The following is a 57,671-nucleotide window of genomic DNA, read 5'->3' as shown; positions in this document are numbered from 1 at the left end:
CGCTGACCCGACGAGTAGATCGGCTGGTGGCCACCGGTGACCGCCTATTCTGCGCTGCTGCCGGTGACGGTGTTCTTCTACTGGTCGTAGATCGGTGGCATCGCGGTGCCTGACGACTGGTTGCAGTTGGCGTCAGCCGGCCCCGATGCGGACTTGTACGGCGCCTGGGCCTTTACGACCTCCTGGGGAAGGCCCTGCTGACGAGGGCGTAGCACAGGACACTCCGTCAGTCGCCAGGCGATTCACTGCAGTTCACCACTTCAGGACCCCCAAGTAGTCGGTGTTGGTGGACATATGAGTGACCGTCAGGTATTAGGCAGGGTTCCGACAATTAACTTGGTGTTTCCTTGGTGGATAAATTCGATGTTCCGTCGGAACTGCAGATGTCGAGGCCTGGTTCCAATGGGCAGAATCTGCCACCCGGGTAGGGGAGCGGCATGGATGAAAGAGGGTAAAAAGGGATGATGCTCGGCGGTCGGCGCTCTGTGGTCCGCGGTTAAGTTACCAGCGGGTGTTGGTTCTTGCGTTCGAGTGATCGCTTGACAGGGTCATCTGGCTGTTGGTGTACTTTCGCTGCCGTCGGGAAGGAAATTACTTACTGGTAATTCGCGGCAGATGAACGGGGGTTCACGAACTTCTTTGCTGATCCGGCTGTGTGCCATCGGTCACAGCTTTGCGCGCTCATGAACTTATGCGGTGCAGAATGCAATGCCAAGTACGTGGGGTGTGAATTCATGGAAATCGCCATAGAGGCCGAAGGAATTCGAAAGAGATACGGAGACCACGAGGCGCTGCGAGGAGTGGATCTGTCCGTACCCACTGGAACGCTCCTCGGCATCCTCGGTCCCAACGGAGCCGGCAAGACGACCATGGTGCGGGTGCTGGCCACGCTGCTGAAAGCCGATGAGGGCCGCGCCCGCGTCGCCGGATACGACGTCCGCACCCAGCCGCGCGAAGTGCGCCGCCGCATCGGCCTCAGCGGCCAGTACGCGGCACTCGACGAACGACTCACAGGTCGGGAGAACCTCCAGCTCATCGGGGTGCTCTTCCGCCTGGGCCGCCGTATCGCGAAGAACCGTGCCGATGCCCTGATCGACCGGCTCGACCTGGGCCACGTCGCCGAGCGGCAGGTCAAGAGCTACTCCGGCGGTACCCGACGGCGGCTCGACCTGGCTGCCAGCCTCATCGCCGACCCCAAGGTGCTCTTCCTCGACGAGCCGACCACCGGCCTCGATCCGACCAGCAGACTCAACCTGTGGGACATGATCCGCGAGCAGCTCGCCAGCGGTGTCACGGTCCTGATGACCACCCAGTACCTCGAGGAAGCCGACCAACTCGCCAACCGGATCGCCGTGATCGACGGCGGCCGGGTGATAGCCGACGGCACTTCCGACGAGCTCAAGGCCAAGGTCGGCGGCGAACGGCTCGAGGTGACCGTCCAGGACGACGCCGCGCTTCCCGCCACCGTCACGGCCCTGCGGGACGTCACCGCCGCCGAGCCGGCCGTCGAACAGAACGGACGCGTGGTCTCCGTAGCGCTGCGGGACCAGCTGAAAACGGTCGCCGAGGTCGCGTCCGCCCTGGACGCCGCTCAGGTGCGCCCCGCCGGATTCGCCGTACGGCGGCCCTCGCTCGACGATGTGTTCCTCGCCCTCACCGGCGGTACCACCAGCAAGGAAGGATAGGACGAGGGCGCCATGGAACTCGTCAGCGATGTGTCCGCACTGTTCGGCCGGCACATGAAACATCTGGCCCGTATCCCGGAGAAGCTGCTCAGCGTGACGCTGATGCCCGTCGCGTACGTGGCCGTCTTCGGCGTCCTGTTCGGCAGCGCGATCTCCGTGCCGGGCAGCGACTACCGCTCGTATCTGATGGCCGGCATCTTCACCCAGATGATGCTCACCAACGTGGGCAACACCGCGCTCGGCGTCGCCGCAGACATCGGCAACGGTGTGGTCGACCGCTTCCGCTCCCTGCCCATGTCCCGGTCGGCCGTACTGATCGGACGCACCCTGTCCGATCTGACGCTCGCGGTCATCGCCTGCGTCGCGATGGCCGTCGTCGGCTACCTCATCGGCTGGCGGGTGCACAACGGCCTGCCGAAGGCCATCGCCGGATTCGGGATCCTGCTGCTGCTCGGCTACGCCATGTCCTGGCTCGGCGCGCTCATCGGCCTGCTGGCGCGCAGCGCCGAGGCGGTCAACTCCATCGCGTTCGTGCTGGTCATGCCGCTTACCTTCCTCTCGAACGCGTTCATTCCGCTGAACGGCCTGCCGGGCTGGCTGCGCTCGCTGTGCGAGTGGAACCCCGTGAGCGCCGTGGTGGCCGCCTGCCGTGAGCTGTTCGGCAACACCTCGACCGGCACCGGCAAGAGCGCGCTGCCCGTCCAGTACCCCATCCCGCTCTCCCTCGTGCTCATCGCAGTGTTGCTCGCAGTGGTCGTCCCCGCAGCCGTCGGCGCCTACCGCAAGGCCGCCGCCCGCTGAGCCGCCCCGGGCTTTCGCGGGCCCGCCAGCCGAGTCCCCCTGATGTCCCGCGCCGGAATTACGCCACCGCTGTTTCCCGGCGCACACGTGGGTAATTCCAGGTGCTCCCCGCCTGGGAAATAGCTTGCGGATCAGCATCTCCGAGCGCGAGCCGGTTTCTGCTCCGTCAACCCGCCGGGACTCCAGTTGCCTCCGATCTCCGATTTCCTCGCGCCGGATACTCTTGCGCCGCGCTCGATTCGCCATTGATGCACAATCGAACGACCAGGACGGATGAACCATGACCGGTTATCAGATTGCCAGCCTGCCGCTCACGGCCGCGCAGTCCGGTATCTGGATTTCCCAGCGGCTTCGGCCGACGAATCCGCTCTTCAATATCGCCGAATACATCGACATCCACGGCGAGATCGACCCCGCGCTTTTCGAGAGCGCGCTGCGCCGCACCGTGACCGAGGCGGAGACACTGCGGATCCGGGTCGTGGAGGAGGACGGCAGGGCGGTACAGGTCGTCGAAGAGTGCGCCGACTGGACCTTGTCCTTCGTCGACGTCAGCCACGACGGCGATCCCCGAGCGAGCGCCGAGAGCTGGATGCGCGCCGACATGCGCCGGCCGGTCGACCCCACGACCGGCCCGCTGTTCGCCTTCGCGCTGTTCAAGGCGGCGCAGGACCGGTACTTCTGGTACCAGCGTTACCACCACATCGTCATCGACGGCCTCGGCCTGTCCCTCGTCGGCCGCCGTGTCGCCGAGGTCTACACCGCGCTGGCGGCCGGATTTCCCTGCCCCGCATCGCAGTTCGGCTCCCTGGCCGAACTCCTCGACGACGAGGCGGCGTACCGGGCATCCGACCGGTTCGCCCGCGACAGGGCGCACTGGATGGCACGCTTCGCCGATCAGCCCCCCGCCGCCAGCCTGGCGGAGCGCACGCCGGCCCTCCCCGAACGGCTGCAGCGCCGGACCGCCTTCCTCGACGAGGCGGCGCTGGCCGAGCTGCGCGCCACCGCGCGCGAGGCGGAGGTCGGCTGGCCTGCCGTCCTGGTCGCGGCACTCGCCGTCTACCTGCACCGGATGACCGGCAACCGGCAGGTGGTCCTCGGCCTGCCGGTGATGGCCCGAGCAGTCGGGCGTGCCCGCACCATTCCCGGGATGATGTCAGGCGTCCTGCCCCTCCGGCTGGACCTGAACCCCGGCACCACCGTGGCCGAAGCCGTCCGCCAGGCGTCCGCGGAACTGCGCCGCGCGCTGAAGCACCAGCGCTACCGCACCGAGGACCTGCGCCGGGACCTCGAACTCTCTGGGGACGAACACCGCCTCGTCGGCCCGCACATCAACATCGTCGTGGTCGACTACGACCTGAGCTTCGCCGGCCACCGCGGCACGGTGCACAACCTCGGCGGCGGTCCCGTCGACGATCTGTCGCTCGTCGTGGACGGTCGCGGTATCGGAACCGCCGAGCGCGGACAGCCCGAAAACGGCCAGGGCACGGCCGACGGCCTGCGTATCGACCTGGACGCCAATCCGGAGCTCTACGGCCCAGACGAACTCGCAGGCCACCAGAGGCGCTTCCTCGACCTCGTTGGCCACTTCACCCCCGACGGGCTCGACAAGCCCATCGGCGCACTCGGTCTGCTGACCCCTCAGGAACGCGAACGCATCCTCGTCGAGTGGAACGCCACCGCACAGTCGGCACCGACCGCCTCGCTGCCCGAGCTGTTCGAAAGTCAGGCGGCACGCACTCCGCAGGCCCCGGCGGTCGTCTTCGAGGGCAAGACGCTGACATACGCGGAAGTCAACGCGCACGCCAATCGGCTCGCCCATCTGCTGATCGCACACGGCGCCGGTCCCGAAAGCGTCGTGGCACTGTCGGTACCTCGCTCCGACAACATGATCGTGGCGCTCCTCGCCATCCTGAAGGCCGGCGCCGCCTACCTTCCGGTGGACCCCGGTTACCCGGCCGAGCGGATCGCCTACATGCTCGACGACGCCGGGCCGCAGATGGTGCTCACGGTCACCGGGACGACCGCGACCCGGACCGCGGCCGACGGCAGCGGCCGGACCGCACTGCTCCTCGACACCCCCGAGACAGCCGAACTGCTCGCCGGGCACCCCGACCACAACCCCACCGACGCCGGCCGCGCCGCCCCGCTGCGGCCGCAGCATCCCGCGTATGTGATCTACACCTCGGGCTCCACCGGCCGGCCCAAGGGCGTCGTGGTCTCCCACTCCAGTGCCGTCGACCTCGCGACCTGGGCGGCCACCGACATCGGACCCCGACAGCTCAGCCGCGTCCTCGCATCGACCTCGCTCAACTTCGACGTCTCGGTCTTCGAGATGTTCGGACCACTGTGCTGCGGCGGCAGCATCGAGGTGGTGCGAGACCTGCTCGCCCTCACCGAACGGACCGCGGACGGATGGTCGGGCAGCCTCGTCAGCGCCGTGCCGTCGGCGATCGCTCAGGTCCTCGCGAACGGCGAGGTGAACGCCTGCGCCGAAACCGTTGTCCTGGCTGGCGAGGCCCTGTCCGCCCACGCCGTCACCGCCATCCGCTCCGCCATCCCGGGCTGCCGCATCGCCAACATCTACGGCCCGACCGAGGCCACCGTCTACGCCACCGCCTGGTACAGCGACCGTGAAGTAGACCCCGGCACAAAGGCACCGCCGATCGGCCGTCCCATCTCCAACACCCGGGCGTATGTGCTCGACTCCGGGCTGCAGCCGGTGCCCGTGGGCGTCGCGGGAGAGCTCTACCTCGCCGGCGACGGTCTGGCCCGCGGCTATCTGAGGCGTCCTGGGCTGACGGCGGAGCGGTTTGTGGCGGATCCGTTCGGTGGTGCGGGTGCGCGGATGTATCGCACGGGTGATGTGGTGCGGTGGCGTGCGGACGGGGTGATCGAGTACGTCGGTCGTGCGGATGAGCAGGTGAAGGTCCGGGGTTTCCGGATCGAACTGGGGGAGATCGAGGCGGTTCTGGGGCGTCATCCGCAGGTGCGGCATGCGGCGGTGATCGCCCGGGAGGACCGGGCGGGTGTGAAGCAGCTGGTGGCGTATGTCGTGGCCGACGGTGCGGCGGATATCGCAGAGCTGCGCAAGCACCTGGGTGCGCAGTTGCCGGAGTACATGGTGCCGGCGGCGTTCGTGGTGCTGGAGCGGTTGCCGTTGACGCCGAACGGCAAGCTGGACCGGCGTGCTCTGCCGGCGCCCGATTTCGCATCGGCGGCCACCGGACGAGCCCCCACCACCTGGCGGGAAGAGGCCCTGTGCGCGGTGTTCGCCGATGTGCTGGGGGTCGAGCGGGTCGGCGTGGACGACAGCTTCTTCGACCTGGGCGGGGACAGCATCGTCTCCATCCAGCTCGTCAGCCGGGCCCGTACCGCCGGTCTGATCCTCACCCCACGCGATGTCTTCGAACGCCCCACCGTTGCGGCACTCGCCGCGGTGGCCACGGACGTGGACGACGCATCGGCGCCAGTCCCGGACGACGGCGTCGGTGTGGTGGGGCTGACGCCGATCGTGCACTGGTTGCGGGAGCGTGGCGGGCCGGTCGACGGTTTCCACCAGTCGATGCTGGTGCGCACTCCGGCCGGGCTGACGCTGGAGCGTCTGACGGCGGGGCTGCAGGCGGTGCTCGACCACCATGACGCGTTGCGTCTGACACTGCGACGCGGTGACGGCGCGTGGGAGCTGGAGACGGGGCCGCGCGGCTCGGTCGACGCCGCGGGCGTGGTCCGGCGGGTTGCTGATCCGGATGAGCTGGCCGGTGATCTGCTGCGTGGGTGGCCGTTGCGGCCGGATGCGGGGGAGATGGTCCGGGCGGTGTGGTGGGATGCCGGGCCGGGTGTGCCTGGCCGGTTGCTGCTGGTGCTGCATCACCTGGTGGTGGACGGGGTGTCGTGGCGGATTCTGCTGCCGGATCTGGCCGCGGCGGTCGAGGGCCGGGAGTTGGAGCCGGTCGGTATGTCGCTGCGGGGCTGGGCCGAACACCTCTCCGCGCTCGCCCAGGACCCAGCCCGTCTTCAGGAACTTCCGTTGTGGACGAAGGTGTTGGAGAGGCCTGATCCGCAGGTCGGGACGCGGGCGCTGGATCCGGTGCGGGACACGGTGGCCACGGTCCGGCATCTGCGGCTGACGCTGTCGCCGGAGCGCACCGAGCCGTTGCTGACGCGGGTGCCCGCCGTCTTCCACGGTGGTGTGAACGACGTTCTGCTGACCGCTCTGGCGCTGGCGGTGGCGGACTGGCGGCGCCGTAAGGGCCACTGCGATGCGGCTGGTGTGCTGGTCGATCTGGAGGGTCATGGCCGTCAGGACATCGTCGAGGGTGCCGACCTGTCCCGCACGGTGGGCTGGTTCACCAGCCTGTATCCGGTGCGTTTGGAGCCCGGTCCCCTGGACTGGGCTGATGTGTGGGCCGGCGGGGCCGAGGCCGGGCAGGCTCTGAAGCGGGTCAAGGAGCAGTTGCGTGCCCTGCCCGACAGCGGGATCGGCTACGGCCTGCTGCGCCACCTCAACCCCGACACCGCGCCCCGGCTGGCGGCGCTGCCGTCCCCGCAGATCGGGTTCAACTACCTCGGCCGCCTCACCTCTGGCACCGACACCGACTGGGCACCGCAGAGCGCCTCCGGCGGCGGGGACGAGGACATGCCGCTCGTCCACGCCATCGACGTCGACGCGCTGACCCTGGACTCCCACGACGGCGCGCACCTGCACGCGACCTGGAGCTGGCCGGACGGGCTGCTCACCGAGGACGACGTGCGGGACCTCGCCGAGACCTGGTTCCGCGCCCTGGACGCCCTCGCCGCCCACGCCGAACGCCAAGGAGCCGGCGGACACACCCCCTCCGACTTCGCCCTGGTCTCCCTCACCCAGGACGAGATCGACGCCCTGGAGGGGTCCTGCCCTCAGCTCGCCGACGTTCTGCCGCTCGCGCCGATGCAGGAAGGCCTACTGTTCCACGCCCTGTTCGACCAGGACGCCGCGGACGTCTACACCGTGCAGCTCTTCCTCGGTATGGACGGCGCGCTCGACATACGGGCGCTGCGCACCGCGGCCCAGGCCCTACTGCGCAGGCACCCGAACCTCCGCTCCGGCTTCCGGCACGAGCAGGTCACCACCCCCGTTCAGGTCGTCCACCACGAGGTGGAGCTGCCCTGGGAGACCCATGACCTGCGCAGACTCGACCCCGACGAGCAGAGCGCGGAACTCGCCCGCATCGCGGCGGACGAACGCGGACGCCGATTCGACCTGGCGACACCGCCCCTGCTGCGCTTCCTCCTCGTACGGCTCGCGGACAATCACTGCCGACTGATCCTGACGTGCCATCACATCCTGCTCGACGGCTGGTCGATGCCCCTGCTCGCACAGGAGCTGTTCACGCTCTACGCACACGGTGGCGACGACACCGGACTGCCCCAGGCCACCCCCTACCGCGACTACCTGTCGTGGCTCGTAGCCCAGGACCGGCAGGTGGCCGAACAAGCGTGGCGGCAGGCGCTCGCGGGCATCGAGGAGCCCACCCTGCTCGCTCCGACAAGCGCCGGCACTGCCGCCCTCCCTCCAGAACGCGTCACCCTGGAGCTGTCATCGGAGCTGACCACCGCGCTCACCGAGCGGGGACGTCGGCTCGGACTGACCATGAACACGCTGGTCCAGGGCGCCTGGGCGGTGCTGCTCAGCCGGCTCACCGGAGACCAGGACGTCGTCTTCGGCGCCACCGTCTCCGGACGGCCGGGTGAGATAGCCGGCGTCGAGTCCATGGTCGGCCTGTTCATCAACACACTGCCGGTGCGCGTGGCACTGCGGCCGGAGGAGAGCTGGGCACAGCTGCTGAGCCGCCTCCAGGAACAGCAGTCGGCGCTGATGGAACACCAATACATCGGGTTGCACGACACCCAGCGCCTGGCCGGTGTCGGGGAGCTGTTCGACACACTCACCGTCTTCGAGAACTACCCCCTGGATCCGGCACTGCTGGACGTCGCGGGCACCGGGGTCCGGGTCACCGAGGCCGACGCGCAAGACGCCACGCACTACCCGCTCACCCTCGTCGCGGTACCAGGCCCCCGGCTCGGTCTGCGCCTCGGCTACCGGCCCGAGCTCTTCACCTCCGACATCGTCCAGTCCATCGGCACACGCCTGCACCGTCTGCTGGAATCCATCGCCACGGAGCCCGAGCAACCGGTCGCGGACGTCGACGTCCTGGACGCCGCCGAACGCGAGCGGACCCTGATCACCTGGAACGCCACCGATCAGGACGTCCCGGCCGTCACCCTCACCGAACTCATCGAGGCCCAGGCGGCCCGCACCCCGCAGGTCCCCGCGGTGGTCTTCGAGGGCGAGACACTGACGTACGCGGAGCTCAATGCACGCGCCAACCGCCTGGCTCGGCTGCTGGCCGAACGCGGAGCGGGCCCGGAGGGCTTCGTCGCCCTCGCCGTTCCCCGGTCCCTCGACCTCATCATCGCCCTGCTGGCCGTACTGAAGTCGGGTGCCGCATACATACCCGTCGACCCCGACTACCCCGCCGAGCGCATCCGGTACATCCTGTCCAACACCGGTCCCGCGATGCTGCTCACCACCACGGACGTCGTGCCCGCGCTGCCGGCCGACGACTCCACACCGCGCCTGCTGCTGGACACCGAGGACACCCGGGCGGCGCTGAGGCGTCACGCCGCCCACGACCTCACCGACGCCGACCGGCCGGCCCCGCTGACCGTCCTCAACACCGCCTACGTCATCTACACCTCGGGTTCCACGGGCAAGCCGAAGGGCGTGCTGGTCCCGCACCAGGGAATCGTCAACCGGCTGCTGTGGATGCAGGCACGGTACGGGCTCGACGCCTCCGACCGGGTGCTGCAGAAGACCCCGTCCGGCTTCGACGTGTCGGTGTGGGAGTTCTTCTGGCCGCTCATCGTGGGTGCCCGGCTCGTGGTCGCACGGCCCGAAGGCCACAAGGACCCGGCCTACCTCGCCCGGCTCATCCGCGACGAGGGCGTCACCACGATGCACTTCGTCCCGTCCATGCTCCAGGTCTTCCTCACCGAGCCCACCGCCGCACTGTGCACCGGCCTGCGCCGCGTCATCTGCAGCGGCGAGGCCCTGCCCGGGGAACTGCGTGCACAGTTCTACGAGACGCTCGACGTACCGCTGCACAACCTGTACGGGCCCACCGAGGCGGCCGTGGACGTCACCTCGTGGGAATGCTCGGCCCAGGACCCCGACGGGCCGGTGCCGATCGGCGCTCCCGTGTGGAACACCCAGGTGTATGTGCTGGACGCACGGCTGCGGCCGGTGCCCGTCGGAGTGGCCGGTGAGCTCTACCTGGCCGGTGTCCAGCTCGCTCGTGGGTATGTGCGTCGGTCGGGGTTGACGGCGGAGCGGTTTGTGGCGGATCCGTTCGGTGATGCGGGCAGCCGGATGTATCGCACGGGTGATGTGGTGCGGTGGCGTGCGGACGGGGTGATCGAGTACGTCGGTCGTGCGGATGAGCAGGTGAAGGTCCGGGGTTTCCGGATTGAACTGGGGGAGATCGAGGCGGTTCTGGGGCGTCATCCGCAGGTGCGGCATGCGGCGGTGATCGCTCGGGAGGACCGGGCGGGTGTGAAGCAGCTGGTGGCGTATCTCGTGGCGGATGGTGTGCCGGATGCCGGTCAGTTGCGTGAGTTCGTGGGCGCGGAGTTGCCGGAGTACATGGTGCCGGTGGCGTTCGTGGTGCTGGAGCGGTTGCCGTTGACGCCGAACGGCAAGCTGGACCGGCGTGCTCTGCCGGCGCCTGATTTCGGGGCGGCGGTCACGGGGCGGGCTCCTTCCACGGCTCGGGAGGAGGCGCTGTGTGCGGTGTTCGCGGATGTGCTCGGGGTGGAGCGGGTCGGTGTGGACGACAGCTTCTTCGACCTGGGCGGGGACAGCATCGTCTCGATCCAGCTCGTCAGCCGCGCCCGTAGCGCAGGGCTGGTCTTCACCCCACGCGACGTCTTCCAGCACCGCACGGTGGCCGCACTCGCCGCGATGGCCGGTGAAGCCCGGGCGACAGCTGTGGAACCACCCGACCACGGCATCGGTGTGGTGCCGTTGACGCCGATCGTGCACTGGTTGCGGGAGCGTGGCGGTCCCATCGACGGTTTCCATCAGTCGATGGTGGTGCGGACGCCGGCGGGACTGACGCTGGAGCGTCTGACAGCGGGCCTGCAGAGGGTGCTTGATCATCACGATGCCTTGCGCTCCACCCTCCGGCGTGACGGCGGTGCGTGGGAGTTGGAGACATTGCCCCGGGGCGCGGTGGATGGGGCGGACGTGATCAGGCGGGTGACGGATCCGGATCGTCTGGTCGTTGACCCTGATTGGTCGTTGCGGCCGGATGCGGGGGAGATGGTCCGGGCGGTGTGGTGGGATGCCGGGCCGGGTGTGCCTGGCCGGTTGCTGCTGGTCCTGCATCACCTGGTGGTGGACGGGGTGTCGTGGCGGATTCTGCTGCCGGATCTGGCCGCGGCGGTCGAGGGCCGGGAGTTGGAGCCGGTCGGTACGTCGCTGCGGGGCTGGGCCGAACACCTCACCGCGCTTGCTCAGGACCCGGCCTGGGCGGCGGAACTCCCTCTGTGGACTGAAGTGCTGGAGGGCCCTGATCCGTTGATCGGGGCGCGGGCGCTGGATCCGGCACGGGACACGGTGGCCACGGTGCGGCATCTGCGGTTGACGTTGTCGCCGGAGCGGACCGAGCCGTTGCTGACGCGCGTGCCAGCCGTCTTCCACGGTGGTGTCAACGACGTCCTGCTGACGGGCCTGGCCCTGGCGGTGGCGGACTGGCGGCGCCGCAAGCGCCAGGCGGATGCGGTGGCCGGTGTGCTGGTCGACCTGGAGGGTCATGGTCGCGAGGACGTCGTTGAGGGCGCCGACCTGTCCCGCACGGTGGGCTGGTTCACCAGCCTGTATCCGGTGCGGCTGGAGCCCGGTGTCGTGGACTGGACCGATGTCTGGGCCGGGGGAGTGGAGGCGGGGCAGGCGCTGAAGCGGGTCAAGGAGCAGTTGCGTGCCCTGTCGGACAACGGGATCGGTTACGGTCTGCTGCGTCATCTGAATCCCGGGACCTCGGCCCGGCTGGCGACGCTGCCGTCCCCGCAGATCGGGTTCAACTACCTCGGCCGCCTCACCTCCGGCACCGACATCGACTGGGCAGCGGCGCCGGAAGCCGATGGGCTGGGCGGCGGAGCCGATGACGCGATGCCGCTGCCGCACGCGCTCGAGATCAACGCGCTGACCGAGGACGGGCCGGACGGCTCACGGCTCGGCGCCGTATGGAGCTGGCCGGACGGGCTGCTCACCGAAGACGACGTGCGGGACCTCGCCGAGACCTGGTTCCGCGCTCTGGACGCCCTCGCCGCCCACGCCGAACGGCCGGGAGCCGGCGGACACACCCCCTCCGATCTCACCCTGGTCTCCCTCACCCAGGACGAGATCGACGCATTCGAAGACGTGCTTGACCTTGGAACCGAGTGGGAGATGCAGAAGTGAGCCAGCAGTCAAGGGTCGAAGACATACTTCCTCTGTCGCCCCTGCAGGAAGGGCTTCTCTTCCACGCGGTGTACGACGTCGAGGCAACCGATGTGTACACCATGCAGTTCACCTTCGACCTCGTCGGCCCGGTGGACGTGAACGCGCTGCGGACCGCCGCGGCTGCCTTGTTGCTCCGCCATGCGAACCTGCGCGCCGGATTCCGCAGGCGCAAGACCGGTGAGGCCGTCCAGATCATCCATCGCGAGGTGGAACTGCCCTGGGACCAGCGGGATGTGAGCCACCTCGACGAGGAGGCGCAGGCGGCCGAGATCGCCCGGATCCTCGCGGAGGAGAAGTCCCGCAGGTTCGACCTCGCGACGCCGCCGCTGGTGCGCTTCGTGGCCGTACGGCAGGCGGCCGAGCGGTACCGGCTCATCCTGACCAACCACCACATCCTGCTCGACGGCTGGTCGATGCCTCTGCTCGCCCGAGAGCTGTTCACGCTCTACGCACGCGGCGGCGACGACTCCGGGCTGCCGCGCGTCACCCCCTACCGCGACTATCTGGCCTGGCTCGCCGGACGCAACCGGGACGCGGCCCAGGAGGCGTGGAAGCTGGCACTGGACGGCGTGGACGGGCCCACGCTGATCGCACCCGACGCGGGGCAGGAGCGCGACGCGGTGCAGCCGCAGCGGGTGATGACGGAGCTGTCCACCGAACTGACCGCCGCACTGGGGGCGTTCGTACGCGGGCGGGGGCTCACGACGAACACGCTGGTCCAGGGAGCGTGGGCGATACTGCTCAGTCGGCTCACCGGCCGCAGCGACGTCGTCTTCGGCAGCACGGTCTCCGGCCGTCCGCCGGAGATCCCCGGTGTGGAATCGATGGTGGGTCTGTTCATCAACACGCTGCCGGTCCGGATCGTACTGCGGCCGCAGGAAACCCTGGCGCAGCTGCTTGCCCGGGTCCAGGACCAGCAGTCGGCGCTGATGGAACATCAGCATCTGGGGCTGCACGAGGTGCAGCGGCTGGCCAGCACCGGTGAGCTGTTCGACACCCTGACCGTCTTCGAGAACTACCCCCTGGATCCCGCCGGCGTGGATCTGCCCGGCACCGGGCTGCGCATCGAGGGCGTCGACGTCGACGACGCGACGCACTACCCGCTCACCCTGGCGGTGATCCCGGGCGATCGGCTCACCCTGCGGCTGGACCACCGCCCCGACCTGGTGGACCACGACACCGTTCAGGAGCTGGCCTCCCGCCTGGTGCGCCTGCTGGAGGCGGTCCTCGCCGACCCGGACCAGCCGGTGGCGGCGGTCGACATCCTGGAGCCGTCCGAGCGCGCGCGCCTGCTCGTCGAGTGGAACGCCACGTCCCGCGACGTCCCCCGGGCCGGGCTCGGTGAACTGTTCGAGGCCCAGGCCGAGGCCACCCCCGCCAACGACGCCGTGGTCTTCGACGGCGGCGCACTGACCTACGTGGAGGTCAATGCCCGCGCCAACCGGCTCGCACGGCTGCTGATCCAGCGGGGTGTCGGCCCGGAGAGCATCGTCGCCCTCGCTCTGCCCCGGTCCGTGGGCATGGTGGTGGCACAGCTCGCGGTACTCAAGGCGGGGGCCGCGTACCTTCCGGTCGACCCCGACTACCCGGCCGAGCGTATCCGGTTCATGCTTCAGGACGCCCGTCCCCGGCTCGTCGTCACGGGCGGCGGCACCGCCCTCACGGCCGAAGGGGGGCGGCTCGACCTCGACGACCCCGAACTGCCCGCCATCCTGGCCGCGTTCGACACCGCCAACCCTGTCGATGCGGACCGTACGGCACCGCTGCGGCTGGACCACCCGGCGTATGTGATCTACACCTCCGGTTCGACCGGCACCCCCAAGGGTGTCGTGGTGCCCCATACCGGGCTGGCCGCCTTCGCCGCCGCGGCCGTGGAGAACTTCGCCGTCGACGCCCGGGCACGCGTCCTGCAGTTCGCCTCGCCCAGCTTCGACGCCGCCGTCCTGGAACTGTGCATGGCTCTGACCTGCGGGGCCGCGCTCGTCGTTCCGCCGCCCGGGCCGCTGGCGGGGGAGACCCTTGCCGAGGTGCTGGCCGGGCAGCGGATCAGCCACGCTCTCATCCCGCCGGCCGCCCTGGCCTCCGTACCGGCCCAGACGCCGCTGCCCGACTTCCGCTCCCTGATCGTCGGCGGTGACGCCTGCTCCGCGGAGCTGGTGGCACGCTGGTCGTCCGGCCGCCGGATGGTCAACGCCTACGGCCCGACCGAGTCGACCATCGCCGCGACCATGAGCGGCCCGTTGAGCGGGCAGGACACGCCGCCGATCGGCAGACCGGTCGTCAACACCCGGGTGTATGTGCTCGACGCCGGGCTGCGGCCCGTCCCCGTCGGTGTGGCGGGAGAGCTCTATCTCGCGGGCGACGGACTGGCCCGCGGCTATCTGCGCCGCCCCGGGCTGACGGCGGAGCGGTTCGTTGCCGACCCCTTCGGCGCCCCGGGCACTCGGATGTACCGCACGGGCGATGTCGTGCGCTGGCGGGCCGACGGCACCCTGGATTACCTCGGGCGCGCCGACGAACAGGTGAAGATCCGGGGCTTCCGTATTGAGCCGGGCGAGATCGAGACCGTACTCGCCCGCCATCCGCGCATCCGGCAGGTCGCCGTGATCGCCCGCGAGGAGCGGCCTGGCGTCCGCCGGCTGGTGGCCTACGTGGTGGGCGAGGCCGAACCGGCCGAACTGCGCGAGCACGCGGCCGGTGTCCTGCCCGGCCACATGGTCCCTTCGGCGTTCGTTCGCCTCGACGCGCTGCCGCTGACCCCCCACGGCAAGTTGGACCGCAAGGCGCTGCCCGCCCCGGAGTACGGCCCGGTGGCCGCCGGGCGGGTCCCCGCCACGCCGCAGGAAGAGGACCTGTGCGCGGTGTTCGCCGATGTGCTGGGGGTGGAACGGGTCGGCGTCGACGACGACTTCTTCGATCTGGGCGGCGACAGCATCGTCTCCCTCCAGCTTGTCGGCCGCGCCCGTGCCGCCGGACTGGTCTTCACCCCGCGCGATGTGTTCCGGCTGCGGACCGTGGCCGCGCTCGCCGCCATGGCCACCCCGCAGGAGCAGACGACGGCGACCGGCGAACCGGACGACTCCGGTATCGGCGCGGTGCCGCTCACCCCGATCGTGCACTGGCTGCGCGAGCGCGGCGGGCCCGTCGACAGCTTCCACCAGTCGATGCTGGTCCGCACTCCGGCCGGGCTCGACCAGGCGCGGCTGACCGCGGCGCTGCAGGCCGTGCTCGACCATCACGACGCCCTGCGGCTGCGGCTGACCCGGACCGGCGGCATCGTCTGGAGCCTGGAGGTGGCAGGGCGCGGGGCGGTCGACGCCGCCGGCTGCCTGACTCGCGTGGACGCGGCCGGACTGGGAGGCGAATCGCTGCGCACGGTGGTCGCCGGACACCAGGGCGTCGCACAGGCCCGGCTCTCGCCCGAGAAGGGCGCCATGGTGCAGGCCGTGTGGTTCGACGCCGGGCCGAAGGAGCGCGGCAGGCTGCTGCTCGTCCTGCACCACCTGGTCGTCGACGGTGTGTCCTGGCGCATCCTGCTGCCCGACCTCGCCGCCGCCTGCGAGACCGTCAGGGCGGGCGGCACCCCGCGCCTGGCGCCGGTGGGCACCTCGCTGCGGCGCTGGGCCGAGCAGCTCACCACGCTCGCCCAGCACCCGGCCCGGCTGGACGAACTGCCGCTGTGGACGGGCGTGCTCGACGCCCCGGACCCGCTGCTGGGCAGCCGTGCCCTGGACCCCGCACGGGACACCGTGGCCACCGTCCGCCATGTCAGCCTCACCCTGCCGCCCGAACGCACCGAGCCGCTGCTGACGCGCGTGCCCGCCGCCTTCCACGGCGGAGTCAACGACGTCCTGCTGACCGGCTTGGCGCTTGCCGTCGCGGACTGGCGCCGACGCAGGAACGAGGACGCGGCGGCCCCGCTCCTGGTCGACCTCGAAGGCCACGGCCGCGAGGACATCGCCGACGGCGTCGACCTCTCCCGCACCGTCGGCTGGTTCACCGACCTGCATCCGGTGCGGCTTGACGCGGGCGTGACGGACTGGGCCGAGCTGTGGGCCGGCGGCCCGCAGGCCGGAGCGGCCCTCAAGCGCGTCAAGGAACAGCTGCGCGCCCTGCCCGACAACGGCATGGGCTACGGGCTGCTGCGCCACCTCAACCCGCAGACCGGCCCCACGCTCGCCCGACTGCGCACCCCGCAGATCGGCTTCAACTACCTGGGACGCTTCCCCGCCGCCTCCGCCGCGGACCAGGCCGCCGACTGGACCCCGGCCCCGGAGGCGGACGGCCTCGGCGGCGGTGTCGACCCGGCCATGCCCATCCCACACGCCCTGGAGATCAACGCGCTCACCCAGGACCACCCCGACGGGCCGCGACTGACCACGACCCTCTCCTGGCCCGGCGACCTGCTGGACGAGGACGACGCCCGCGACCTGGCCGACACCTGGAGCCGTGCACTGGACGTCCTCGCGGCGCACGGGGAGGGGGCGGAGGCCGGCGGGCACACCCCGTCCGACCTGCCCCTGGTCTCCCTCAGCCAGCAGGAGATCGACACCGTCGAGCGGGCCCGTCCCGGGGTCGCCGATCTGCTGCCGCTGTCCTCCCTGCAGGAGGGGCTCCTCTTCCACGCCCTCTACGACGAGCAGGCGCGTGACGTCTACACCGTGCAGTTGCTGCTCGACGTAACGGGGCCGCTGGACAGGCAGGCGCTGCGGCGCGCGGCCCAGGCCCTGCTGGACCGCCACGCCAATCTGCGCGCCGGTTTCTGGCACGAAGGACTGCGCACGGCGGTGCAGTTCGTGCCCCGCCCGGACCTGGTCGAGCTGCCCTGGTACGAGCACGACCTGTCCGAAGTCCCGGCCGGACGGCAGGACGCCGACATCGAGCGGCTGCTCGCCGAGGACCGGTCCCGCCGCTTCGACCTGACCGCGCCGCCGCTGCTGCGCATCACCGTGATCCGGCTCGGCGCCGACCGCTGGCGGCTGGTGCTCACCAACCACCACATCCTGCTGGACGGCTGGTCCACGCCGCTGCTGGCCCAGGAGCTGTTCACGCTCTACGCGTCGGGCGGAAACGACGCCGCACTGCCCCGTGTCACCCCCTACCGCGACTACCTGGCCTGGCTGTCGGAACAGGACCGCAGCGTCGCCGAGAAGGTGTGGAAGCAGGCCCTGGAAGGCGCAGAGCCCACCCTGCTCGCGCCCGTGGACGCCGGCCGTGAGGCGGCGATACCGGAGAAGGTCACGGTCAAGCTGTCCGCGGATCTGACCGCCGCCCTCACCGAGCGGGGACGGGGCCTCGGGCTGACCACGAACACGCTCGTGCAGGGCGCCTGGGCGGTGCTGCTGGGCCGGCTCACCGGACGCAGCGACGTCGTCTTCGGCGCCACCGTCTCCGGACGCCCGCCCCAGATCGCCGGCATCGAGACGATGGTGGGCCTGTTCATCAACACCCTGCCGGTCCGGATCGCGCTGCGGCCCGACGAACCGCTGTCCGCGCTGCTCGCCCGGATACAGGAGCAGCAGTCGCTGCTGTCCGACCACCAGTACCTCGGCCTTACCGACATCCAGGCCATCGCCGGCACCGGCGAACTCTTCGACACGCTTACCGTGTTCGAGAACTACCCCCTCGACCCGGCCGCCCTGGAGCTGCCCGGCACCGGCCTCACCGTCCTCGGAATCGACGGCCGGGACGCCACCCACTACCCGCTGACCCTGGTCGCCCTGCCCGGACTGCCCGGCCAGGGACTCGAACTGCGCCTGAACCACCGTGCGGACGTGCTCGATCCGGTGGCCGTGCGGGAGATGGCGGACCGGCTGCTGCGGCTGCTGGAACTGATCGCCACGGACTCGGACCGGCTCGTCGGGCGGATCGATGTGCTGGGCGGCGACGAGCGCGTCCGGCTGGTGGCGCAGGGCACCGGGGATGCCCGGCCCCGGCCCGCCGCCAACGGATCCGTCCAGCGCCGGTTCGCCGAGCAGGCGGCCCGCACGCCCGACGCCGTCGCGCTGAGCACCGACGACGGCCGGGAACTGACGTACCGGGAACTCGACGCCCGCGCCAACCGGCTGGCGCACCGGCTGATCGCCCTCGGGGTCGGCCGCGAGAGCCCGGTGGCCGTGATGCAGCAGCGATCCGTCGAGTTGGTGGTATCCATCCTCGCCGTGCTGAAGGCCGGCGGCGCCTACGTCCCCCTGGACGCCCGCTATCCGCAGGCCCGGCTGCAGCTCATCGTCGAACAGACCGCCGCCGCCGTACTGCTCACCGACCGAGCCCTGAGCGAGGAGGCCCGCGCCTTCCCGCACCAGGCCCGGCTGCTGGTCGTCGACGACGCCACCCTCGACGGCGAGCCGGACACCGACCCCGGCATCGACGGATACCCCGAGCAGCTGGCCTACGTCATGTACACCTCGGGGTCGACCGGCACCCCCAAGGGCGTCGCCGTCACCCACCACGACGTGCTCAGCCTCGCCTTCGACGGCGCCTGGGACAGCGGCAACCACACCCGGGTGCTGCTGCACTCGCCGCAGGCCTTCGACGCCTCCACCTACGAACTGTGGGTGCCGCTGCTGCGCGGCGGCCACATCGTGGTGGCGCCGCCTGCCGAACTCGACGTCCGCGACCTCGCGCACGTCATCGTGGAGCGCCGGGTCACCGGGCTGTGGCTGACCGCCGGCCTCTTCCGGCTCCTGGCCGAGGAGCGGCCCGAGTGCTTCGCCGGCGTGAGCGAGGTGTGGTCCGGCGGCGACATCGTCCCCGCGGCCATGGTGCGCAAGGTCCTGGACACCTGTCCCGGCCTGGTCGTCGGCGACGGCTACGGCCCGACCGAGACCACCACGTTCGCCGCCTACCACCGGATGCGCGCCGCGGACACCGTCCCCGACACTGTGCCGATCGGCGGGCCGCTGGACCACATGCGGCTCTACGTCCTCGACGACAACCTGACGCTCACCCCGCCCGGAGTGGCCGGCGAACTGTACATCGCGGGCGCCGGTCTCGCCCGCGGCTACCTGAGCCGGCCCGGGCTGACCGCGGAGCGCTTCGTCGCCGACCCCTTCGGGCCCGCCGGGGCGCGGATGTACCGCAGCGGCGACCTGGCGCGCTGGACGCCCGAAGGCGTGCTGGAATTCGTGGGACGCGCCGACGAACAGGTCAAGGTGCGCGGGTTCCGCATAGAACTCGGCGAGATCGAGGCCGTCCTGGCCCGCTTCCCGGAGCTGGCGCAGGTCGCCGTCGTCGTCCGAGAGGACCAGCCCGGCGACAAGCGCCTGGTCGCCTACGTGGTGCCGGCCGGCGCGAGCGCCGCACCGGACCTGTCGGACCTGCGCGACCACGCCTCGGCCGCGCTGCCCGCCTACATGGTCCCCGCCGCCTTCGTCGTCCTGGACACCCTGCCGGTTACCACCAACGGCAAGCTCGACCGCAGGGCCCTGCCCGCGCCCGACTACGGCGCCGCCTCCACCCGCCGGGCACCGCGCACCCCCGAGGAGCGCACCCTCTGCACGATCTTCGCCGAGGTCCTGGGCCTGGCCGAGGTCGGCATCGACGACAGCTTCTTCGACCTCGGCGGCCACTCCCTGCTGGCCACCCGCCTGGTCAGCCGGGTGCGCTCGGCGTTCGGCGTGGAGCTGGCGGTGCGCAGCCTGTTCGAGCAGCCCACCCCCGCCCGGCTCATGGAGGCCATCGCCCAGGCCTCCCGGGCCCGCGCCGCACTGCGGCCCGCCGAGCGCCCCGAGCTCATCCCCATGTCGTACGGCCAGCAGCGGCTGTGGTTCCTCAACCGGCTGGAAGGCGCCGCGTCCCCGTACAAGATTCCGATCGCGCTGCGGCTGCGCGGAGACCTCGACCGTGAGGCCCTGCAGGCCGCGCTGGGTGACATCGTGGAGCGGCACGAGGCCCTGCGGACCGTCTTCCGGGAGACCGGCGGCACCCCCTACCAGGTGGTGCTCGACGCCGAAACCGCCACCCCGGTGCTCACCACGCGGACCGTCACCGAGGAGGAGTTGCCCGAGGCGCTGCTCGGCGCGGTGGCGCCTGGCTTCGACCTCGCCGTCGACCCGTCCCTGCGGGCCACTCTGTACGAACTCGGCCCCGACACCCACGTCCTGCTGCTGGTCCTGCACCACATCGCCGGCGACGGCTGGTCGATGAGCCCCCTGGCCCGCGACTTCTCCCTGGCCTACAACGCCCGGATGAAGGGCGAGGCGCACGGGCAGGACCCGCTGCCCGTCCAGTACGCCGACTACAGCATCTGGCAGCGCGAGGTCATGGGCCGCGAGGACGACCCGGACAGCACCGTCTCCCGGCAGCTGGACTTCTGGAAGCGCGCCCTCGCCGGGATCCCCGACGAACTCGAGCTGCCTGCCGACCGGTCGCGGCCCGCCGTCGCCACCTACCAGGGCGGCACCCTGATGTTCCGGCTCGAGGAAGAGCTGCACGACGGCCTGCTCGGACTGGTACGCGACAACGAGGTCAGCCTGTTCATGGTGGTGCAGGCGGGGCTCGCCGCGCTGCTGACCCGGCTCGGCGCGGGCACCGACATCCCGCTGGGCAGCCCCATCGCCGGCCGCACCGACGAAGCCCTCGACGAACTGGTCGGCTTCTTCGTCAACACCCTGGTACTGCGCACCGACACCTCCAACAACCCCACCTTCCGCGAACTGCTCGCCCGCGTCCGCGACACCGACCTGGCCGCCTACGCCCACCAGGACATCCCCTTCGAACGGCTGGTGGAGGTCCTCAACCCCACCCGCTCGATGGCGCGCAACCCGCTGTTCCAGGTCATGCTGGTGCTCCAGAACAACGTGCAGGCCGATCTGCGGCTGCCCGGGCTGGACGTCACCGTGGAGACGGCCGGCGCCCACGCCGCCCAGTTCGACCTCTCCTTCGACCTCACCGAGCGCTACACCGAGGAGGGCGCGCCCCAGGGCCTGGACGGGCGGTTCGACTACAGCACCGACCTGTTCGACCCCGGCACGGCCGAGCGGCTGCTGGGCTGCTTCGTCCAGTTCCTCCGGGCCGCCGTCGCCGAGCCCGACCTCCCAGTATCCGACCTGGACATCATCGACCCCGCGGAGCGACGGCAACTGCTCCTGGACTGGAACCGCACCGACCGGGACACCGAGACAACCGGAGTCGTGGAACGCGTCCGGGAGATCGCCGCCCGGACCCCGCACGCCACCGCCCTCACCGACGACGACCAAAGCGTCGACTACGCCACCCTGGCGGGCCGTGCGAGCGCGCTCTCCCGCAGGCTGCTGGCGAGCGGCGCGGACGCCGGCTCCATCGTCGCGATCCTCTCCGACCGCACCGTCCGGGTGCCCGTCGCGGTCCTCGCCGTCCTCGGCATCGGCGCCGCCTACGTGCCGCTCGACCCGCGTGCCCCGCACCGGCGCAGCGCCGGAATGCTGGCCGACAGCGGTGCCCGCCTGCTGCTCGCGGCGCCCGAGCACCTCGATGCGGCCCGGGAACTGGCGGCGGCCGCCGCGAACCCCGTCGAGGTGCTGGCACTGGACGACGCGACCGACGACGTCGACCAGCTGATGCCCCTCGTCGGGGGCCCCGGCCACCTCGCCTACGTGATCTTCACCTCCGGCTCCACCGGCCGCCCCAAGGGCGCGATGGTGCACCACCGCGGCATGGTCAACCACCTCCTGGCCAAGATCGAGGACCTGGAGCTGACAGACGCCGACAGCGTCGTGGCCAACGCCCCGCTGACGTTCGACATCTCCGTGTGGCAGATGCTGGCCGGACTGGTCGCCGGCGGCCGGGTACGCCTGGTCGGCGAGGACACCGCCCTGGACCCGCAGGCCCTGTTCGGCCGGGTCGCCGACGAGCGCATCACCGTCCTGGAGGTCGTCCCCTCCCTGCTGCGCACCGCACTGGACGCCTGGGGGTCGGGCGCCGAACCCGTCGAACTGCCCGCGCTGCGGTGGCTGATGGTGACCGGCGAGGCCCTTCCGCCGGACCTGTGCGGCCGCTGGCTCGCCCGCTACCCGCACATTCCGCTGGTCAACGCCTACGGTCCGACCGAGTGCTCCGACGATGTCACCCACGCCGTCATCGACGCCGCCACCCCGCTCGGCGACGTGCGGGTGCCGATCGGCGCCGCGATCCGCAACACCCGCCTGTACGTCCTGGACAACCGGCTCCAGCCGGTCCCGGTCGGTGTCCCTGGTGAGCTGTACGTCGGTGGCACCGGCGTCGGATACGGCTATGTCGGCGACCCACGGCGCACCGCGGTCACCTTCGTGTCCGACCCGTTCGCCGACGAGCCCGGTCGCCGGCTCTACCGCACCGGCGACCGGGTGCGCCGACTGCCCGACGGACAGCTGGAGTTCCTCGGCCGGCTCGACCACCAGGTCAAGATCCGCGGGCAGCGCATCGAACTCGGTGAGGTGGAGGCCGCGCTGCGCGCCGTCCCAGCCGTGACCGACGCGGTGGTCACCGTCGGCACCGACCCCGCCGGACAGAGTCGGCTCGTCGGCCACATCGTCGGCGCGGTCGACCCCCGCCAGGTGCGCACCGAACTCGCCGGGGCGCTACCGGAGGCGATGGTGCCCGCGGCCCTCATGGTCCTGGACGCACTGCCGCTGACCCCCAACGGCAAGGTGGATCGCAAGGCCCTGCCGGCCCCGGACTTCGGGGCCTTGGCCACCGGCTCGCGACGGGCCCCGCGCACACCGCAGGAAGAGCTGCTGTGCGAGGTGTTCGCCGAAGTGCTGGGCCTGCCCCGAGTGGGTCCCGACGACGACTTCTTCGACCTCGGCGGCCACTCCCTGCTCGCCACCCGCCTGGTGAACCGGATCCGGGCAGTCTTCGGGGTCGAACTCCAGGTCAGGTCCTTGTTCGAAACACCCACCGTGGCCGGGCTCGCCGCCTCGCTCAGCGTGGGCACCGGCGGCCGGGCCCCGCTGATCCCGGTCGAGCGGACGGGACGGATCCCCCTGTCGTACGCCCAGCGCCGGCTGTGGTTCCTCAACCGCTTCGACGGAGACAGCGGCGCCTACAACGTGCCGCTGGCCCTGCGTCTGGCCGGCGACCTCGACCGCGAGGCGCTGCGCGCGGCCCTCGGCGACGTGGTGGCCCGGCACGAGACCCTGCGCACCGTCTTTCCCGAGGCCACCGGTTCCGACGCGGAGAGCGGCGCACACCAGGCGATCATGGACGCCGAGACCGCGCGGCTCGCGCTGCCGGTCACCGACACCGACGAGACGTCTCTGCCCGGACTGCTGGCCGCGGAGGCCGCCGCCGGATTCGACCTCACTCGCGAGCCCCCCTTGCGTGCAAGGCTGTTCTCGCTTGCCGCAGACGAGCATGTGCTGCTGCTGGTGATGCACCACATCGCCAGCGACGGTGCCTCGGCGGCCCCGCTGGCCCGCGACCTGGCCTCCGCCTACGAGGCTCGGCGGGCCGGCGAGGCGCCGCGGTGGACACCGCTGCGGGTGACCTACGCCGACTACAGCGTCTGGCAGCGCCAGGTCCTCGGCGACGAGAGCGACCCGGACAGCCCGATCTCCCGGCAGCTCGACTTCTGGCGCAGCCATCTGGCCGGACTGCCGGAGGAGTTGGAGCTGCCCACCGACCGCCCCCGCCCCGCGGTCGCCACCGGGGCGGGCGGCACCATCCCCGTCGTCATCGGCCCGGAGCTGCACCAGCGCCTGACCGAACTCGCCCGCGACAACCGGGTCAGCCTGTTCATGGTGGTGCAGGCGGGGCTCGCGGCGCTGCTGACCCGGCTCGGCGCGGGCACCGACATCCCGCTGGGCAGCCCCATCGCCGGCCGCACCGACGAAGCCCTCGACGATCTCGTCGGCTTCTTCGTCAACACCCTGGTACTGCGCACCGACACCTCCAACAACCCCACCTTCCGCGAACTGCTCGCCCGCGTCCGCGACACCGACCTGGCCGCCTACGCCCACCAGGACATGCCGTTCGAGCGGCTGGTGGAGGTCCTCAACCCCACCCGCTCCCTGTCCCGGCACCCGCTCTTCCAGATCGCCCTGGCCTTCCAGAACCCCACCGAGGTCGGCCAGGAGGTCACCGGACTGACCGTGACCGGCGAACCGCTCGGCAACGGCGGCGCCAAGTTCGACCTCTCGGTCAGCCTCAGCGACCGGCGGGACGACAGCGGCGGCTGCCAGGGCATCGAAGGCCAGGTCGTCTACAGCGCCGACCTGTTCGACGCGGACACCGTCACCGCCCTCGTCGCCCGGCTGGTGAGGCTGCTGGAGGGGGCCGTCGCCGCCCCGGACCAGCCGATCGGCCGCATCGGGCTGCTCGATGCCGCCGAGCGCGAGCGCATGGTGGTCACCTGGAACGACACCGCCACCGACGTTCCCCGGGTGACACAGCCGGAGCTGTTCCAGGCGCAGGTGGTCCGCACCCCCGACGCGCCCGCCGTGGTCTTCCGCGGCGAGGAGCTGACGTACGCGCAGCTCAACGCCCGCGCCAACCGGCTGGCACGCTTCCTCATCGACCGCGGAGTGGGCCCGGAGCGGTTCGTCGCCGTCGCCCTGCCCAGGTCGGCGCGGCTGGTGGTGGCGCTGCTCGCCGTCCTCAAGGCCGGCGGCGCCTACGTGCCGGTCGACCCGGCGTACCCGGCCGAGCGGATCGCGTTCATGCTCTCCGACACCGACCCGGCGCTGCTGCTCACCGACACGGCCACCGCAGCCGCACTGCCGCAGGGCACCGAGTCCGTCGAGCGCGTCCTGCTCGACGACGTGGCCACCGACGAACGGATCGCCGCCTTCGACGCCACCGACCCCGACGACGGCGACCGGACGGCACCGCTGCGACCGGCCAACCCGGCCTACGTCATCTACACCTCCGGCTCGACCGGGCGGCCCAAGGGCGTCGTGATCCAGCACACCTCGCTCACCGACTACCTCGTCTTCGCCGCAGGCGACTACGACGGGGTGCGCGGCACGGCGCTGCTGCACTCGTCGATCTCCTTCGACCTGTCGGTGACCGCGACTCATGTGCCGCTGACCGTGGGCGGCACTGTCCACGTCGTCGGCGACCTGCAGGACCCGGATCCGCAGACGGCCGAGGCGCTGCGCCGCCGCCCCTGCACCTTCCTCAAGGCCACGCCCAGCCACCTGCCGGTCCTGCACACCCTGCCCGAGGAGTACGCGCCCACCACCGAACTGCTGCTCGGCGGGGAGCTGCTGCTGGGCGAGCGGGTCGACGCCTGGCGCAAGGACCACCCCGGTACCACCGTCCTGAACATGTACGGACCCACCGAGACGACCGTCAACTGCAGCCAGTACCGCATCGAGGCCGGCACACCGATCCCGCCGGGCCCGCTGCCCATCGGCGGCCCGATGCCCAACACCCGCTTCCACGTGCTCGACGACCACCTCGAACTGGTCCCGCCGGGAGCGGCCGGAGAGCTGTACGTCGCCGGTGACTGCCTGGCCCGCGGCTATCTGGGCCGCCCCGACATGACGGCCGCCCGCTTCGTACCCGACCCCTTCGGCGCCCCCGGCTCCCGGATGTACCGCACCGGCGACGTGGTGCGCTGGAACCCCGACGGCACCCTGTCCTTCCTGCGGCGCGTGGACGACCAGGTCAAGCTGCGCGGCTTCCGGATCGAACTCGGCGAGGTCGAGGCCGTCCTCGACCGCCACCCGGCCGTCGCCCGCTCCGCCGTGATCGTCCGCGAGGACCGCCCCGGCGACCAGCGGCTGGTCGCCTACGTGGTGCCCGCACCCGGCGCCGACCTCCCGGCCGGCCCCGCACTGCGCCGCCACGCCGCCGCGGACCTTCCCGAGTACATGGTCCCGAACGCGTTCGTGGAACTGCATGCGCTGCCGCTGACGCCCAACCGCAAACTGGACCGCCGGGCCCTGCCCGCCCCCGAGTCCTCGGCGGTGAGCGGTGGCCGGGTACCCCGCACCCGCCAGGAGCGGCTGCTCACCGAGCTGTTCGCCGAAGTCCTCGGGCTGGACCGGGTGAGCATCGACGACGGCTTCTTCGACCTCGGCGGCCACTCCCTGCTGGCCACCCGGCTCATCGGCCGGGTGCGCGCCACCTTCGGCGCGGACATCGCCATCCGCACCCTCTTCGAGGCCCCCACCGTGGCGGAGCTCGCCGAACGGCTCGGTACCGAGGACGGCGACGGCCCGGGCGCTTTCGACCTGCTGCTGCCGCTGCGCCGCCGGGGCAGCCGGCCGCCGCTGTTCTGTGTCCACCCGGCCAGCGGCTTCAGCTGGTCCTATGCCGGGCTGATGCGCCATCTCGGCCCCGACTTCCCGATCTACGGCCTGCAGTCGCGGGGCATCGCCGAACCCTGCGAACTGCCCACCGGCGTCGCGGAGATCGCCGCCGACTACCTGAAGCAGGTGCGCAGCGTCCAGCCCACCGGCCCCTACCTGCTGCTCGGCTGGTCCTTCGGCGGCCTGGTCGCCCACGCCATGGCCGAACAGCTCCAGCGCGCCGGAGAGAAGGTCGCCCTGCTGGCCATGCTCGACTCCTTCCCGCGGCTGACCGCGAGCCACGGTGGCACCGGGCGGCCGGGGGAGGAGCCCACGCAGGACGCGGTACTGTCCCTGCAGGAGTTCCTCGCCGGGATGCTGGACCTCGCCGGCTACGACCGCGACAGCCGGGACGGGGAACCGCTCCAGTACGCCCGGGTCACCGAGATCCTCCGCGGCCAGGGCGGCGTGCTCGGCAGCCTCGAGGAGCGGCACGTGGCCGCCCTGTACGAGGTCTTCGAGAACAACTCCCGCCTCGCACGCGGCCACGTACCCGGCACCTACCTCGGTGACGTGCTCTTCTTCGAGGCCACGCTCGGCAAGCCCGCGGACGCGCCGGGCCCGGACATCTGGGCGCCCTTCCTCGAGGGATCCATCGACAGCCACGCCGTGCGCTCCACGCACGACGACATGACCCAGACGGAGCCGCTCGCCGAGATCGGCAGGATTCTCGCCGCCCGGCTCCGCGACCTCACCTGAGACACCACCGCACAGAGAGACAGGACGAGATGAGCAACCCGTTCGACGACGCCGACGCCACCTTCCTGGTGCTGGTCAACGACGAGGGCCAGCACTCCCTGTGGCCGGTCTTCGCCGAGGTACCGGCCGGCTGGACCACCGTCCACGGCCCCGACGGCCGCCAGGCGTGCCTGGACCACATCAACGAGAACTGGACCGACATGCGCCCCAAGAGCCTTGTCGACGCCATGGACCAGGCCGCCTCCTGACGGCCGGCCCGCAGACCCCGCCCCCCACACCGCACCACCCACCGAAGAACACACCGCACCAGCGGAACACATCTGAAGGAGTCCACCGTGTCCAACGCCCGTGACCAGCACCTGGACGAGCTGCGCGAGATCGTCGCCGAGGTGCTCGAGGTCGAGCCGGAGGAGATCACCGAGACCGGTTCGTTCGTGGACGAGTACGAGGCGGACTCGCTGCGCGCGATCGAGATCCTCGCCAGGATCGAGAAGAAGTACAAGATCGACATCCCGCAGTCGGAGCTGCCCGAGATGGGCAACCTCAAGGCCGTCTACGACGTGGTGGCCAAGCAGGCCGGCTGGCAGGACTGACCCGCCTCCGCCAGGCGACGACGTCACGAGGAGAGAGACGGACGACGGACATGCATGCTGCAGAAGCTCGGGAAACCGATCGGGACACCGGCAAACAGCACAAGGCCTGGGCCGGCCACGCCGCCGCGGTGCTGGCCATCGTCTTCGGCCTGTTCAGTTTCTACTGGGCGGCCGGAGGCACCTTCGCCATCGACACCCTCGGCGGCGCCATCCAGCGGATGGCCCAGCGCCGGGACCCCGGATTCATCGCCGTCGTCTGGATCACCGGCGCACTCAAGATCGCGGGCGGTCTCTTCTCGCTGTCCCTCGTCCGGCCGTGGGGCCGCGTCGTCCCCCGCCCCCTGATGCTGACGGCGGGCTGGGGCGGCGCGGCACTGCTGACCCTCTACGGGGCTCTGCAGGTCGGCAGCCTGCTCCTGGTGGCGCTCGGCGTGCTCACCCCCTCCGACCCCGTCGAATGGAAGCCACTGCTGTGGCGTCTGTTCGTGTGGGACATGTCGTTCCTGGTGTGGGGAATCCTGCTCTTCCTCGCCACCCGGACCTACGTGATCAACCATCCGCGGCGCCCAGAAAGGCGCGTAGGACATTGATGTACGACACCGCGCAGGACCTGGTCTTCGACCGCGTCTTCCTGCGGCTCGACGGACTCGTCCCCGATATCCGGCTGCTGCTCAAGATGGAGGGATTCAATCCGGCCGGCTCGATCAAACTGAAGACCGCCATCGGCCTCATCGAGGACGCCGAGCGGTGGAACCTCCTCCGCCCGGGCGGCCACATCATCGAGTCATCCTCGGGAAACCTGGGCGTGGCGCTCAGCTCCGTGTGCGCCGCCAGGGGATACCACTTCACCTGCGTCACCGACCCGAACACCTCCCCCCAGAACGCCGCCATGATCCGGGCATTCGGCGCGCAGGTGGTGGTCGTCGACACCAAGGACGCCAACGGCGGATACCTGCAGTCGAGGATCGACTACATCCACCACCGGCTCCAGCAGGACACCTCCCTGTTCTGGCCCAACCAGTACGCCAACGAGGCCAACCCACGCATCCACCGGGAACGCACCGCCGTGGCCATCCTCGAGGAGGTCCCCGAGGTCGACCACCTGTTCATCGGCGCCGGCACCACCGGCACCCTGATGGGCTGCGCGGCCTACTTCCGCGACCGCTCCCCGCGCACCCGGATCGTCGCCGTGGACACCGCCGGTTCCGTCACCTTCGGCTTCCCGCCCGGAAAACGGCACCTGCCAGGCCTCGGCACCAGCCGCAGGCCCGAGCTGTGCGACCCCGAACTCGTCGACGACATCGTCATCGTCCCCGAGGCTGACGCGGTCCGCACGTGCCGCGCCATCGCCCGGAGCCAGGGCATCGCCGTGGGCGGCTCCACCGGCTCCGTCCTCGCGGCCGTGGCACGCAAGGGACCCGCACTGCCGCCCGGATCCACCGTGGTGGCCATCTCACCGGACACCGGGGACCGCTACCTCAACACCGTCTACAACGACGCCTGGGTCGCCGAACACTTCGGACACCAGGCGCTGACCCCGCCGGAGGCCGGAGACCACCCGGACGCCGACGGCTCACTGCTTCTGAAAGGCTGACATGTTCGACTTCCACGTCGTCAGCGGCGAAACCGCCCGCCGCGTCATCGACCGCTCTCGGTCGAAAATCGTCGACGAGGTACGCGACACCTACCTCACCCACGACCTGGGTGACTCGGTCAACCCCAACAGCCACTTCCTGCGCTTCCCCGACAAGCCCGACAGCCGCATCATCGCCCTGCCCGCCTATCTGGGCGGCCGGCACTCGGTCGCCGGCATCAAGTGGATCGCAAGCTTCCCGGCCAACATCGAGCACTCGGTGCCGCGCGCCTCGGCCGTCCTGCTACTCAACGACTACGAGACCGGCTACCCCTTCGCCTGCCTGGAGGCCGCGCAAATCAGCGCCGCCCGCACCGCGGCCTCCGCCGTGCTCGCCGCCGAGACGTTCACCGGCGGCCGCAGTGCCCGGCGGCTGCTGGTCATCGGCGCTGGCATTATCGCCCGCAACATCCTGGAGTTCTTCGCCGACCGCGACTGGCAGATCGACGAGGTACTGGTGCACGACCAGGACCCGCGGTACGCCGAATCCCTCACCGCATACGTGTCCGACACCCTCGGACGCCCGGCACGCACCGCGCCCGCCCGCGACGAGGCGATCGCGGAAGCCGATCTGGTGGTGCTCGCCACCACCGCCGCGGAGCCCTACCTCACCCGGCCCAGCACCTTCACCTCCGGCCAGGTCGTCCTCAACATCTCGCTGCGGGACATCGGCCCGGACATCATCGCGGGCTCCTACAACTTCCTCGACGACATCGACCACTGCCTCACCGCCAACACCTCACCCCACCTGGCCGAGCAGAAGTTCGGCCACCGCGACTTCGTCAACGGCACCCTCGCGGACGTGATCCGCGGCCGGCGGCGCGTGCTGCGCGACCAGCCCGTCATCTTCTCCCCCTTCGGACTCGGCGTCCTCGACCTCGCCGTGGGCGCGTTCGTGTACAGCGAAGCCCGAGAGGAGAAGGAAACCACCGCCATCGAGGACTTCTTCGGCGAGACCACCCGCTGGTGAGCTTCCCACTGTCCCCGCACCACCACTGCCCGACATCCACACCCGAAGCACGAGGTAACTTCCCATGCCCACACAACGCCGTGCTCTTGTCACCGGGGGATCGCGCGGTATCGGCGCGAGCGTCGCCCTCCGCCTCGCCCAGGACGGAATGGACATCGCCTTCTGCTACCGCAGCGAGAAGGAACGGGCCCAGGAAACGGCCGAGCGGATTCGCGAGACGGGCGTGCGCTGCTTCCACGCCCCCTGTGACGTCGCGGACTTCGAGGCCGTCCAGTCCTTCATCAAGGAGGCCGAGACTGAACTCGGCCCCCTGGACACCCTCGTCAACTCGGCCGGCATCGTCCGTGACAACCCGCTCGTGCTCATGCCGGTGGAGGACTGGGAGGCCGTCATCGACGCCAGCCTGACCGGCGCATTCAACTTCTGCCGGTCGATGGCGTTCGGCTTCATGAAGCGCAAGCAGGGCGTCATCGTCAACATCTCCTCGGTGGCCGGCGTCTACGGCAACCGGGCCCAGACCAACTACTCCGCCGCCAAGGCCGGGATCAACGGCATGAGCAAGGCCCTCGCCAAGGAACTCGCTCCCTACGGCCTGCGGGTCAACGTCGTCGCCCCCGGCTTCATCGAGACCGACATGACAGCGGGCCTCAGCGACAAGATGCGCGCCCAGGCGCTTGATCTCGTCCCGCTGCGCCGCTTCGGCGTCCCCGAGGACGTGGCCGAACTGGTGTCGTTCCTGGTCTCCGACCGGGCCGGTTACATCACCGGGCAGGTGCTCCAGGTCGACGGGGGCATCGTCCTGTGAGCCGTTCCTTCGCCGCCCCGCTGGCCGCGGTCGACACCGTGGACGTCGCGGACACCCCGGTCGGCGGGCGGGTCGAGGCGGTCAAGCGGATCGTCGCCGGCGACCCGTATCTGGCCGGACACTACCCGGACTTCACCATCTACCCTGGCGTGTTCACCCTCGAATCCGTGCAGCAGGCCATCCGCCACTGGGCCGCGCGACAACACGGTCCGGGCACGGTGGCCGAATTGACCGCCATCACCTCGATCAGCTTCGCGGCCCCGCTGCTGCCTGGGGACACCCTGCGCATCGGCTGCGACCTGTCCGAACATGAAGACACCCCGGGGGCGGTCCGGGCCAAGGTCCGCTGCCACCGCGGGGACGGTGCGCTGTCCGCCCGGATGACCCTCGAACTGCGCATCGAGCGGACGGACGACGATGACGACGCTTGAACACGCCGACATCCGGCGCATCCTCCCGCACCGTCACCCCGTCCTGCTCGTGGACCGCGTCCTGGAGATTGAACCTGGGGTGCGCCTCGTCGCCACCAAGACCGTGACCGGCAGCGAACTCTGTTACGCGGGACTGGACGAGGACCTTCCCGCGTCCGCGTACGCATATCCGGCCTCCCTGCTCGTGGAGTCGTTCGGGCAGAGCGGTGCCGTGCTGTGGCTGTACTCCGCCGCCGCGAAGGGCGAACAGCGTGGGGGAACCCTCATCTTCGGCTCCGCCCGCGACGTGACGATCAACGGCGGCGCATACCCGGGCGACGTGCTGCGCCACGTCGTCGAGATCGACCGCATCATCGGCGACAACGCCTTCATGCGCGGGGAGATCTGGGTGGGCGACCGCCGGATCGTCACCCTCGGCTCAGTCCTCGCCGTCGTACGCGACGGCCTCGACCAGGGCACCTGACCCACCCCACCCCCAAAGCCGCACACCACCGGCCCCATCCCCAGCCAGACTCAGGAGAACACCCATGTCCGAAGCCCGTGACCAGCACCTGGAAGAGCTGCGCGAGATCGTCGCCGAAGTCCTCGAGGCCGAGCCGGAGGAGATCACCGAGACCGGTTCGTTCGTGGAGGAGCACGAGGCGGACTCGCTGCGGGCCATCGAGATCCTCGCCAGGATCGAGAAGAAGTACAAGATCGACATCCCGCAGTCCGCACTGCCCGAGATGGGCAACCTCAAGGCCGTCTACGACGTCGTGGCCGAGCAGGCCGGCTGGCAGGACTGATCACCATGAACCGACGTGTCGTCATCACCGGACTCGGACCCATCTCCAGCATCGGCATCGGCGTCAAGGACTTCGGTCTGGCGCTGCGCGCCGGCACCAGCGGCATATCCCCGATCTCCAGCTTCGACTCCTCCGGCTTCCCGCACTTCATGGCCGGTGAGGTCGCAGACTTCGATCCCCGCGCGCTGCTGCACACCATCTCGCCCTTCGAGTGGGGCCGATCCAGCCTGTTCGCGGCCGCGGCCGCGCGACTGGCCGTCGAGGACGCTGGTCTGGACGAGGAGACGCTGGCCGACGCCGCCGCCGGCTCCAGCATCGGCACCACCAGCGGCGAGTCCCAGGTCATCGAGGCACTGACCGCCGAATGGGTGGACGGCGGGCTGTCCGGCGTCACCCCCGCTCACGCCGCCCAGGTCCCCGCTGCCCGGCTGGCCACTGCCGTCAACCAGGAACTCGGCCTCACCGGAGAAGCCGTGACCCTGTCCACGGCCTGCTCGGCCAGCAACTACGCGCTGGGCTACGCCTACGATCAGATCGTCACCGGCGACGCCGACTACATGATCGCCGGAGGCGCGGACTCGGTATGCCGCTGGGCCCACGCCGGCTTCTACCGGCTCGGCGCCCTCACCGAGAAGGTCTGCTCGCCCTTCGACAAGGACCGCTCGGGCATCCTCACCGGCGAGGGCGGCGCCGCCCTCTTCCTGGAGACCCTGGAGTCGGCCACCGCACGCGGCGCGCACATCTACGCCGAGGTGCTCGGCTACGGCCTCAACTGCGACGCCAACCACATGGTCGCCCCCGACCCCGTCAGCATCGCCGAGTGCATGCGGCGGGCCCACCGCAACGCCGGCATCAGCCCCGCCGACGTCGACTACATCTGCGCCCACGGCACCGGCACCCCGGCGAACGACGCCATGGAGGCCCAGGCCGTCGTCGAGGTCTTCGGCGACCGGCCCCCGCCGATCAGCTCCATCAAGTCCATGCTCGGTCACACCATGGGCGCCGCCAGCGGATTCGGCGCGATCGCCTCCGCGCTCGCCATCGACGAGGGCTTCCTGCCCCCGACCACCAACTACAACACGCCCGACCCCGAACTGCCGGCCATCGACCCCGTGCCCAACGAGAGCCGTGCGGCACACCCCAAGGTCGTGCAGAACAACGGCTTCGCCTTCGGCGGCAACAACGCCATCACCATCCTCGGACAGGTCATATGAACACCACAGCTGCCCTCGCCCCGGACCCCACTGGCCCCAGCTCCCGTACCACCCGCGACACCACCCTCGCCATCACCGGCTGGGGCGTCGTCTCCTCCCTGGCCATCGGCGCCGACGAATTCACCGCGGCCATCCGCGAAGGCCGCAGCGGACTGCGCGACGTCACCGGTATGTTCGACGAGGACCTGCCCGAGGACCAGGCCTTCGCCCTGCCCGACTTCAAGGTCCGCGATCATCTCGGCCGCAAGGGCACCAGCTTTTTCGACCGCAGCACCGCGCTCGGGCTGCTGGGCTGCACCCTCGCCCTCGACGACACCGACCTGACCGTCACGGACGACAACCGCGACCGGGTCGGCATCGTCCTGGGCACCACCGCCGGCAGCATCAAGGCCACCAGCGACTACAGCCGCGAGACCTTGGAGAACGACCGGCCGTATCTGGTCAACCCGGTGCTGTTCCCCAACACCGTGATGAACTGCGCGGCCGGCCAGTCCGCGATCTGGCACAAGCTCAAGGGCGTCAACGCCACCGTCGCCGGCGGCCAGCTCGCCGGACTGAGCGCCCTGCGCTACGCCCGCAACCAGATCCGGCGCGGCTACGCCGACGCCCTGCTCGTCGGCTCTGTCGAGGAGTTCAGCCCGCACACCGCCTGGTTCACCCACCGCCAGCACTCCGCCGAGGAGGGCCGGGCCAAGGTCGGCGAGGGCTCCGCCGTCTTCGTCGTCGAGGACGCCTCGACGGTACGAGAACAGGGACGCCGGCCCGACGCCGAGGTCCTGGCCATTGAGGTTGGCACCTACGGCGCCCCGGGCCGGGAACCCGACGCCGGGGCCGGGCTCGCCGGCTGCATCCGCCGCGCGCTGGAGCGCGCCGGAGTGGAGCCGGCCGACGTGCGGGCGCTCGCCACCGGAGAGTGCGGCATCGCCCGCCTGGACGACATCGAGCGCCGCGGCACCGACGCCGCGCTCGGCACCGCGGTGTGGCGGGTGCAGGCCAAGGAGTGGGTCGGCGAATGCCACAGCGCCTCCGGCTCGCTGCAGATCGCCGCCCTGCTGGCCGGCCACCGCAGCCATCCGGAGCTGGACGGGGCGGTGTCCGTGGTGACCTCGGTCTCCCCCGACGGCAATGTCGGCGCGGCCGTGCTGAGGGGGTGGCACCGTGCACGTCGCGATCACCGGGGCTGACCTGTTCACCTGCCACGGCGGCACTGACGCCACCTTCGCCGCCCTGGCCAAGGGCGTCGACGGCAGCCAGGCGCTGCGGTTCTACGACAGCGACCGCATCAACGTCACCCGCGGCTACCACGTGGACGATGACGTGGACGGCGGCGACGAACTGCCGTTGCGGGCCGGGCGCTGGCTCGCCCGCTGCGTCCTGGGCGCCGTCCGCCAGGCCGGGGTGGACCCGGCCCGCGAGCGGGTGTCCGTCATCGTCGGCACCGGGTTGCGCGAGCTGCGGGCCGTCGAGCGCTGGGCCCTGGACGGCGTCCCGGTGCGCCGCAGGGACCTGCACTTCACCACCGCCGTACGCGAGGTGCTGCCCGAGGCCACCGAGGTCATCACGGTGTCCAACGCGTGCTCCGCGTCCGGACACGCCCTCGCACTCGCCCAGGACCTGCTCGCGGCGGGCGAGGCCGACGCGGTGGTGGCGGCGGGCTGCGACGCGATGAGCGAGTCCATGCTCACCATGATCGGCCGGGTGGCCGACGCCCCCACGCCGGCGCTTCAGCCTTTCCAGGAGGGCCGCGCCGGAGTCCTGCTGGGCGAGGGCGCCGTGGCGGTCGTGCTGCGCCGCGCCACCGACGCGGGACCCGCTCCGCTCGCCACCGTCCTGGGCACCGGGCTGTCCTGCGACGCCCACCACGAGACCGCCCCGGACGTCGGCGGCATCGTCGCGGCCATGCGTGACGCGCACCGCCGCTCCGGTGTCACCCCGCAGGACATCGGCCTCGTCCTCGCCCACGGCACCGGCACCGCGCTCAACGACCCGACCGAAGCGGCCGCCCTGGACACGGTGTTCGCCGGTGCCGCGCCGGGTCCACTGGTGACGGGAATCAAGGGGGCGATCGGGCACACCTCCGGCAGCGCGGCACTGATGAGCCTGCTCGTGGCCGCCGAGGCGCTGCGGTCCGGCTCGGTGCCCGCGACGGTGGGGCTGACCGAGCCGATCGAGGCGGCCGCCGGGCTGCGGCTGGTGATCGGTGAACCCGCCTCCTGCGATGCGCGGGTGGCCCAGGTCGATGCCTTCGGATTCGGCGGAGTCAACGCCGTCAGCGTGATCAAGGTGGAGCGATGACCATGAACCCGGACGGCGTGACGGTCACCGCGCACGCCCTCCATGTCCCCTCACTGGCCGACGCACCGGCCGGCGGTGCCGCCGCCGCGACGGCACGGGACCTGTTCGACCGCGTGGCCCCGGAACCCGCCTGCGCCTCGGACCAGGCGCACACCGTACTCGGCCGCAAGGGGCTGCTGTTCAAGGAGGACTCGACCCGGTTGGCGCTGTGCGCCGTCCATCGCGCCTTCGGACTGCCCCCAGGCAAGCTCACCGAGCCGCTGCCCGCAGCGGAGCACACGGCGGTCGTCGTCAGCTCCAACCTCGGCAACGTCCAAACCGTCCGCGACATCGCGGTCGGGATGCGCGCGGGCTCCGCACACGATGTCAGCCCGCTCAACGGCCCCAACGCCTCCAGCAACGTGATCGCCAGCACCCTCGCCATCCGCTACGGCTTCACCGGACCGAACCTGATGGTCTGCTCGGGGGCCACCTCCGGCCTCGACGCAGTCCGGCTGGGCGCCCTGCTGCTGCGGGGCGAGCGCGCCCGGCGGGTCGTCGTGGTCGGTGTCGAACCCGGCGACGACACGGCCCGCGCCCTGGCCGCGCTCCACCCGGACGCGACTGCCGCCCCGCTCCGGCCGGCCGCCGCCTGCGTCGTACTGGAAACCGGCGGGGACGGACCGCGCCTCGGCGACGTACGCCGCCACCCGCGGCCGGACGAGGCCGCGGAGGATCCCACGGCGCCCACCGCGCTCCGGCTGACCGCCCCCGGCGCCGCCGCTCGAGGTGGCATCGACCTCACCGCGTATCTGGGCGAGGCCTACGGGGCGCTCGGCGTGGTCCAACTCGCAGCGGCCGCCGCCTGGCTGTCCGCCGGGCAGCGCCGCGAGCCGGGCGGGGCACTCATTACCTGCGGTGACGGCGAGGACGGCTACGCCTCGGTACGTCTCGACCCGGCGAACAACCCCGTCCTCGCGGGAGCCCGCTGACATGGCGAAACCGAACGGGGCACGCCCGGCGACCTGTCCCGACGGGTGGACGCCGGTCGCCGACACCCGCACAGCGGGCGAACGGCTGACGGTGCTGGGGCCCACCTCCCCAGCACCGCACCCGGGCGCCCCCGTGGCGGCCCTGGTCCACGGGCTGGAAGGCCACTGGACCGGATGGCAGTCACTGGCGGGACACCTGGACGACCGCTGCCGGACCTACGTGCTGGACCTGCCCTGGCGCGCCGGCAACCACTACCGGTGGCGGCACCACGGCACCCCCGCCCACTGGCTGCGCGAGGCGCTCGCCCTGGTCCCCGAGCCCGTCGACGTCCTGATCGGCCATTCCTTCGGCGCCAACGCCGTCCTGGAACACCTGGCCACCTCCGGCGGCGCACCCCAGCCACGCGCCGCGGTGCTCCTCGCCCCGTTCTTCCGCCCCGCCACCCTCACGGTGGACTGGCCCCTGTACGACGCGGCGTTCGCAGGCTTCCGCCAGATCATCACCGACGGCATACGGGTCGGGATGGGGGAGCGGGCCCGGCGTCTGGACCCCGATGTGCTGACCGCCATGGCCGACACCACGGTCGAGCGGATCGGCCCCGTCGGATTCCTCAGCCTGTTCCTCCAGTTCACCGGCACCACCGAGCTGGACCTCGGCGCCGTCACCGTGCCGACCCTCGTCCTGGCGGGGGAGAACGACACGTCCCTGTCCGAGGACCGGGCTGCGGCCCTGGCCACAGCCATGCCCGCGGCGAGGGTCCGCAGACGTCCGCACTACACGCACTTCTGCCACGCGGAACAGACCGCCGACGTCGGCGCGGACATCACCGCCTTCCTGACCGACACCACCACCTCCTGGACCGACACACCCTTCTCGTCACCTTTTTCACCACCCTTCTCATCACAAAAGGAACCACCCATGACCGAGCTTCTGGACGGCACCCTCACCACCCCCGTGGGCCGACCCCGCTACGAGGGCGCCAACATCCGTACCTGGATCGGCTTCAAGCACTTCATGTATCTGACGGAGGAGGCGATCCTCCAGTACTTCCGCGAGCGCGGCGTCGGCGCCGAAACGCTGTACCACACCTACGGCCTCGGCCTGGAGATCGTCGACCACTCGGTGAGCCTGCCCGCCACACTCGGCATCGACGACGACGTGATCGCGATCGTGGAACCAGGCAAGCCCAAGCCCGGCCACGGCGCCCCGTTCAAGGTCAGGCTGACCGTGCAGCGGGACGGGGAGACCGTCACCATCCTCACCGGCAAGATCCGTGTCGCCCTGGTCACCCTCAAGGACGCCCCGGCCAGTATCCGGCCCGTCCCCGCCCACCTGGAGCCGTACGTCGTCCCCGAGGTGGCCGCACTCGCGGACGCCGCCGGCCAGGACCCCCAGGCCGTCGCCGACGCCGACCTGGCCACCGTCCTCACCCCGCCCGACTCCAACGCGTTCCTGTGGTCCTGGCGGATCCCGTACTTCTACTGCCACTTCTCAGACCGGCTCCAGCACTCCGGCTACGTCCGGGCCATGGAGGAGGTCGTGGACCGCTTCCTCGACGACCGCGGCATCTCCATCCGCACCATGCTCGACGAACGCGGCTGGATCCCCGTGGTCTCCCGGGCCCGCGTGCACATGCTCGCCGACGCCTTCATGGAAGAGACCCTGCACACCGTGTTCACCGTCCAGGAGATCATCAAGGACGTGATGTACACCGCCGCCTTCGACACCTACGTCCACCGGGACGGCCGGCTGGTGCACACCGCCACCGGAAGCATCATGCACGGCTACGCCGTCAGCCGTGGCGAACAGGCGGGTTCCCTGGCCGAGTTCGACGACACCACGCGTGCCGCGCTGCTGGGAGGCACCCGATGAAGCGGCCGCCCCGCCTGTACTTCAACCTGCGCAGCCCGTTCAGCTGGATGGGCCTGAAGCGGCTCGAGGAACGCTTCCCGCAGGCCCCTGAGGTCATCGAGTACTACCCGTACTGGGACCCGGACGACAAGACGCGGGCCGCACTCGAGGAGCGCGACTCCGGCTTCCACTACACCCAGATGAGCAAGGCCAAGCACCTGTACATCCTTCAGGACACCAAGCGGCTCTCGACCCGCTTCGGTTACAAGATGGCCTGGCCCGTGGACATCGACCCGTGGTGGGAGGTGCCGCACCTGGCCTGGCTGAAGGCGCGTCACCTCGGCCGTGAGCGCGACTTCTACACGGCCGTGACCGAGGCCCGCTGGGAACGCGGCGAGAACATCTGCGACCCCCAGGTGCTGCACCGCATCGCCGAGGCCGCCGGGTTCGACGGCGACGAGATGGTGGCTGCCGTCGACGACGCCGAACTGCGCGCAGAAGGCGTGGACGCTCTCGCCGCCGCCTACGACGACGACGTGTTCGGCATCCCCTACTTCAAGGTCGGACGCCACCGCTTCTGGGGCCTGGACCGAGTCGACGCCTTCCGGGACGAGCTCATCCCCGCCCTGCGCAAGGCCGGCGTGCCCGTGACCGAGCCCACCGAGCCCACCGAGGAACAGGTGCCGGCCGCACTGCTCGACCGGGTCGGTGCCTACGACTCCGACTCCGCCGGCGGCTGCGGCTGAGGCCAGGAGACATCCCATGCTCATGAATCCCGTCACCGCGGCCGCCGTCCCCCGCGGCCGCACTGTACTGCTCAGCAGCGTGTCCTCGGACTCCCACACCTGGAACCTCGTCTTCCTGCAGCTGCTGCTGGAGGAGATGGGCCACCGCGTCGTCAACCTCGGTGCCTGCGTGCCGGACGAACTGCTGATCCAGGAGTGCTCCGTCATCCGTCCCGACCTGGTGGTGATCAGTACAGTCAACGGTCATGGGCAGGCGGACGGCCACCGGCTGATCGGCAAGATACGGGCCCGGCCGGAGATCCGGCACACCCCGGTGGTGATCGGCGGAAAGCTGGGCATCACCGGGGGAGCCCAGGAGGACACGGCGCGCCGGCTCGTCTCGGCCGGATTCAGCGCCGTGTTCTCGGACGACGCCGAACCGGCTGCCCTGGGCCGGTTCCTGGCCTCCCTGGACCGCCCCAGGCCGCACCGGCAGGTCGTCGCCTCATGAGTGCGACCGGCTCCTTCGCGGGGCTCGCCGCCCTCCGGAGCTCCCAGGGCCTGCTCGTCCAGCCCCGCATGGGCTTCAGCGACCCGCGTCAGATGCGCGCGGGCCTGCTGGCCGTACGTCAGGCGCGCGCAGCCACCGTCGCCACCCTCACCCTCGACAGTTACACCCGGGTCAAGGACTACGCCTCGGTGGAACGCGCGCTCACCGACGGAATCCCGCTCAACGGCTACCCCCTCGTCACACACGGCCCGACCACCACCCGCGCCGTCCTCGACGGCATCCCGGGACCCCACCTGCCCGTCCAGGTCAGACACGGTTCCGCGGTGCCCGACGACATCATCGCCGCCCTCGTCGAGTCCGGCCTGGACGCCACCGAGGGCGGCCCCGTCTCGTACTGCCTGCCCTACGGCCGGGTACCCCTTCGGGAGGCAACCGCCAGTTGGGCACGCTCCTGCCGACGGTTCGCCGAACTCAGGAACCGTGGCATCGAGCCGCATCTGGAGAGCTTCGGCGGCTGCATGATGGGCCAGATGTGCCCGCCCGGCCTGCTCATCGCCATCACCGTCCTCGAGACGCTCTTCTTCCACCAGCACGGACTGCGCAGCGTCTCGCTCAGCTACGCACAACAGACCCACGTCCGCCAGGACGAGGAGGCGGTGGCGGCGCTGAGGTCGCTGGCCACCGCCTTCATCCCGGACGACACCGACTGGCACATCGTGCTCTACACGTACATGGGCAAGTACCCGCGAACCCGCGACGGCGCCCTCCTGGTGCTGCGCGCGGCCGCGGAACTCGCGGTCCGCACCGGCGCGACCCGGCTCATCGTCAAAACCCCGGCCGAAGCGCACCGCATCCCCACGATCGAGGAGAACGTCGAGGCCCTGGAGCACGCGGCCGCCGCGGCAGCGGCGGCCGAACGCGCGGGCACGCCCCACGCACCGCCCCAGGACACCGGCATCGCCACCGAGGCCCGGCAGCTCGTCGAGGCCGTACTCGACCTCCACCCCGACGTCGGCCAGGCCCTGCTGCGCGCCTTCGCCAAGGGCTATCTCGACGTGCCCTACTGCCTGCACTCCGACAACCGCGGACGCGCCCGCGGCTACATCGACGAGACGGGACGACTGCGCTGGGCCTCCGTCGGCGCGATGCCCATCCGGGGCATCACCGGCGGCGAACGCGACCACTCCGTCGGCAGCTCGGAACTGCTGTCGGCGCTGTCGTACGTCGAACGCAAACACGACCTGCTGGCCCTCCGGAGCCAGGACACGAGGACAAGCGATGCACTGGACGCTGGAACGACTGCTGCCGACCTACGACAAGCGTGAACACCACAGCCGCTGGATCGCCGCCCCGCCCGAGCGGGTCTGGCACGAACTCATGGACCTGCGCGCCGGCGACCTCGCCGCGACGCTGGGCCTGATGCGGGTACGAGGCGGCCCCACCGCCTGGGTGAAAGGGGTGGACAAGGGCGCGCACGAGGGGATGGACCTGCGCGTCCTGGAGTCGATGGCACCCCGCGAGATGGCCGCCGACCCGCCGCGCGAGGTGGTCCTCGGCGACATCGCCCGCTACACCGCCGTGCACCCCTCTCGCCCGGACATCGAACGCGGCGATCCGGAGGCCTTCGCACAGTTCGACGAACCGGGCTGGTCCAAGGTGGTGATGAACTTCCGCCTCACTCCCGAACGCGACGGCACCCGCCTGTCCACCGAAACCCGGGTCCTGAACACCGACCCCGCCACGCGCCGCGCCTTCACCCTCTACTGGGGCCTCATGCGTGCGGGCAGCGGTGTGATCCGCCACGACATCCTGCGGGCGATAGCGAAAAAGGTGGCGCCCGTCCAGGGCGGGGGCCCCGAAAACCCTGGCCCGTCGAAACCGTAGCGGCGCCCGAGCACCGGGCGCCCTCCGAACTCCCCACCACCCTGCCGAAGCTGCCGAGCCCGACACCGGACGAGCTGTACACGCCGTACGCCCCGTGAGAGAACCGGATCGTGACCGTGACCCACATCGCAACTCCCTGGCTGCGCCGCCCCCGCCCTCACCCGAACCCGGCCGTCCGACTGCTGTGCCTGCCGCACGCCGGTGGTGGCACAGCTCTCTACCGCCGCTGGAAGGACCTACTGCCACCCGCGATCGAACCGGTCCTGGTCTGCCCACCGGGGCGTGAGCACCGGCTGGACGAACCGCTCCCCACTGAGCTGCCCGAGCTGGTGGCGGCATTGGGTCAGGCTGCGGCGCCCCTGCTGGACCGGCCATGGGCGGCGTTCGGACACAGCATGGGGGCCACCGTCGCGCACGAACTGGTCCTGTGGCTACTCGAGCGCGGGCACCGAGGACCCGAGCACCTCTTCCTGTCCGCACGGAAGGCGCCGCAGCACCACCGTGGCGGCACCGCGCACCTCCTGGACGACGACGCCCTCTGCGAGCACCTGATCCGACTCGGCGGCACCTCCCGGGAAGTCCTGGCCATGGCCGAACTGCGACAACTGGTGCTGCCGGCCGTACGCGGCGACTACCGGCTCATCGAGACCTACGCCGCGAACCCCGACGGCCCCGTGCCGTGCCCCCTGACCGCACTCCTCGGCACCGCCGACACGGAGGTGACTGCCCAAGAGGCCGAGGGCTGGGAAAAGTGGACTACAGGTCCTTTCCAACTGCTGACCTTCCCCGGCGGTCACTTCTACTTCTCGGACCATCCAGAACCGGTCGTCGAGACCGTACGCCGACGGCTGCTCACCCCTCCAGGCAGGGCGGCGCAGATGGCGCGGCCAGCTGCTGCGGGCACTGGGCGGCTGCTGTCGTGATGGCAGCCGTTGTCGGAGCAGCGGTGTCGGTGGAGGCCAGCCCGCTTGCCGGCACCGCGGACCGGTTTGCTATCAGCGGGCACTGTCACGTTGGCTGGCGACGTGGGATGATCTTGGAGTTGATCGGGCAGGCGAGGAGACCGTCTGTGGAGAGTGTGCAGCCTCGGACAGGGCCTGCGCGACGACGAGCCGCGCACCGACCCGGTCCGCCGGGCCGTCGAGGCCTTCGTCCACGGCCGGCGAGCCAGTGACTGTCTTTCACCTGCCAGGCTGGAATGTGGAGCTCCTCGAACTCCTGCCTGCCACCAAGTGGACTCGCTACTCGGTGCTGCTCGCCCACTCCAAGGCGGCTCTCAAAGCAGCACCTGCACCGGCTGCGGCAGTTTCACCGCACACCCATGTGCGTCCAGCCACTGGGTGAAACCCACGGGTATCCGGGTTTCTGTTGACGACTTCGACGTCGATTCCGAGGCGGGCACCGTGCTCGACGACGGCGTTCTTGAAGCCGGTGTCGGCCCAACTCTTGGAGGTGGTCGGGTATTTCTCCTTCGCCTGGTCGAGGAGGCGCATTCCCAGGGCGTTCTCCGAGAGGCCGGCGTCGGTGACGGTCACGGCTGGATGAGGCCGATCGTGTCCGTGAGGATGCCGCGCTTCCTCCCGACGATCTTCTTGGCCACGTCCGTTCCCTGGCTGGTCAGGGGGACGTTGTCGGAGGTCTTCACGCTCTGGGTGTCGAGCACGGAGGCGGTCGGCGCGGGCTTGCGCCTCAACCGCACGGTGTGGTCCAAGCTGACCGCCGCCCTGACCCCGCTGGCCTTGGTGCGTCCCGCGGTCTCCTCGCTGACGCGGGCCAGGCGCAGGGTGGGGGCCGCACCCCTGCGGCGTCTGTTCGAGACGCTTGCCGGACCCGTCGCCCGCCCCGGGCAGGCCGGGTCCTTCTACGGGGGCCTGCGCACGGTGGGCCGTCGACGGGACCCTGTTGCACACCCTCGACGACGAGACGCTCACCTGGCGCTACCCCAAGCGGGCCGGGGGAGCCTGGAGTTCGGCTATCCGCTCCTGCGGCTGCTGGCCTTGGTCGAGTGCGGTACCCGCGCGCTCATAGCCGCCGCCTTCGGGCCGGAGTCCGAGGGTGAACTCCCCTATGCCAAGCGGCTTCTGACCGCCCTGGATGACAGGATGCTCCTGCTGGCCGACGCGGCCTTCGACGGCAACGAGTTCCTTGATGCCGTCCATCAGAGCGGGGCACGGTTCCTGGTGCGCTCCGGGGCCCGCCGCGTGCCCACTCCCGCCGAGCACCTGGGCGACGGCTCCTACATCGCCCGCATCGGCTACGGCGTCCTGCGGATACTGCTGCCGGTATGCGTGATCGAGGCGACTCTCACCCTCACCATGGCCGATGGCACCGTCCGCACCGAGCAGTGGCGGCTGATCACAAACCTGCTGGACCCCGTCCGTTTCCCGGCCGCCGAGCTCGTTGATCTCTATCACCGCAGGTGGCAGGCGGAAACCACGTATTTCTCGATCAAGGCCACCATGCTCGACGGCCGCGTCCTGCGCTCCCGCAGCATCGATGGCCTCGACTAGGAGGTCTACGTCCTGCTCACCGCCTACCAGGCTCTGATCCGCGCCGGCGACGACGCCCTGACCAGACGACCGGAACTACCCATGGAGCGGATCAGTTTCACCGCCCCCTGCTGGCCGCCGCAACCGACACTGTCACCGCCGGCATGGAATCTTCCCCGGCACCCTCATCGACCTGGTCGGCACAATCGGCCACGCCGCCCTGGACGACCTCCTGCCCGCCCACCGACGGCAACGAGTGAAGGCCCGCACCCGCAAGAACCCCACCAGCAAGTACGGCCCGAACGCCGGACAACACCCCACGACCAGCCAGAACTACACCGTCCACACCGTCGTCACGTTCTTCGAGCACGGACTTGCGAACCGCTCACGGAAGTAAACGCAACGGTGTTGTCCTGCAAGTAGCCGATTGATCACGACGTCACACAGACCCTAGGAGATGACGGACTCGGTTCCGGCCCTCTCGATACGGCTCACGATCTCCTCGGCGACCGCGTCCAGGTCGGCGTCCATGACAAGGCGGACCGGGCCATCCGAGTCGCGGTGGAAGGCGGTACGGCCTTCGTCGTCGACCGTGACCGTGCCGTTTGCGGTCTCGTACAACTCTGGGCAGAGCATCGACAGGGCGGTGATCGGGTCGTGCGGGACGCTCCAGCCCTCGCCTGTGAACCCGGTCCAGGCGTCGATCTCGCGGGCGAGGGCAGCACCGTAGGTGCCGGCGGCGCGGATGCGTTCGATGCCGTCGCGGCCGATGCGGACCCTGCGGGTGATCTCCAGGCCGGTGATCACGGTCGGGATGCCGGAGGCGAAGACGGTGCGGGCGGCCGTGATGTCACTGACGATGTTGTGCTCGGGCCCGGCGCCGGGCGCAAAATGGCCGCCCATGAGATAGAGGGTGCGTACGGCCGGGGCGAAGCCCGGTTCGTGGGTGATGGCGCGGGCGAGATTGGCCTGCGGGGCGATGCCCATGATGTCGAGTTCGCCGGGGCGGGCGAGGACGGCGGCGGCGAGGAAGCGGTGAGCGGGGACGTCGTTGCGTACGGGCTCGGACTCCAGATCGGTGAAGGCCCGGCCCTCGTGTCCGGCCCACCAGACCTCCGTTCCGGAGAGGGTCTCCTCCGCTCCGGGCACCACGGTCAGGTCGTGCCCGGCGAGGGCGGCGAGGCGGTGGGCGAGGCGGGCGCGCAGCAGGGTGTCGCCGTAGACGGTGGTGACGGCCTCGAGGCGGACCTGCTCGGGCGAGCCGAGCAGGACGCCGAGCGCGAGAGCGTCGTCGACGTCGCTGCCGATGTCAGTGTCCAGGAGGAGGTGGTGGAGAGTCATATGTGTCCTTGTACGTGTGCGGGACCCGTGGGCCGGCGTCCTGCGGCAGGACGGACGGCGGGGGTCGGTGGGCGGTGGCTACTTGAGGCCGCTGCTCGCGATGGACTGGGTGAAGTGGCGCTGCAGCCGCAGCAGTACGACGAGCGGGATGAGAGTGAGGACGACGGCGGCCGCGAAGACCTGTCCGTAGTCGACGACCATCTGCCCCTGCAGGGTGCCGAGCGCGATGGGGCCGAGTTGCTTGGCGGGTTCGGTGCCGATGAGCAGGGGCCACATGTACGACTGCCACTGGAAGGTGAACAGGGTGAGTCCGGCGCCGACGAGCGCGGGCCGTGACAGCGGCAGGTAGACGCGGGTGAAGACTCCCCACCAGCTGAGGCCGTCGATGCGGGCGGCTTCGACGAGTTCCCTCGGGACGGCGAGGAAGAACTGGCGCAGCAGGAAGATGGCCAGGCCGTTGCCTATGCCGGGCAGGATGAGACCCGCGTACGTGTTCTGCAGGTCCCAGGAACGGAAGAGCGAGGACAGGGGGATCGCGATCGCATCGAACGGGATCATGAAGCTGAGCAGGATCACCGCGAAGACCAGACCTCTGCCCCGGAACGCGAAGACGGACAGTCCGAACGCGGCGCTGGCCGAGACCAGCAGGCCCAGCGCCACGGTGACGGCGGCGACCAGCACGGAGTTGAGGACGGCCCGGCCGAAGTCGCCCTGGAAGAGGGTGACGTAGTTGTCGAGCGTGGTGTCGGCGGGGATGAGGCTGCGCCAGGACAGGTCGTCGAGGCTCGCGAGGACCTGGGAGCCGGGGCGCAGGGAGCCCGCGAGCACCCACAACAGCGGCAGCGCGAAGAGCACGCCGATCACCACGGCGGCGATCACCGGCATGTGCCGGGCCGGCGAGAGCCGCCTCGGCGTACCCGGGGCGGAGTGGTGGAGGGTCGTCATGGCTACTCCTCGCCCTTGCCCTGCATCAGCCGGTACTGCACGGCGACGACGGCGAGGGTGAGCGCGACGAGCAGCACCACCTCGGCCTGGGCGTAGTGGATGTCGCCGACGCTGTAGGCGCGGCGGAAGACGTCGTACATGAGCAGGTTGGTGGATCCCTCGGGGCCACCGCTGGTGAGCAACTGGACCGGCGCGAACACCAGGAAGTTGGAGACGGTGTCGGCGACGAGCACGAAGGCGAGCGGTCGGCGCAGCAGGGGCAGTGTGACGTGCACGAAGCGCTGCCAGGCGTTCGCGCCGTCCATGGCGGCGGCGTCGTAGCACTCCTGCGGGATGTCCTGCAGGCCGGCGATGAGGAACGTCATCCAGTATCCGACACCGACCCACGACATCAGCACGATCAGTGCGTAGAGCGCCTGGGAGGGGCTGGTCAGGAATGGCTGGGACGGGAGGCCGAGAACGCCGAGGGCCGCGTTGAGCGGGCCTTCGGGCCGGTAGAGGATGCCCCAGATCACGGCGGAGACCGCGGGCGGCACCGCGATCGGCGCGAAGACGAGGGAGCGCCACAGGCGTGCGCCTGCGAAGCGCCGGTTGAACAGGACGGCGAGGCCGAGCGCGCACAGCACTTGGAGCGGGTTGACGATTAGGCTGAACAACAGCGTGACGCGCACGCTCTGCCAGAACTGCGGATCGCCGAACAGGTCGCCGTAGTTGTCGAGGCCGACGAAGCGGGTGACGCCGTCGACGAGACTGTGGTGGCGTAGGCTGTCGACGACCGCCAGCCCTGCGGGCAGCAGGCGCAGCACGAGGAGCGCGAGCAGTGCGGGGGCCAGGAAGGCGAGCGCGGTGCGGGCCTGGGAGCGGGGCCGTCGGCGGCGCGCCGGGATCTGGATCTCGGCGGCCGGGGCTGCCGAATCCTCGCCGGCCTTGGCGGTGGTGGTGGTCATCGCAGTCGCTCCCAGGTGCGTACGAGCTCGTCCGAGGCCTTGGCGAGGCGGGCCTCGACCGGTGAACCGTTGCGGATGTCGGAGAAGGCCGATGCCAGTACGGTCTCGAACTGGGTGTAGCCGATGGAGCGCGGGCGGCTGACGGCCGTGTGCTCCAGCTCGTATCGCATGATCGCGGCGACGCCCTCGGTGGACCGCGTGGCCTTCTTCTCCAGGCCGGCCGCGTACTGCTCGAAAGCGGTGCGGTGGGAGGGGATGAGTGGCGAGGCGGCGACCGTGGCGAGGCTTCCGGAGGTGGTCAGTGTCGCGTACTCCATGAAGCGCAGGCCCAGGTTCTGGCGGCTGCTGTACGGGTTGATGCCCCATGACCAGGAGTCGGTCGGGGTGACGGGGCGGCCGCCCTCGAAGTACGGCTGCGGGGCTGTCCCCCAGGTGAGGTTCTTGAGCGTGGCGAACGAGCCCAGGTTCCAGGGGCCGCCGACGAAGAACGGCACCCGGCCGGCGGTGAACAGGGAGGACAGTTGGAAGGACGTGATGCCGCGCGGAGAGAGGCCGTCGGCGAAGAGCTTGCCGTACCAGCGCATGGCGCGCTGCCAGCCGTCCGTGGTGACGGCGGGTGTGAGCATGTCCCTGCCAGTGATGCCGGATCCGCCGCCGAGGGACTCGACCAGCGGTTGCAGGCCGTAGTAGGCGTCCGTCTGCTCCAGGACCAGGGCGTAGTCGCAACCCGCCCGCTTCATCGCGCGGCGCCCCGCGTCCAGGGTCTTCTCCCAGGTCCAGCGCTTGGCGGGGTCGGCGGAAGGGACGTCCACGCCCGCCTTCTTCAGCAGGTCTGCGTTGTAGAAGAGGTACTGGGTGGACGTCCATACCGGCAATGAACGCAGGGTGCCGTTCCAGGAGCTGATCTCGTACTGCTCCTCGGTGACGGCCGCGCGGGCCCGTCCGCTCACCGGGGTGAGGTCGGTGAGGAAGCCGCGGGCGCTCAGCGCGGGGATGCGCGGCTGGTCGACGCAGTAGACGTCGATGGCCGAGTCCTTGGCGGACAGGCGCAGCTGGAGGACGTCGTTGAGCTGGGCGGGCGGTACGGCGGTGTACGCCACGCGCACTCCGGGGTGGGCCTTCTCGAAACCGTGGATCACCGGCGCGAACGTCGCGGGGGTCTCGGGCCCGAGGAATCGCACCGTTCCTCGGGAGGGACCGGAGGCGCCGGAGGCACCTGACGAGGAACACCCGGTGAGGACGCCGCCGGACGCGGCGGCGAGGGCGGTGCCGAGCAGCCTTCTGCGACTGAGGGAGCGCGCGGGGCTCAGGGCACGGTTCATGGCGCCCACTGTGCATCGCGAAGTGCCCCTGGAACGGGAGCTGTGACCATCATGTATCCAAATCGTTTTGCATAGCAGAGTGGGAGGCGGGACCATGTCCATAGCGCCTCGGTGCCGAGTACACTACAAAACGTTTTGCGTCCTGGGTAGAGTGAAGCCGAACACGGCGCCGCCGGTGCGCCACGAACCTTCGGGAGGCGGATGTGAGCTCGGGCCGCGTCAAGATCGTGGACGTGGCAGCCGCCGCCGGAGTCAGCGTTACGACGGTGTCGCACGTGATCAGCGGGCGACGTCCCGTCTCGGCGGCCACCCGCGCCCGGGTCGAGGACGCGGTGCGGCGCCTGGGCTACCAGGCGGATCCATCGGCGCGCGGGCTGCGCACCCAGCGCACCGACACCATCGGGCTCGTGGTGCCGGACATCACCAACCCGTTCAACACTGAGTTGGCGGCGGGCATCCAGGCCATCGCGTACGCGCGCGACCTGCTCACCGTGGTCTGTGAGGCGCCCATGGCGGGCGGCCCCCAACTCCCCTCCGTACTCAAACAGTTGGCAGCTCGTCGACTGGACGGCATCGTGCTCGGGCGGTTCGGCGCGCGACGCGCGGACCTCGACCTGATCGCCGGTTCCGGCGCGCGGCTCGTCAGGCTCGGCACCCGGATCGCCGACGGCCCCGGCGACGTGGTGCGCGGCGCCGAGACCGAGGGCATGCGCGACCTGGTCCGGTACCTGGCCGTCGAGCGCGGCTACCGGAGGATCGGATTTATCGGCGGCGAGCAGGACGTCGAGCCGGGAGGCGAACGGTACGAGGGCTACCGCCAGGCCCTCGGCGAGGCGGGCCGCCCCGTGCCCGAGGAGCTGACCGCGTGGACCGGCTTCACCTGGGAGGGCGGGCGCGTCGGCGCGGCCCACCTGCTCGATGCCGTCGAGCCGCCGGACGCCGTCGTGTGCGCCAACGACCTCATCGCGATCGGGGCACTGGACGTGGCCCGGGCGCGCGGCCTGGACGTGCCGGGCCGACTGGCCGTCGCGGGTTATGACGACATCGACGCGGCGTCGATGGTCGCCCCGGCTCTGACGACGGTGCTCAATCCGGCGCGGGAGATCGGCCGCAGCGCGGCCCGGCTGTTGATCGACCGCCTCGACGGGGACACCGGGCCGGCCCGCGAGATCGTCCTCGCGCATCAGGTGGTGCGGCGCGCCTCCGCATGACCGGTCACGGCCCGGTCGGCGGTCTCGGGCTCTCGCCGGTCTCGAGGCCTCGGCGGTCTCGGCAGGTCGGAGGCTGACGCGAAGGCCGGTCTGATCGTCGATGGCTGCCACATGCCCTACGGGCCAGCCCCGGCTCCATGAACATCTTCCGGCAGGTCGGCACGGTCGCGGTCTTCGGCGCCTGGTCGCGGGATCCGGCTCATCCTCGACGGGCTGCCGCATCAGCGTGATCAGCGCGGCGGCGCCGCTCGTGCTCAGCGCCGCGACCGTGTAGGCCACCCTTCGCCGGGGGCGGCGGGGACCGGGCCGGGAGGCGGCGACCAGAGGTCGTCGGAGTGCCGGTCCGACGGTGCTGCGATGATGTGATCGGACGGCACGGCCCGCGCGGGGCTGTCTGCCGTGTTCTCGCGCAGGGCCGTGATGGCGTTCACTACCGGCGCGGTCGTACCGGCTCCTGCCTTGGGCGGTTGCTGTGGTAGGAGCCGGAGCAGCGCTCGCGTTCGTCTTGGGGTGTCGGGGCGGTGCGGTGACGCAGCCGGGGTGGTGGAGCCGCCAGGCCAGGGCGTCGCCGGCTCGAGTCGGCGACGTTCCGGGCGGATGAGTTTTTCGACAAGGGCCGTCTCCTGTTCCTGTGCGAGGCGGCCCGGGTAAACCTGAAGGCCGCCGCTGGCAGTGTCCGGTCGTGATCGGCCTCCGGGAAGCATACGGTCCTTGATCTGTTATCAGGGTTGCATTCGCGTTTTCTGCTCTGGGCGGCGGCCGGTTTGTTGCGGGGTTGGTCGGACTGGGACCTCAAAATTGCCCCGAGCGGTGGCTGGTTGTGGGAGTGTGGGAACGGTTCGGTTGTGAAGTGCAAACCGGGGAGCGGGATGCGTGCGGGTCGGGGTCAAGTGTTCGTTGTGACCCGAGCGCATCGGGTCCTGATCGGTGTGGTGGTGGCCGGTGCGGTGGTCATTGCCGGGATCGGTTTCGCCGGCTCGTACGCGGCGGTCCGCGAACTGGCGGTGGAGAAGGGTTTTGGTGCCTTTGCCTATGTCTTCCCCATTGGCATCGACGCCGGCATCTGCGTCTTGCTGGCCCTGGACCTCTTACTGACCTGGATTCGCATCCCCTTCCCCTTGCTCCGGCAGACGGCCTGGCTCCTGACGGCCGCCACGATCGCTTTCAACGGGGCGGCGGCCTGGCCTGATCCGCTGGGTGTGGGCATGCACGCGGTGATTCCAGTCCTGTTTGTGGTGGCGGTGGAGGCGGCCCGGCACGCGATCGGTCGTATCGCCGACATCACCGCCGACAAGCACATGGAGGGCGTTCGCCTGACCCGCTGGCTTCTGTCGCCCGTGCCCACGTTCCTTCTGTGGCGCCGTATGAAGCTGTGGGAGCTCCGCTCCTACGACCAGGTCATCAAGCTCGAACAGGAGCGCCTCGTTTACCAGGCGAGCCTCCGGTCCCGCTTCGGCCGTGCCTGGCGGCGCAAGGCCCCGGTGGAGTCGCTGATGCCGCTCCGTCTGGCCCGCTACGGCGTCCCCTTGGCCGAGACGGCTACGGCCGGGCTGGCTGCCGCGGGCATTGACGAGCCGCCGATTCAGTTCACCGTCGAGCGGACCCCGATTCCGGCGCAGCGGCCAAGCCCCGAACTCGAGGCCGTCGTCGACCAGGAGAGGGAACCGGCGCAGGTGCGCGGCGTGCAGCCCCAGCCGGTGGAGCAGCCGCGAACCGCACACCCAAAGCAGCCGCACGACCTTGCGGGCGAAGGGAACGCCCAACACCTTGCAGGCGCCTATCAGGACTGGATGGCCGCCTTCGGATTCGAGCCAACGAGCGCGCAGTTCGCTCTGTGGCTCAAAGACCAGTACGGCATCGCCACCGCGGCCGGCGGGCCACTGTCCGACGAGCAACTCCAACCCCTGCTGCAGCTTCTCAAGCGGCGTGACACGCCCTCAGCTGATAATGGGACCGAACCCCAAGCCCCGCACGACGCGGACGACGGATGGGGTGACTACTTCTACAACGCCTGGCTCGCGTACGCGCGGGAACACGGGGCCTACCCTGATGCCGTCGCCCTTGCCGCGTACGTCTACGAGCGGGACCAGATCACCGGCGCTAACGGCCGGCCCATCACGGGCGAGGACCTGGACTACTTCGTCGCGACCTTCCGGCAAGGCGAGTTCGACGACACGGAGCCGCCCGCCGACGAGGAAGCCTCCGACTCCGCCGCGCAGGCGCCCTCCGACGAGCCCCTCACGAACCCGTACGAGCCTGAGGAGGCACCGGCCGGCGCGGGCGCGCACCCCGCCAAGGAGAAGCGCAGTCCCAGGGTGCACGCGGCCATCGATGACTCGCCGGACGAGGACGACGTGACGGGGGAGCCTGCCGCGCTCACCACCGTCGACCGCTACTACCTCGCCTGGACCGAGTACGAGGCCGAGCACGGTGAGGAACCCAAGGCCGAGCGGCTCTCCGCCTACCTCGCAAGCAAGAAAGGCATGACCGGCCGCGGCGGAAAGCCGGTCAGCCCGTCCACCCTGCGTCGCTACCTCTTGCCATTCCGTGTCTACAACTTGTGGGTGGAACAGCGGGTGAGCAACGAAACCCCGTCGCTCGACGCCATTGCGCAGGAGTGTGCAGCCCACGGGATCACCGCGCAGCACAACAAGCCCCTCACCACCGGCTACATCGCCGAGCAGGCTGTCGACTTCGAGCGGCGCTGGCAGGCACTGATCCGCCACTACGCGCAGTCACAGCAGTGAGGGCCCGCCCCCGCTGCACAACCGGTTGTCCGATCGAGAGGAACCGCAGTCACCCCGGCATCGCGTAGCCGCGATGCCCATTGCGCAGTCAGTGCGCACAGCGGCCTCGTAGTGCGTCCCGTCCCCGAGACAGGAGGACCCGTGCGCGCCCTGCGTATCGCCCCCGACACCACCGTCACGGAACTTGGCCTGCCCGAGTCCGGTGCGCTCTCCGCGATCCGGGATCACATCGGAACGGCCAGTGCGGTTGATCAAGGCGTGTACCACCGTCGTGCACTCCTGCACCTGCACGGCGAGGGCCGGTGATCGGGCTTGGTTAGAACCTTGCGGTCTGGGCCCTGGCGAGCGCCTGACGCGATGCGCTCCTCTATCCCTTGCACGGCCCCGTCGTCCTGACCGGCTGTGCGGGAGACGGGGGAGTGGCAGCCCTGGGCGACGGACCTGGTGCAGCAGGCCCGCACCGTCACGCTGAGCGTCCGCGAGACTTTGGCGGTTGCAGGAGGCGGCCTCCCGCATCGGACGAGGCCGCCCGTCCACGAGCTCCTTGCCTACGTCGAGAGACGTCAGCCCCAGGGCTTGCGGGGGAGCAGTCGCGGCAACGCGGTCGCCCGTTCCAGCCTCGGTGGGGGCGTTCTGGGCGTCGGCACCGCGCCTGGTATATGATTTTTGTTATGGGTGGTGGGCGATACGAGATCGAGCTTGAACCCGAGGTTCGACAGTGGCTGGAATCGCTGCCGCCTGCTGACTATCTGCGCGTGATGAAGCTGGCCGACTACCTCGCCGACCATGCCGAGACCCTCGGCGAGCCGCAGACACGCCACCTGGGCGGCAAGCTCCGCGAACTGCGGTTTTCCTTGCGAAGCAGTGAGCAGCGCATCACGTACTGGCTCGCGCCCGGGCGGCGGATCGTGATGCTGACCGTGTTCCGCAAGACCCGCATGCGCGAGCAGGCGGAGGTCGACCGCGCTCACCAGGTCCAGCGGGAGTGCGAGGCCAGGCATCGCCCCGCCGACCGCCACGACGTGTACGACCGCACCGTGAAGGAGGAGGAGCTGTGAACCACGCCACCTGGATGACCCGCCGTGCCAAGGAACTCGCCGACCCGGCCACCCATCTGGGTCCAAAGGCCCAGGAGATTTACGACGAGACCGGCCTGGCCATCGAACTCGGCCGCTCGGTCTACCAGCGCCGCACCGAACTGGGCTGGTCCCAGGCCGAACTGGCCCGCCGCGCCGGGATGACCCAGCCCGCCATCGCCCGCCTGGAGAACAGTCTCACCTTGCCCTCCACCCGCACCCTGCTGCGCGTTGCCACGGCGCTAGGGCAGCCCCTCCACATCACCATCGGAGATGCGGCCTGAGGCTTGGTGCCGCAGGGGCATGCGGTCCGGCTCCTCAAGGAGCATGGTCTGCTGCGGCGTCTGCCCGAGCGGTCGGGTCCCGAACCGAGGCTCCACCCGGATCGCTGCCCTCAGGGGGATGCGGTGACCCGGCGGCGCACGGCTAGGGCAGAGGTCGGGGAGCGTTTTGGCCCTTTGCCAGCCTCAGGCCGAGGCTGCGGCGGCGCAGAACTCGTTGTCCTCCGGGTCGGCCATCACAACGTGGTGTCTGTCGAGCTCCTCCAGGACGGCCCCACCAGCCTTCACCAGCCGCTCAGACCGTGCCCGAGCCGCCCAGGAGCTCGTTGATGAGCTGGGAAGTCTCCGTCTCCAGCGAGCAGTCCAGATCCCGGTTGATCTGTTGCACGCGGGTGATCGCGGTGTGCAGTCCGGAGCGGTTCCCGCGCGCAGCCTCAAGACGCATCCAATCCCGATAGAGGAGCTCTGCCGTGGGGTCGACGTCGAGGCCGGTCGCGACGGCCTGGCGGGCGGCGTTGAGGTCGTGGTGGGGGCCTGCGGGGATGCGGTAGGTGGCCACGGTGTGTGCGACGTCGGTGATCCGCGTGATCATTTCCTGAGCGTGGGGCTCGGCCCAGGGCAGCGGTCGGCCGCCGAACGGCTTGCCCCGCACGAGCGTCAGTGCCTTCTCCAGGTCGGTCAGGCCGGAGGGGCCCAGCGGTAGCGCGCGTTCGACGAGTTGGAGGATACGGCTCCAGTCGCAGCGCACGCCGGGAGCGAGCTGGTACGGGTCCTCGCCCGTCTTGCGGCGTGGCACGTAGGGGTGGCCGGCCGGGTCGCTGCCCAGACAGCTGCGCAGGCCCTGCATCCGCGCGTTGAGGGTGCTGGTCGACCAGGGGCTGACGGGGTCCATGTCCGCGCACAGCGCGTCCGCGCTGCGGCCGGGCCGGAAGTACAGCAGGGCGGCCAGTTGCGCCATTCTGGGGCCGTGGCCGGTGTTGTCCACGCCCGTCACCTCGACCGGTCCCAGGACCCGGATCTCCGGGGCGTGCAGGTCGTGCGCCTGGCACTCTTCCCCCTCCGGCACCGTGGGCTCCTCGAGGGCGGCCCCCGGGGCGTCAGCTTCCGCCGCGCTTGCCGGGTTGGTGGAGTCGGCAGCGGCCGGGGAGGCCGGGGCTGGAGACACCGCTGCTTCGGTGTTCGGTCCGGTTTCGTCGTTGAGCTGGGTCGACGATGCGGTGGGGGGGAGGAGGCGGGGCCCGGACGGGTCGGTGCTGGCGGCGAGCAGGGCCGGGAAGACCTCGCTGCTCACGTCCGTTGCCGCCGCCGGTGACGGGAGCGAGGCGGCGGTGGTTGCGGGCGTGGACTCCTGCGGCGACGCGTGCTCGGGTTGTTGCGCGCTGTCGAGCTCGTCGGGGACGTCTTTCCAGGGTCCCTCGGCTGGGTGGGGCGGCTGCCCGGACACCTTCAGCGCGGTGGTGATCTGGAGGTAGGCGGCGTGCTCGAGGCGCTGCACCGTGATGTTGGTGCCGGCGTAGTCGAGGGTCTGTGGGGCGCTGAGGGAGGCGTTGAGGATCTCTGCCCCGGGGAAGCGAGCGGCCGCCGTACTCGCCGGGGCGATCAGCGTGACGGGTACCGCCCCCGCCCGGTCGATCACGTCGGCGAACTGCCAGGCCGTGTCCTCGTCCAGGGCGGACGCGCACAGCAGCAGGTACGGCTGATGCTGGGTTTGGGGCAGCTGGTGTGCTTCCAGCAGGCGTTCGCTCAGGTCGCGCAGCGCGTGGACGGGCTGGCGCATGTGGGCGATCCGCGCGGTGGGCAGCAGCTGCGGCAGGTCCTCGCCGAACCCGACAGTGACGACCTCGACGTCCGTCCCCCACGGGCTCATCCCGAGTTCCAGGGCGAGCGAGGTGCACACCTCGGTGATGTGGACCGGGTTGCCGTCCAGCAGCAGCGCGGGCAGTTGCGTGAGGTTGAGCAGCAGCAGGTCGCCCGCCTCGGTGCTGCCGATCGTGACCAGCCCCGGATACGGTGCCGGCACCTCCCGGGCGGCCTCCTCGTCCAGGAGGGCGGCCTCGGCGGGCAGGACCCACCAGCCGTCCCGCCCGGCGGTGAACGGCGCCACCGGTTCCTGTGCGAGGTCCTCGGGCAGCACCTGAACCGCGCGGGTCCCGATCCGGGCGGCCCGCAGCGGCGGCACGACCGCGTCGGCCTCCTGCTGCTGGGCGACGTGGTGGGCCAGGGTCCGCAGCGCCACGTCCAGGCGGGCGGCGCCGCCGGGCTCGGCGGCCGCCGCCAACTGCGCCTCCGCCGGGGAGGTCTCCGCTGCGATGGCGATCTTCTCGCCCGGCTTGCGGCGTCGGCGCTGCAGCGTCCTGCGTAGGGCGAGCGCCCCGGTGATGGCAGCGGCGAGTAGAGCACCGGCGCCGAGCACGATGCGCAGGTTCAGCGGGCTGCTGGCCGGAGCCGTCGCCGGGGCCTCGGGCGTGGGGGAGGAGGCAGCGGAGCGGGACGGCTCGGCCGACGCCGACGGCGTGGCGGCAGAAGCCGAGGCGCTGGCGCTGGGCTCGGGCGTCGCGGACGCCGTTGCCGACGGTGAGGACTGATCCTGCCTGGACTGCTCGGGCGGACGACTGGACGGCGCGGTGGGCGCCGACGACTGCGGTGCAGGCGCCTGGGTCTGGCTGGGCACGGGCGCTGGTGCATCCCCCGTGCTGTCACCCGGCGTCTGCGTGCCGTCGGGGCCCTGGGTGGCCGGGCCAGTGGTCTCCTGGCTGCCCGACTCCTCACCGTGGCCCTGGCCTTGGGGCGGCTGATCGGTCTGGGTACCGGGCACGGTGACCTGCTGCCCCGCGTAGATGACGTCGGGGTTGGTGATCTCGGGCAGGCCGTGCGGCTGCGGCTTGCCCCGGCTGGCCTCGAACAGCCGCGGCCAGTCGTCGCCGTCGCCGAGCTCCTTCTCTGCGATCTTCGACAGGTAGTCGCCCGAGTGGACCGTGACGACGTGCCCGTCCTCTTCGCGGGCAGCCGGGGCGCTGTCACCCAGCTGCGTACGGACGCCTCCCGCAGCCGTGGCGGTCTCGGGCATCTGAAGCTGCCAGCCGGGCTGCAGAAAGCTATTCGCGCGGAAGACCGTGCCGTCGGCCATGGTCCGTCCCTCGTTCAGGTCGGCGATCTCCCGCCACCGCTCGCCGTCCCCCAACTCCCGCTCGGCAATGCCCCACAGGCTCTCCGCGGGCCGCGTCTCGCGCACCGTGTACGTACGCGACGCCGACGTGCTCGCGGAGGATGCGGGTGAGCCCTGGTCGGCTTGGGCGGCGGCCTGCGGGGCATGAACCTCCTGACCCGGCACAAGACCCGCCGTGGGAGCCGGCGCGGCCTGGGCATCAAAGGCCAGCGCCGAACCCGTGGGCAGCAGCACCAGGATGCTGCCGATCAGCAGGGCCGCGGCGCGCTGCGAGGCACCCATCCCCCGCGGGGCGTGCCAGGCCCGGCCCCGCAGCTGTGCGATCAGAAGCCGTTATCAAAGCGATCTTGCAGCTTGAAGATCGGACGGGAGTGCGGGTCTCGCTCCCGTTTGGATGATCACGGACTGGTCAGCGCATGAGGGAAGGGCCTCCTGCGTAGCTCGGAGATGTCGAGTCACCAAGCACTCAGGAGGCCCAGGTGCCACAGTCTTCCGC

The 57,671-nt window shown here is 70.7% G+C and carries 37 protein-coding genes and 1 pseudogene (1 of these 38 running past the window's edge); 31 read left to right on the top strand and 7 right to left on the bottom strand.

The genetic code is table 11. The features are described 5' to 3' along the window. The 24 genes from ACFY4A_RS31975 to ACFY4A_RS31860 form a co-directional block, all read left to right on the top strand. Positions 1 to 113: the final stretch of a hypothetical protein gene (locus ACFY4A_RS31975; protein WP_390832814.1), read on the top strand. The gene continues 226 nt to the left of window position 1, outside the view; the window shows 113 of its 339 coding nt (coding positions 227–339); its start codon lies beyond the left edge, outside the window; it ends in the stop codon at positions 111 to 113. 621 nt (positions 114 to 734) lie between these two features. Then, positions 735 to 1,685: an ATP-binding cassette domain-containing protein gene (locus ACFY4A_RS31970; protein ID WP_390832813.1), complete on the top strand. Its 951-nt coding sequence runs from the start codon at positions 735 to 737 to the stop codon at positions 1,683 to 1,685. Positions 1,686 to 1,697: 12 nt separating this feature from the next. Then, positions 1,698 to 2,486, top strand: coding sequence for an ABC transporter permease (locus ACFY4A_RS31965; protein WP_384438376.1), 789 nt, complete (start codon positions 1,698 to 1,700; stop codon positions 2,484 to 2,486). 280 nt (positions 2,487 to 2,766) lie between these two features. Then, the gene (locus ACFY4A_RS31960) at positions 2,767 to 11,985 is read left to right on the top strand and encodes an amino acid adenylation domain-containing protein (protein ID WP_390832812.1); all 9,219 of its coding nucleotides are present in this window, start codon (positions 2,767 to 2,769) and stop codon (positions 11,983 to 11,985) included. Further along, positions 11,982 to 26,981 (top strand): amino acid adenylation domain-containing protein, encoded by a 15,000-nt coding sequence (locus ACFY4A_RS31955; RefSeq protein WP_390832811.1) that lies wholly within the window; start codon positions 11,982 to 11,984, stop codon positions 26,979 to 26,981. The genes ACFY4A_RS31960 and ACFY4A_RS31955 overlap by 4 nt, the downstream gene beginning before the upstream one ends. Positions 26,982 to 27,010: 29 nt before the next feature. After that, positions 27,011 to 27,229 (top strand): MbtH family protein, encoded by a 219-nt coding sequence (locus tag ACFY4A_RS31950; protein WP_390832810.1) that lies wholly within the window; start codon positions 27,011 to 27,013, stop codon positions 27,227 to 27,229. A gap of 87 nt (positions 27,230 to 27,316) precedes the next feature. Further along, positions 27,317 to 27,574, top strand: a complete 258-nt coding sequence (locus ACFY4A_RS31945; protein WP_390832809.1) for an acyl carrier protein — start codon at positions 27,317 to 27,319, stop codon at positions 27,572 to 27,574. A 50-nt stretch (positions 27,575 to 27,624) separates the two neighbouring features. After that, a complete protein-coding gene (locus ACFY4A_RS31940) occupies positions 27,625 to 28,164 on the top strand; it encodes a DUF3995 domain-containing protein (RefSeq protein ID WP_390832808.1) in 540 nt (179 codons plus the stop codon). Continuing rightward, a complete protein-coding gene (gene sbnA, locus ACFY4A_RS31935) occupies positions 28,164 to 29,168 on the top strand; it encodes a 2,3-diaminopropionate biosynthesis protein SbnA (RefSeq protein ID WP_390832807.1) in 1,005 nt (334 codons plus the stop codon). Before ACFY4A_RS31940 ends, sbnA begins: the two co-directional genes overlap by 1 nt. 1 nt (position 29,169) lies before the next feature. Further along, on the top strand, positions 29,170 to 30,177 hold the full coding sequence (sbnB, locus tag ACFY4A_RS31930) for a 2,3-diaminopropionate biosynthesis protein SbnB (RefSeq protein ID WP_382621098.1): 1,008 nt from the start codon (positions 29,170 to 29,172) through the stop codon (positions 30,175 to 30,177). 64 nt (positions 30,178 to 30,241) lie between these two features. Then, positions 30,242 to 30,982: a 3-oxoacyl-[acyl-carrier-protein] reductase gene (gene fabG / locus ACFY4A_RS31925; RefSeq protein ID WP_390832806.1), complete on the top strand. Its 741-nt coding sequence runs from the start codon at positions 30,242 to 30,244 to the stop codon at positions 30,980 to 30,982. After that, entirely contained in the window at positions 30,979 to 31,413 is a 435-nt protein-coding gene (locus ACFY4A_RS31920) for a 3-hydroxyacyl-ACP dehydratase FabZ family protein (RefSeq protein ID WP_390832805.1), read from the top strand. Before fabG ends, ACFY4A_RS31920 begins: the two co-directional genes overlap by 4 nt. Then, positions 31,400 to 31,876, top strand: coding sequence for a 3-hydroxyacyl-ACP dehydratase FabZ family protein (locus tag ACFY4A_RS31915; RefSeq protein WP_390832804.1), 477 nt, complete (start codon positions 31,400 to 31,402; stop codon positions 31,874 to 31,876). Before ACFY4A_RS31920 ends, ACFY4A_RS31915 begins: the two co-directional genes overlap by 14 nt. A gap of 64 nt (positions 31,877 to 31,940) precedes the next feature. Continuing rightward, positions 31,941 to 32,198 carry an acyl carrier protein gene (locus tag ACFY4A_RS31910; RefSeq protein ID WP_390832803.1) on the top strand — a complete coding sequence of 86 codons (258 nt, stop codon included), beginning with the start codon at positions 31,941 to 31,943 and terminating at the stop codon, positions 32,196 to 32,198. Between the two features lie 5 nt (positions 32,199 to 32,203). Next, a complete protein-coding gene (locus tag ACFY4A_RS31905; protein ID WP_390832802.1) occupies positions 32,204 to 33,412 on the top strand; it encodes a beta-ketoacyl-[acyl-carrier-protein] synthase family protein in 1,209 nt (402 codons plus the stop codon). Next, complete coding sequence (locus tag ACFY4A_RS31900) at positions 33,409 to 34,596, top strand: beta-ketoacyl synthase N-terminal-like domain-containing protein (RefSeq protein WP_390832801.1); 1,188 nt, start codon at positions 33,409 to 33,411, stop codon at positions 34,594 to 34,596. Before ACFY4A_RS31905 ends, ACFY4A_RS31900 begins: the two co-directional genes overlap by 4 nt. Then, positions 34,571 to 35,707 carry a beta-ketoacyl synthase N-terminal-like domain-containing protein gene (locus ACFY4A_RS31895; protein ID WP_390832799.1) on the top strand — a complete coding sequence of 379 codons (1,137 nt, stop codon included), beginning with the start codon at positions 34,571 to 34,573 and terminating at the stop codon, positions 35,705 to 35,707. The genes ACFY4A_RS31900 and ACFY4A_RS31895 overlap by 26 nt, the downstream gene beginning before the upstream one ends. Beyond that, positions 35,704 to 36,678: a beta-ketoacyl synthase N-terminal-like domain-containing protein gene (locus ACFY4A_RS31890; RefSeq protein ID WP_390832798.1), complete on the top strand. Its 975-nt coding sequence runs from the start codon at positions 35,704 to 35,706 to the stop codon at positions 36,676 to 36,678. Before ACFY4A_RS31895 ends, ACFY4A_RS31890 begins: the two co-directional genes overlap by 4 nt. 1 nt (position 36,679) lies before the next feature. Then, positions 36,680 to 38,551 carry a serine aminopeptidase domain-containing protein gene (locus ACFY4A_RS31885; protein WP_390832797.1) on the top strand — a complete coding sequence of 624 codons (1,872 nt, stop codon included), beginning with the start codon at positions 36,680 to 36,682 and terminating at the stop codon, positions 38,549 to 38,551. Continuing rightward, positions 38,548 to 39,276: a 2-hydroxychromene-2-carboxylate isomerase gene (locus ACFY4A_RS31880; protein WP_390832795.1), complete on the top strand. Its 729-nt coding sequence runs from the start codon at positions 38,548 to 38,550 to the stop codon at positions 39,274 to 39,276. Before ACFY4A_RS31885 ends, ACFY4A_RS31880 begins: the two co-directional genes overlap by 4 nt. Positions 39,277 to 39,292: 16 nt before the next feature. Then, positions 39,293 to 39,766 (top strand): cobalamin B12-binding domain-containing protein, encoded by a 474-nt coding sequence (locus tag ACFY4A_RS31875; protein WP_384438328.1) that lies wholly within the window; start codon positions 39,293 to 39,295, stop codon positions 39,764 to 39,766. Continuing rightward, entirely contained in the window at positions 39,763 to 41,091 is a 1,329-nt protein-coding gene (locus ACFY4A_RS31870) for a methylaspartate mutase (protein ID WP_390832794.1), read from the top strand. The genes ACFY4A_RS31875 and ACFY4A_RS31870 overlap by 4 nt, the downstream gene beginning before the upstream one ends. After that, on the top strand, positions 41,045 to 41,650 hold the full coding sequence (locus ACFY4A_RS31865; RefSeq protein WP_390832793.1) for a hypothetical protein: 606 nt from the start codon (positions 41,045 to 41,047) through the stop codon (positions 41,648 to 41,650). The genes ACFY4A_RS31870 and ACFY4A_RS31865 overlap by 47 nt, the downstream gene beginning before the upstream one ends. A gap of 116 nt (positions 41,651 to 41,766) precedes the next feature. Continuing rightward, a complete protein-coding gene (locus ACFY4A_RS31860; protein ID WP_390832792.1) occupies positions 41,767 to 42,573 on the top strand; it encodes a thioesterase II family protein in 807 nt (268 codons plus the stop codon). Positions 42,574 to 42,966: 393 nt separating this feature from the next. Here ACFY4A_RS31860 and ACFY4A_RS31855 read toward each other — a convergent pair. Further along, positions 42,967 to 43,349: pseudogene (locus ACFY4A_RS31855) on the bottom strand (transposase); the annotation flags it as partial. Between ACFY4A_RS31855 and ACFY4A_RS31850 the strand changes: the two are divergent. Both ACFY4A_RS31850 and ACFY4A_RS31845 read left to right on the top strand, forming a co-directional pair. Beyond that, entirely contained in the window at positions 43,303 to 44,160 is an 858-nt protein-coding gene (locus tag ACFY4A_RS31850) for a transposase (RefSeq protein WP_390832791.1), read from the top strand. The pseudogene ACFY4A_RS31855 and the gene ACFY4A_RS31850 sit on opposite strands and share 47 nt — an antisense overlap. A 235-nt stretch (positions 44,161 to 44,395) precedes the next feature. Further along, on the top strand, positions 44,396 to 44,536 hold the full coding sequence (locus ACFY4A_RS31845; RefSeq protein WP_390832790.1) for a hypothetical protein: 141 nt from the start codon (positions 44,396 to 44,398) through the stop codon (positions 44,534 to 44,536). 53 nt (positions 44,537 to 44,589) lie between these two features. Here the strand turns inward: ACFY4A_RS31845 and ACFY4A_RS31840 are convergent, their stop codons facing one another. The 4 genes from ACFY4A_RS31840 to ACFY4A_RS31825 form a co-directional block, all read right to left on the bottom strand. Continuing rightward, positions 44,590 to 45,480 carry a nucleoside hydrolase gene (locus tag ACFY4A_RS31840; protein WP_390832789.1) on the bottom strand — a complete coding sequence of 297 codons (891 nt, stop codon included), beginning with the start codon at positions 45,478 to 45,480 and terminating at the stop codon, positions 44,590 to 44,592. A 78-nt stretch (positions 45,481 to 45,558) separates the two neighbouring features. Next, positions 45,559 to 46,425 (bottom strand): carbohydrate ABC transporter permease, encoded by an 867-nt coding sequence (locus ACFY4A_RS31835; protein WP_390832788.1) that lies wholly within the window; start codon positions 46,423 to 46,425, stop codon positions 45,559 to 45,561. A 2-nt stretch (positions 46,426 to 46,427) separates the two neighbouring features. After that, a complete protein-coding gene (locus tag ACFY4A_RS31830; RefSeq protein WP_390832787.1) occupies positions 46,428 to 47,372 on the bottom strand; it encodes a carbohydrate ABC transporter permease in 945 nt (314 codons plus the stop codon). Then, positions 47,369 to 48,694 carry an ABC transporter substrate-binding protein gene (locus ACFY4A_RS31825; protein ID WP_390832786.1) on the bottom strand — a complete coding sequence of 442 codons (1,326 nt, stop codon included), beginning with the start codon at positions 48,692 to 48,694 and terminating at the stop codon, positions 47,369 to 47,371. The genes ACFY4A_RS31830 and ACFY4A_RS31825 overlap by 4 nt, the downstream gene beginning before the upstream one ends. A gap of 203 nt (positions 48,695 to 48,897) precedes the next feature. Here ACFY4A_RS31825 and ACFY4A_RS31820 point away from each other — a divergent pair, with 203 nt between their 5' ends. From ACFY4A_RS31820 to ACFY4A_RS31800, 5 genes are all read left to right on the top strand, one after another. Then, positions 48,898 to 49,905 carry a LacI family DNA-binding transcriptional regulator gene (locus ACFY4A_RS31820; RefSeq protein WP_390832785.1) on the top strand — a complete coding sequence of 336 codons (1,008 nt, stop codon included), beginning with the start codon at positions 48,898 to 48,900 and terminating at the stop codon, positions 49,903 to 49,905. Positions 49,906 to 50,804: 899 nt separating this feature from the next. After that, a complete protein-coding gene (locus ACFY4A_RS31815; protein WP_390832784.1) occupies positions 50,805 to 52,652 on the top strand; it encodes a DUF2637 domain-containing protein in 1,848 nt (615 codons plus the stop codon). Positions 52,653 to 52,793: 141 nt separating this feature from the next. Next, positions 52,794 to 52,958, top strand: coding sequence for a hypothetical protein (locus tag ACFY4A_RS31810; RefSeq protein WP_390832783.1), 165 nt, complete (start codon positions 52,794 to 52,796; stop codon positions 52,956 to 52,958). A 365-nt stretch (positions 52,959 to 53,323) separates the two neighbouring features. After that, positions 53,324 to 53,710: a type II toxin-antitoxin system RelE/ParE family toxin gene (locus ACFY4A_RS31805; protein ID WP_383063709.1), complete on the top strand. Its 387-nt coding sequence runs from the start codon at positions 53,324 to 53,326 to the stop codon at positions 53,708 to 53,710. Then, a complete protein-coding gene (locus ACFY4A_RS31800; RefSeq protein WP_383063712.1) occupies positions 53,707 to 54,012 on the top strand; it encodes a helix-turn-helix domain-containing protein in 306 nt (101 codons plus the stop codon). Before ACFY4A_RS31805 ends, ACFY4A_RS31800 begins: the two co-directional genes overlap by 4 nt. A gap of 183 nt (positions 54,013 to 54,195) precedes the next feature. Here ACFY4A_RS31800 and ACFY4A_RS31795 read toward each other — a convergent pair whose 3' ends face one another. Both ACFY4A_RS31795 and ACFY4A_RS31790 read right to left on the bottom strand, forming a co-directional pair. Next, the gene (locus ACFY4A_RS31795) at positions 54,196 to 54,297 is read right to left on the bottom strand and encodes a VOC family protein (RefSeq protein ID WP_390832782.1); all 102 of its coding nucleotides are present in this window, start codon (positions 54,295 to 54,297) and stop codon (positions 54,196 to 54,198) included. 7 nt (positions 54,298 to 54,304) lie between these two features. Beyond that, the gene (locus tag ACFY4A_RS31790) at positions 54,305 to 57,457 is read right to left on the bottom strand and encodes a hypothetical protein (RefSeq protein ID WP_390832781.1); all 3,153 of its coding nucleotides are present in this window, start codon (positions 57,455 to 57,457) and stop codon (positions 54,305 to 54,307) included. Between the last annotated feature and the right edge of the window lie 214 nt (positions 57,458 to 57,671).

The sequence above is a fragment of the Streptomyces sp. NPDC001292 genome, assembly GCF_042896465.1.
Classification (GTDB): Bacteria; Actinomycetota; Actinomycetes; order Streptomycetales; family Streptomycetaceae; genus Streptomyces.
The sequence above is the reverse complement of the archived record's forward strand: the minus strand, read 5'-3'. Positions and strand labels throughout refer to the sequence as shown.

Excerpts from the sequence above, each read along its gene's own strand:
- ACFY4A_RS31970 (WP_390832813.1), top strand. The coding sequence starts at position 735 with ATGGAAATCGCCATAGAGGCCGAAGGAATTCGAAAGAGATACGGAGAC.
- ACFY4A_RS31965 (WP_384438376.1), top strand. The coding sequence starts at position 1,698 with ATGGAACTCGTCAGCGATGTGTCCGCACTGTTCGGCCGGCACATGAAA.
- ACFY4A_RS31960 (WP_390832812.1), top strand. The coding sequence starts at position 2,767 with ATGACCGGTTATCAGATTGCCAGCCTGCCGCTCACGGCCGCGCAGTCC.
- ACFY4A_RS31950 (WP_390832810.1), top strand. The coding sequence starts at position 27,011 with ATGAGCAACCCGTTCGACGACGCCGACGCCACCTTCCTGGTGCTGGTC.
- ACFY4A_RS31940 (WP_390832808.1), top strand. The coding sequence starts at position 27,625 with ATGCATGCTGCAGAAGCTCGGGAAACCGATCGGGACACCGGCAAACAG.
- sbnA (WP_390832807.1), top strand. The coding sequence starts at position 28,164 with ATGTACGACACCGCGCAGGACCTGGTCTTCGACCGCGTCTTCCTGCGG.
- sbnB (WP_382621098.1), top strand. The coding sequence starts at position 29,170 with ATGTTCGACTTCCACGTCGTCAGCGGCGAAACCGCCCGCCGCGTCATC.
- fabG (WP_390832806.1), top strand. The coding sequence starts at position 30,242 with ATGCCCACACAACGCCGTGCTCTTGTCACCGGGGGATCGCGCGGTATC.
- ACFY4A_RS31915 (WP_390832804.1), top strand. The coding sequence starts at position 31,400 with ATGACGACGCTTGAACACGCCGACATCCGGCGCATCCTCCCGCACCGT.
- ACFY4A_RS31910 (WP_390832803.1), top strand. The coding sequence starts at position 31,941 with ATGTCCGAAGCCCGTGACCAGCACCTGGAAGAGCTGCGCGAGATCGTC.
- ACFY4A_RS31905 (WP_390832802.1), top strand. The coding sequence starts at position 32,204 with ATGAACCGACGTGTCGTCATCACCGGACTCGGACCCATCTCCAGCATC.
- ACFY4A_RS31900 (WP_390832801.1), top strand. The coding sequence starts at position 33,409 with ATGAACACCACAGCTGCCCTCGCCCCGGACCCCACTGGCCCCAGCTCC.
- ACFY4A_RS31890 (WP_390832798.1), top strand. The coding sequence starts at position 35,704 with ATGACCATGAACCCGGACGGCGTGACGGTCACCGCGCACGCCCTCCAT.
- ACFY4A_RS31885 (WP_390832797.1), top strand. The coding sequence starts at position 36,680 with ATGGCGAAACCGAACGGGGCACGCCCGGCGACCTGTCCCGACGGGTGG.
- ACFY4A_RS31880 (WP_390832795.1), top strand. The coding sequence starts at position 38,548 with ATGAAGCGGCCGCCCCGCCTGTACTTCAACCTGCGCAGCCCGTTCAGC.
- ACFY4A_RS31875 (WP_384438328.1), top strand. The coding sequence starts at position 39,293 with ATGCTCATGAATCCCGTCACCGCGGCCGCCGTCCCCCGCGGCCGCACT.
- ACFY4A_RS31870 (WP_390832794.1), top strand. The coding sequence starts at position 39,763 with ATGAGTGCGACCGGCTCCTTCGCGGGGCTCGCCGCCCTCCGGAGCTCC.
- ACFY4A_RS31865 (WP_390832793.1), top strand. The coding sequence starts at position 41,045 with ATGCACTGGACGCTGGAACGACTGCTGCCGACCTACGACAAGCGTGAA.
- ACFY4A_RS31840 (WP_390832789.1), bottom strand. The coding sequence starts at position 45,480 with ATGACTCTCCACCACCTCCTCCTGGACACTGACATCGGCAGCGACGTC.
- ACFY4A_RS31835 (WP_390832788.1), bottom strand. The coding sequence starts at position 46,425 with ATGACGACCCTCCACCACTCCGCCCCGGGTACGCCGAGGCGGCTCTCG.
- ACFY4A_RS31830 (WP_390832787.1), bottom strand. The coding sequence starts at position 47,372 with ATGACCACCACCACCGCCAAGGCCGGCGAGGATTCGGCAGCCCCGGCC.
- ACFY4A_RS31825 (WP_390832786.1), bottom strand. The coding sequence starts at position 48,694 with ATGAACCGTGCCCTGAGCCCCGCGCGCTCCCTCAGTCGCAGAAGGCTG.
- ACFY4A_RS31805 (WP_383063709.1), top strand. The coding sequence starts at position 53,324 with ATGGGTGGTGGGCGATACGAGATCGAGCTTGAACCCGAGGTTCGACAG.
- ACFY4A_RS31790 (WP_390832781.1), bottom strand. The coding sequence starts at position 57,457 with ATGGGTGCCTCGCAGCGCGCCGCGGCCCTGCTGATCGGCAGCATCCTG.